This is a genomic window from Capnocytophaga cynodegmi DSM 19736 (assembly GCF_000379185.1).
In the GTDB taxonomy this organism is placed as follows: domain Bacteria; phylum Bacteroidota; class Bacteroidia; order Flavobacteriales; family Flavobacteriaceae; genus Capnocytophaga; species Capnocytophaga cynodegmi.
Genome location: NZ_KB900708.1, coordinates 1 through 57671, shown reverse-complemented (window position 1 = coordinate 57671; position 57671 = coordinate 1). Strand labels below are relative to the sequence as shown.

Here is a 57671-nt window from a genome sequence, read left to right as displayed (position 1 = left end):
CCCTTTAATGAAAAATTTCCGTTAACCGAACTTCGTGAAGCTTTGGAATACTGGTACAAAAAGACAAAGAACAGAATCACTTATGAATATGTGGTTTGGAAAGATATCAATGATAAGAAGAAAGATGTAGAAGCGTTGATAAAATTCTGTCGTTTTGCTCCTTCAAAAGTAAATCTTATAGAATACAACCCAATTGGGGAAGATGGTTTTGCTCAAGCGGATAGTGCAGCTATTGAAATGTATCAAAATATGCTGGAAGAAGCAGGGATTACTGTAACAGTTAGAAAATCAAGAGGAAAAGATATTGACGCTGCGTGTGGGCAACTGGCAAACAAAAAAGTCAAGAACTAAAAGATAGTAATCAATTATTTCAGATAGTTTGGCTCAAAGTAAGCAATATCTTCAAAAGTTTTGTTTTTAAATTTTTCAAGAGCGTGTATAATCATATCTCTTGCTTGAGGGTAGGCGTTTTTTACAAAAACTGCGTTTGGATTGTCACAGATTTCCGAAAATTTATCTACACCATCACCTAAAAAAATTACTTTTCCTTTTGAGAGCCACTCTGCGTAGCTATTCTTATCCAGAATTTTGGCTTCAGTTTTTTCAATTTCATTGAAATTTCTGTCAAAAACAGCACTATACACTTCCATACGTCGAGCATCTATCATAGGGATAATGATTTCATTATCTGTTACTTGTGAAGCTAAAATTTGAAGTGTTGAGATGGCAATTAATGGTTTATTTAAGGCGAAACATAATCCTTTAGCTGTCGAAATACCAATTCGTAAGCCTGTGTAGGAGCCAGGTCCTCCGCTTACAGCGATAGCATCAATTTCACTGAGAGAAATCCCCGCTAAACCGACTACTTCATTTATGAAAACGTGCAAACTTTCAGCGTGTGTGAATTTCCCTTTGTTTTCGGTTCTTTCAGCCAGAAGAGTGCTATCTTTTGAAATTGCTACGGAACAATTTAAGCCAGAGGTTTCTATACAAAGAATTTTCGTCATAAAGTCAATTTTGAAAATGTTTCGGAAGAATTATTTTTTTGTTTTTCCTTCAATAACCATTACAATTTCGCCTTTGGGTGTTTTTTTTTCGTAATATTGTGATAATTCTTCAAGAGTTCCTCGCTGCGTTTCTTCGTGTATTTTTGTGATTTCCCGAGAGATAGAAGCTCTTCTTTCTTTTCCAAAAACGGAAATAAAGTCGGAAATAGTTTTGAGCAATTTATGAGGAGAAACATAAAAAATCATTGTTTTCTTCTCATCAGCAAGAGAGGATAAGCGGGTTTGTCTCCCTTTTTTGTCTGGCAGAAAGCCTTCAAAAACAAAGCGGTCATTCGGCAAAGCACTATTCACCAACGCGGGGACAAAAGCTGTAGCTCCAGGAAGGCATTCTATATCAACACCTTTTTCAACACACTCTCTAACAAGCAGAAAGCCAGGGTCGGAAATAGCTGGTGTTCCAGCATCTGTGATTAAACCGATGTTTTCTCCACTTATAATTCGTTGCACCCAATGCCCAACCACTTGATGCTCATTGTGCATATGATAACTTTGCATTGGTGTGGAAATCTCGTAGTGTTTTAGGAGTTTAGCACTTGTTCGAGTGTCTTCTGCAAGTATAAAATCAACTTCCTTTAAAATACGTAAAGCTCTGATAGTGATGTCTTCCAGATTTCCAATAGGAGTAGGGATGAGGTAGATTTTACCCATTAAACTTCAAACCGTTTAAGCATTAAACCTAAAAATCGCTCCTCGTAATCTTCTTTTCCTCTCCAGTGATTATAGATAGGCTTTATTTCTTGCTCTATGTAAAGTGCAATTTCCTCTACGCTTTGTAAGTCATTAATGTGTTGAACTACAGCGTTGTATTCACTTTCACTTCCGAAAAATAATTGACGAATAAACGCAAGTCTGTCATTCAACCCAATTTGAGCAGTTTTTCCGAGATGGTCATTTAATGAAGAAGTTTTTGTGGTCTCTGCTTCCTCTTTTTTCTCAAATACAGGATGTTGTGTTTGAGAGATGAAATCCTCTAGAGACTGACCTTTGTTTCCTTGTTTTGCCTCTGATTCTTTATATGCTTCAGCAACAGGCTCATTATGAGTGTGTTGATTTTCTGCTTCTTGGTTAGCGTGTGCCTTTTGAACGATATCCTGATAAGCCTTGTAAGCAGATGTTTTATGTGACTCAGTAGAAGTATAACTTGTTTTTACTGCGTGGCTTTCTTCTTTTTTTTCTGTATCAGTAGGTGTTTTTTCTGTTTGAGACAGAACGATTTTCTGCACTTTAGTTGTTTCAACAGGGAGGTTGAAGATGTCGTTTTCATCTTGTTCCTCTTCTATGAAATCTGCAACTTTCTTCATTGTGTATTGTAAACGGTCTTCCGAGGAGCCAACAGAGTTGTAATATTTCTCTACAAAATTTAAAATTGAAACCTTTTCCAATAGTTTTTCCAATTCTTTTTTTAAGTCAGGCAGATCCAAATTATCTTTTGTTGAGATAATATTTTGTGCTAATTCCTGTAATTCTTTTTCTAGTTGCTTTTTCATAATCTCAAACATAATAGTAAATAGGCTCCAAAGGTATAAAATATTATTTTAAAAACGAAAATTCATCTGTGAAATCTATAAAAAAGGTAGATTCGTAAAGGGTTTTTGTAATATATTACATTCATTAAGTGTAAAAAACATCATTATTTTTGTTTGTTCTAAATAAAAATAATATCTTTGCCTTTGAAATTTTAATTTTTATTTAGTATGAATAAATATATTTTATCAGCTCTTTTGATGGGAGCATTCGTGTTTGGAGCTTGTAATAAAGATGAGAACAAGCCAATAGAACCGCCAATTGTTAATAATGGTAATAAGGAAGTTAAGGATTTAGATGCTTCTAAGTCAGATGCTTGGGTGTATTTTTCTTTTTCAAAAGGAAGTGAAGTGCCTATTACTGAACCCGCTACAGACCTTTCGTGGGATATAGCTTTCAATCGCTATAATATTAAGACTAATGGAGGAACTTCAGGTAAAGGACAAGCAGGGGTGGTAAATACGAACACTAAGGAATTTGATTCAGTAAAAGAATCGCCTACAGAGGGTTACGTGGTAGATACAGAAGTGGTAAGTTCTCCACGTCCTGGTCAAGAGCCTGTTACCATTTCAGTCAATTCTGTTATTACAGGAACAGTAATGGTGAAAGAAGCCAAAGGATGGTGGAATTATGCTCCACCTGTTCCTCCAGCAACTACACCCACACAAGAAATTACGAAATGGGTTTATGTTGTTAAAACTGCTGATGGTAAGTTTGCTAAGATTCAACTAACGGGATATAATCACAGCAAAACCGACAAATCTGGTTTTCTGACTTTTACCTACAAATATAGTACTGACGGAAAATTTTAATGCAATGAAAAGATTTTTTATTACAGCAATTCTGGCAGCTACAGGTGCATTAATATCTTGCCAAAAAGATGAGGTTAGCAAAAAAGAAGAAAAAGAAACTAAATTAACAGAAATAAAAAATTTAGATGTTACTACCTCAAAAGAATGGACGTATTTTTCTTTTGAAAAAGGGACTGTTGTTCAGGTTACGAATCCGAAGGAAGGTACTGATTGGGATATCGCTTTCTTTGAATATTATGTGAAAACTAACGGAGGCGAATCAGGAAAAGGAAAAGCAGAGGTCGTTTTGGTTGAAAATAAAGAATTTGATGCAGTAAAAGAAGCTCCAACTACGGAATATGTTAAGGATACACAAGGCACAATGAGCTATGGGAATTATCCTAATTTAGTGAGCAAAGAAGATACATTTTCTGCTTTAATGTCAGGTGGATTTGAAACAAAAACAGGCTTTGTGAGTCTTTCTCCTTCCAATTTAGGCACTTGGCCTAGTGTGTATGCACCAACCAAGCGAGTGTATGTAATTAAAACTGCTAATGGGAATTTTGCAAAAATTCAAGTTACGGATTTTTACAATGATAAGGCAAAGGCAGGTTATTTGACTTTCAGATATGTAACAAGTCAGGACGGAAAATTTTAATTCAAATTTATGAAGTAAAAGTCTGCACAGGGCGGGAGAATTTTTCCGCCCTTATATTTATAGCTAACACGATGAAATTAATTTATTTATCACTTCTATCTTCTTTATTTATAACCAATTTGTTTGGACAATATTCTATTTCAGGAAAAATAATGGATTGTCAAACTAATAAGGGGGTTTCAAATGTTTTTGTAGAAATACAAAATGTTGACAGAAAAGCCGTGTCTGATAAAAACGGAAATTTTGTTTTTCACAATATGCCCAAAGGGAAGTATATTCTTTATATAACCAAAGATGGCTTCAAGGGTGCTTTTGCTTCAATTCATTTGACAGAAAAAACAAGTAACCTCACACTTTCCATTTGTAAGGATAAAGATATCGAAATAGATGAGGTTATTGTTACAGCTACTCGTACTCCCAAAAATCTTAAAAATGTGCCTATTACGGTTCAAGTGATTACTTCTGAAGAAATTAGAAAATCACAAGCTACCGATTTTCAGAATTTTTTAGAAACTGAATTTTCAGGAATTAATTTTACATACGATGGTGGAATGCCCAATATCAATATGATGGGATTTGGCGGAAAATACGTTCTTTTTCTGATGAATGGAGAACGAATGGCTGGTGAAACTTTTGATAATATTGATTATGACCGCATTGACCTTGATAATATTGAACGAATTGAAATTATCAAAGGAGCTTCCTCTTCGTTGTATGGTTCAAATGCTTTGGGGGGAGTGATAAATATTATTACTAAAGAGGCTCGAAATCCTATCGATATTTCCGCGAATTATCTTTATGATACAAGTCAGGATCACAAAATTAACTTTTCAGTAGGAACCAGACAGAAATGGGGAAGTTTGGGTGTAGCTTCTTTTTATAAACAAAGAGAACCTTATATTCTGAAAGATACAAATCCTTTGAGAAGAATCTACAATGACGGAAGTGTTAAAGAGTCTGAGCTTTCTCAGATGAATGTCGCTGGATTTACTAATTATGGTGTATCGCCAAAGCTGAAATTTAATGTTGTGCCACAGAAAATGACTTTTGAACTTACACCAAGTTATTATTTTAGTGAAAGAAACAGTGGAACACAAGCAGCCGAAAAAGTACGTGACCATTACCACAATTACACAATGGGAGCAAAAACAGATTTTTCGTTCACTGAAAATAAAACACTCAGTTTGTCAGGAGCTTTTGACCAATATGAAAAATCAAATTATTACAGATTGCTCAACGAAAGAGAGAAAAATTACGAAAATACAATCTGGCGAGTTGCAGCTCAATATAATCAAGCCATAAGGAACGAACATACTTTCGTAGCTGGAGGAGAAATTTTTTCAGATAAATTACTCAGTTTCCGATTTAATAGCAAAGGAACAGAAGCTATGGAAAGTGCCAAAAGTTATACGCTATTTGCACAACAGGATTGGATTGTTAGCCCAAGTTTTACTTTAGTTGCGGGTCTTCGTATGGATTATCATTCATTTTTCAAAGAACATTTTACGTATCGCCTTTCAGGAATGTACAAAGTAAAGGATTTAACATTCAGGTTAGGATATTCCACTGGGTTTCGTTCGCCTACTCTTAAGGAGTTGTATACCAATTGGTTTCATCCTTGGGGAGGAGGTTTTCAGATAATGGGAAATAAAAATCTAAAACCTGAAAGTAATAACAACATTAATTTTTCAGTAGATTACAATACTAAAAAATGGAATATAACTGCAATGACGCAAGTTTCTGTAATGAAGGATAAAATTGATAATGACTGGAATAGCTCCCGAGACACGATTCAATATACCAACTTTAGTGGAAAAACTCGCATTATTGGTTCCGAGCTTTCCGCAACATACCGATTGAGTAAGTCGTTGCGAATCAAAGGTTCGTATTCTTACTATGATATAGAAAAGAGAAAATCAACTAACCGACCTCATACATTCACTTTTAAAGCTGAATATATTCCGAAAGCAGATGCAAAATATGTTCCCAACGTTATCCTAAGTGGAAAATATGTAAGCTCATCTAAATTATACGATATTGATAATGATGACAGAAGTTTTTACATACCTTATGAAAGTTATGTGATATGGCGATTACAAACTTCCATTCGTTTGCCGTATTATTTTACGCTCAATGCGGGGATTAACAATCTGTTTGATTATGTAACTAAAACGGCAAGTTTTTATTCGAGCATTTCGCCAGGTAGAACGTATTTTGTTGGGCTGAAATGGTCGATTTAGCAAAAGATAATCAATAAAAATATTTATAATGAAAGCTAAAAAAATCGTTTTAATCAGCTTAATAGTTTTGTTTGTCGTAACAATAGGCTTTGTTGGTTGGAAGAAATGGATTGCTCCAACTCGGATTGCTTTAGTGAATTTTCCGTCGTTTCAGGCATCGAATATTGCTTTGTCTAATACCGACGACTTTATAAAGTATGAATCCGTATCAGTTGATGAAATTGATAACCTTAAAGATTATGATTTTGTACTAACTTGGGGTATGGGACTTAAAATTAATGAGGAACAACGGGAAAAGTTTGTCAAGATATCCCAAAAAGTTCCCACACACTTCTTTGTGGTTACCTCACCTGAGAATAAAATTAGCAGTTTGGATTCGCTCCATCTCAGAAATGTAACTGATTATTTGGATAGTGGCGATAAGAAGAATTACCAAAATTTGGGAAGATACATTCGCCAGTCGATAGACCAGAAAAAAATGTTTGTCACTGCTCCTGAAGTTCCTTCAGTAGGAAAAAAAGATGTGCTTTTCCATATTGATGAAACCCTTGATTTTCCCGATGTTTCTTCGTTTGAACAATATTTGAAAGATAATAATTGGTACAAGGAAAATGCTCCCAAAATCGCTATAATTTCAGGGATTCATTCTCCTTTTGGTGGTGATAGAGAATACATTAGTAACATTATACATTCATTTGAAAACAAAGGAAATAATGTGTACCCTATCTTTTCTTTCGATAAGCGATTGGAATTTTTGCAGCAAATCAATCCAGATGCAGTTATTTATTTCCCTCACGGAAGGCTTTCTATGACGAATGGAGATGTTTTCGTTGATTATCTGCAACAAAGAAATATTCCCATTTTTACACCTATATCAATTTTGCAACTTGAAGAAGACTGGCTTAAAGATAAGATGGGTATGTTCGGAGGTTTTATGGGGCAGACCATAGTAATGCCTGAACTTGATGGTGCTATTTATCCGTATGTGATTATTGCTCAAGAAAAGAATGATAAAGGATTTTTTACTTTCAAAACCATTCCAGACCGGCTTGAAAAGTTTACCCAAGTTGTTCAGAATTTCATTCGGTTGAAAACGATTCCTACTTCTGAAAAGAAAGTCGCCATTTACTACTTTAAAGGCATAGGTTCACACGCTTTGGCAGGTCAGGGATTGGAAGCGGGGGCGTCTCTCTATAATTTGCTTAAACGTATGAAAGCAGAAGGATTTAAAGTGGAAAACCTTCCTGAAAATGTCAAAGAATTTGAAGCTCTTTTGGATAGAAGCGGTAGCATTATTCCCGATAAAGCCTTTGGTGTTTTTGAAAAGTTTATCAGAGAAGGCAATCCTGCACTCATTGAAACTTCGGAATATGAAAAATGGCTACAGAAATCTTTAACAAAACCTGCTTATGATAATGTAATAAATACTTACGGACCTCCTAAAAGGGGTTATATGTTTGTAAATCAAAATGAGATAGATTATCTGGCGGTTGCACAAATTACATTAGGCAATGTGGTTATTCTTCCACAACCTGCTGTTGCTTTAGGTAAGGACGATTTTACAATGGCTCACGGAGTTGATGAACCGCCCACACACGCTTATTTAGGAAGTTATTTTTGGGTTCAAAATACTTTCAAGCCTGATGCTTTACTACATTTTGGCACACACGGAAGTCTTGAATTTACATCAGGAAAGCAAGTTGCATTATGTGGAGAGGATTGGAGTGATGTGTTCGTAGGAACCACGCCACATTTCTATTATTATACCATTGCAAACATTGGTGAGAGTATGATGGCGAAACGTCGTTCGTACGCTACAACGTTATCATATTTAACTCCGCCTTTCACAGAAACAGATATGCGTAACAAATTCAGTAAGTTACAAGATTATATTCGCAACTATTTCAAAGCTCCTGACAGTGAAAAAAAACAGGCTTCGTTGTTGGTAAAGAAGATAGCCGTTGATATGGGTTTACATCGCGATTTACGCTTGGATAGTGTGCGTTCTGTTCCATACACTGAAGAAGATATACTAAAGTTGGACAATTTTGCTGAAGAAATATCAACTGAAAAAATCAATGGAATACTCTACACAACAGGAGAACCCTACACCCAAGATAAAATAATTTCCACTGTAATCGCTATGGGAGCTGACCCAATAGCTTATAGTTTAGCCAATCTCGAAAAGCAAAGTGGAAAAGTATCAGATAAGGAACTCAAAAGTCAAGTGTTTTTCACACAGAAGTATTTGAATCCTGCTAAAGATTTAATTCGCCAGATTTTAACAGGGAAACAGATTTCTTATGAATTAACAGCTTCGTTTGCTAATATTTCTGTAGAAGAAATTGAAAAAGCAAAGCAAATTCTTACTCCCGTGAAAATGCCTTTTATGGTAGGTGCAGGTAAAAAAAATAATCCGAATACCGAAGGAAAAACAAATAAAGAAAAGCAACAAAAACCTGATTCTGCTCGTGAAAAAATATCTGTTCCAGATAGCCTGAAAAGTAAAAAGCCTTCTGATATGAATATGGCAGAAATGCAGCAAAAAAATAAAAAGCCTGCTTACACGAAAGAGGAAAAAGAACGTGCAAGGGCTATTGTAGAAATAGATAGAACAATCAATAATATTGTTAAGTATCAGCAAAGTTTGTTGCAAAGCCCTGATTTAGAGTTTCAATCGCTGTTCAATGCAATGAAAGGAGGTTACGTTTCTCCTTCTTCTGGTGGAGATCTTATTGCAAACCCACGTGCCATTCCCACAGGACGTAATCTCTATTCTATCAATGCGGAAATCACTCCTACCGAATTGGCTTGGGATAGAGGAGTTGCCTTGGCTCAGCACACCATAGATACGTATTTCAATAAACACGGGAAATATCCACAGAAGATAGCTTACACGTTCTGGAGTAGTGAATTTATTGAAACTGAAGGAGTGTCGATTGCCCAAGCAATGTATATGTTAGGGGTTGAGCCTACGCGTGATAGTTTTGGGAGAATTACTGACCTTCAGCTTATTCCTTCAGACAAACTTAAAAGACCTCGTATAGATATAGTAGTACAAACTTCAGGTCAGTTTCGTGATTTAGCAGCCTCACGGTTGTTTTTACTCACACGGGCTATAGATTTAGCGTCTTCAGCTTCTGATAAAGAGTATGAAAATTACGTTAGTAAAGGAAGCCAAGATATAGAAAAAACACTTGTGGACAAAGGAATTTCTCCTAAGGAAGCTCGTGAATTGTCAAAGCAACGCATTTTTGGAGGACTTGGAGGAGGTTATAGTACAGGAACCAAAGAACTGATGCTTTCTGGGGATAAATGGGAGTCACAAAACGACATTGCTGAAGTGTATATTAACAATATGGGAGCTACCTATGGTCTTGAAAAAGAATGGGGTGAACACAAAGCAGCTTTGTTTGAAGCTTCTTTACAAAATACAGATGTACTGATACAACCTCGGCAAAGTAATGTTTGGGGAGCATTAAGCCTTGACCACGTTTTTGAATTTATGGGCGGAATGAATACTGCAATCAAGAAAGTTACAGGTAAAGACCCTGATGCCTATCTGGCCGACTATCGCAATCATAATCGTATGCGAATGCAAGAACTTAAAGAAGCTGTGGGTGTTGAGTCACGAGCAACTATCTTCAATCCCAAATACATCAAAGATGTTCTTAAAGGAGGGAAAACCAGCGCCGAAGGCATTACCGAATTGGTGACAAATGCTTTTGGGTGGGAAGCTACTCGTTCTGAAATTATTGATGATGCTTTCTGGAATCAGGTTCACGACTTGTATGTTCTTGATAAAGAAAACTTAGGAGTTCAAGCTTTCTTTGAAAAAGAGAATCCAGCTGCAATGCAAGAAATTACAGCTATAATGATAGAAACTTCTCGTAAGGGATTTTGGAAACCAACAGATATTCAGCTTAAATCGCTAATTGATAAATATTTGGAATTTGTAGAACGCTTTGGATTAGAGCCTTCTGGTTTTAGTGGCGAAAATGTTAAATTGCAGAAGTATATAGAGAGTCAAGCGTCTCAAGAACAATCTGTTGCATATCGTAAACAAATTGAACAAACCAAAAATGCCACAACGGATATAGAGCGTAAAGAAGGCAAAGTATTGCGTAAAGAAGAGCTATCTGAAGAGAAAGAAAAAGTAAAACTTGATGGGCTTTGGGTAGGAGTTGGAGTTGTTGTTGCATTTATTACAATTGTCTTTTTCATCAGGAGAAGAAAGCGAAGATGAGTATGAATGTTTTATATTTATTTGATTAATAGATAGATATAATTAAATATGCGATGGAAATTCTTATTTCAGTTTTATTGGTAAGTATAGCTCTTAGTACGATATTGAAAATCAGCTTTTGGAAAGCCAAATACCGATTAATCTTTTCTGTTTTGGTTGGTCTTTTTGTTATGTGTGTGTATCCGATAGCTACCGAACAATCGCAAACAGAACTAAAATGGTGGCTTGAGGATACAAATGTACTAAGTACAATGGCTGTGATAATAACCATTGAATCAATGTTGTATGCTGGTTTTTGTTTTCTATCCATCAAAGATTTATATGTTTCTCAAAAGAGTAAAAAGTTTTTAGTATTGGAGGTCTATTCGGGATTATTAATTTTTCCAATGTCATTTTATATCGCTACACAATCAATGTTTTACTTTACAGGAACGGATTTTTTAATAATTGCAATTTTTGTGGCTTTAGGGCTTGTTGTAGGTATTTTTACGATGAGTTATCTTATCCGATGGTTATTGCCAGAGAAAGATATCCGTTTGGAAATGTTATTTCTTGTTAGCCTGTTGGTTGCGGTATTAGGTTTGGTAACTACAGCTAACGGAAAGATTGTTTATGTTTCTAAAAATCAGTTTATTAATTATAAAGAGCACCTATTTACTTTTGTTCTTTTTGTGGTGATTTTCTTAATCGGATTTTTCGTAAATCGAATCAAATGGAGGTATTTTAACAAATAGAAAATAATAAAATATAATTAAAAGATGGAAATTATTTCGAAGATATTATTTTGGGTATCAAATAGTTTGCTTATCCCTGATATTATTGCCTTGCTGTATTTATTTATAAAATCGCTACTTATGGTAGGGAGCTTCTACAATCGATTTATTAATAGACAGAAGAATGATAAACTATTGAGTGAGGCTATTAAAACCAGTACTCCCGATACAATTGAAAATATAAAAAAATTGCTTCCTGATACGGATAATTCCCTGTATATTCGTTATTTAAGGGATATGTTGTCACATAAACCAGATGCTGCATATACAGATTTTCTCATTACAAATTTTGAAATTGATGCGGATAAAGATATTACATCTTCAAAAATTTTAGCTAAAGTAGGTCCTATTCTTGGGCTTATCGGAACGCTTATTGCAATGAGTCCTGCGTTGGTAGGATTGTCATCAGGAGATATTTCAAGTATGGCTTACAATATGCAAATTGTATTTGCGACAACTGTTGTGGGACTAGTAATTAGTATAGTAGGGGTTGTTACTCAGCAAATTAAACAGCGATGGTACACTCAGGAGTCTAATAACTTGTATTACATTTCACAAATCCGAAACCAAAATATTACCCAATGAAGTCAAACAGACGTATCTCACTTTTAGCAAAAAATAAAGAAGAAAGCGACCCTCTTAGTGTTATTGCCAATCTTTTTGACGTTGCAATGGTTTTTGCAGTGGCATTAATGGTTGCAATGGTGATGAATATGAATATGACAGAAATGTTTACTAATGAAGATTTTACCATTGTCAAAAATCCAGGTAAAGATAATATGGAAATTATTACTCGAGAAGGCAAAAAGATACATAAATACGTCCCTTCAAATACGGATAATGATTCTCAAAAACGGGGCAAACGCATCGGAACAGCTTATCAATTGGAAAATGGAGACATTATCTATCTTCCAGAGTAGTTCGCCGTCAGATAAATGTAAAAAAGGCTTGGAATAAACCATTCCAAGCCTTTTTAATTTTATTTTAAATAATAACTATGCTTCAAAAGGAACAATTGAAACGTATGATTTATTATTTTTCTTTTTCTCAAACTTAACAATACCATCAATTTTAGCGTGTAGTGTGTGGTCTTTACCTACATACACATTTTCTCCTGCATTGTGTTGAGTTCCTCTTTGTCTTACGATGATGTTACCAGCTATAGCAGCTTGTCCACCGTAAATTTTCACTCCTAAGCGTTTAGAGTGAGATTCCCTTCCGTTCTTCGAACTACCGACACCTTTCTTGTGAGCCATTTTCTTTAATTTTTAAGTTTTAAAATTATTTTACGATACCACCATTAAGCTCATCTTGCCATTTTTTCAATTCGTCCCATTTGCCATCGGCAGCTAATTGAGCTTGTGCAGCCCAAGTTTGTGGGTCTAAATGAGCTAATGTTGAACTTGCTTCTGCCAAAATTGTTTTGATTTCTTCTGCTGACTTTTTGGCTAATTTAGCAAATGTGTCTACACCAGCGGCTACAAGGGCTTCTGATGCTTTCGGTCCAATTCCTTCAATTTTTTTCAAATCATCAGCTTTTACTGATTTTGAAGGTTTTTCCTCTTTTTTCTCAGTTTTTGCTGGTTTAACAGCAGCTCCTGATGCGATGATGTTTTCAATAAGGATTTCAGTCAAATACTGTCTGTGACCATTTTTAACTTTGTACCCTTTACGTCTTTTCTTTTTGAAGACAATAACTTTATCTCCTTTTAGGTGTTTTACTACCTTTGCTTCAACTGAAGCACCATCTATAGCTGGGGCGCCTACTGTGATTGTTCCATTGTTGTCCAAAAGCAGAACGTTATTAAATGCAACTTTCTCTCCTTCTTGGTTTTGCAAACGATGAACAAACACTTTTTGGTCTTTTGAAACTTTAAATTGTTGCCCTGCTATCTCTACAATTGCGTACATAGCTTGTTGTTTAAAATGTTAAAATTGGGTGCAAAAGTAACTCTTTTTTTTCAAATGTCAAAGTTCTTTTTATTAATTTTGCTATTTCAAAAAAAATAATTATCTTGCGAAACTTATTTTTAAGCTACTATGAAGAATTTTTTTTTCTTGTTTATAGTTCTAACAATAACAGGATGTGGAGTTTATAACTTTACTGGAGGAAGTACTGGAGATGCAAAAACATTTCAAGTTAACTTTTTTCGTAACGATGCCCCTTTGGTTGAGCCTGGTTTGGACAGAGATTTTACCATTGCATTACAAGATTTGATTAACAATCAAACAAATTTGTCTTTAACAGATAGGAATGGGGATTTGGTGTATGAAGGGGAAATTGTAGAATTTAATATTACACCAATGACGGCTACGGCACAACAGACGGCAGCTCAGAATCGGCTTACTATAGCAGTGAATGTACGTTTTACCAATAACGTGGAAGAAAATAAGGATTTTGAAAAGCGTTTTTCTTTCTACTACGATTATCCTGGTACATCACAATTAAGTTCGGTGAAAGGTACAGCAATTCCTGAGATTTTTGAACGAATCACTCAAGATATTTTTAACGCATCGTTGGCTGATTGGTAAAAGAATGACGGTAAAAGAGTTTGTTGAAATACTAAAAAATCCTTATGTAATAGGAGAGGAACAAGCACACGAATTAGACCATATCGTGAAGGAGTATCCCTACTTTCAGGCTGCTCGCGTATTACAGCTCAAAGTGCTTCATTCTGAAGGAAATTACCGTTACAACAAGGCTTTAAAACTTGCTGCTGCTCACGTTTTGGATCGCTCTGTTTTGTATGAATTTATACATTCAAAAGCGGTTGTACCTGATATTTCAGCTCTGAAGCAAGATTTGAACGAAATTAAAAAAGCAGTACAACGGCAAGAAGCAAAAGAAAATGCAGAAATTGTCAATGTAGAATATCTGCCTCCAGAGCCTTTTACCATTCCACAAGTGCCTAAATCTATTTTTGATGAAGATATTTTTTCAGAAAAATTTATTCGTCAGGGAGATATAGAATCTATCCTTGTTTATAAGGAGGAAATGGACGATGTAACACCTGAAACAGAAAGGGTACAAGGCAAAAACGCATTAGGTGACAGGCTGGATTCTATTTCGGAATGGCTGAAGAGTATTTCTGAAGATAAAAGTATGCAATCTTCTGAATATAAAGATGATAATGTGGCTAAAAAATTTCATTTGATAGATAAATTTCTGGAGACTAATCCTAAAATTGAGCCTGTAAAAGATTATTCTTCAAATGTAAATTTGGCTAATGAAGTTAAAACAGACCCACGCCAATTAATGACCGAAACGTTGGCTCAAGTTTATGTGAATCAGAAGAAATATAAACAAGCAATTCAGGCTTATGAAATATTAATTTTGAAAAATCCAGAAAAAAGTGCTTACTTTGCATCCCAAATACAAGAAATAAAAAATTTACAACAACAAAAATAATTTATTTAAATGACAACATTCAATATTTTTTTAATCCTTATTGTAGTGGTGTGTCTGCTACTTGCTTTGGTTATAATGGTTCAAAATCCTAAAGGAGGTGGTCTTTCTTCTTCTTTTGGAGGAAATACGCAAGTTGTGGGAGGAGTTAAAAAGACAGGAGATTTCTTGGAGCGTAGTACTTGGACATTTGCTACCCTTTTGGCAGTGTTGATTTTGGTGGCTAACACTTTGTTGCAATCAAATACAACGACAGGTTCTGACTCAAAATTATTAGATGGAACTCCTGTGCAAACAGATGTTTTAAACACGCCAGTTTCTACAAATGAGGCTCAACAACCTGGGACAACTTCAAACACTGCACAATAAAGGTTGAGCGGCTGGAATTAAAAAATTGAGAATTGAGTATTATATGTATTTTCAATTCTCTTTTTTGTTTAAAATAAAAGTATGACATAGTGTCAGTTTTCTTTGTTTGGCACACTTTCTGAGTTGTTCTGAAGAAGATTTTTGAATACTTACAATGTATTGAAATTTTTTAGTAAATTATAAATTCAATAAAAACATAAAATATGGCAAAAGTGAAAATTAAGCCTTTGGCAGACAGAGTACTAATTGAACCTGCTGTAGCTGAGACCACTACGGCATCAGGTATCATCATTCCTGACACCGCAAAAGAAAAACCACAAAAAGGTACCGTGGTTGCAGTAGGAGCAGGAACAAAAGACAATCCTATTACCTTGAAAGTAGGAGATGTAGTTCTTTATGGGAAATACGCAGGAACTGAACTTAAATTAGAAGGAAAAGATTATCTTATTATGAGAGAGAATGATGTGTTAGCTGTCATCTAAGAAGAGCTATAGGCGATAGGCTGTAAGCAATGAGAGAATTCAAAAAATATGATGTTTGGCAATTGAGTCATAAGTTAGTATTGGAAGTTTACAAAATTTCTAAGAATTTTCCGAAAGATGAACTATTTAATATAACATCTCAATTGCGTAGAGCTGTTACCTCAATCCCTACAAATATTAGTGAAGGATGTGGAAGAAGTTCTGATAAAGAGTTTTCTCACTTTTTGAACATTGCTCTAGGTTCTGCTTCTGAAGCAGAGTATCTGGTTATTCTTTCAACAGACTTACAATTTATTGATGCAGAAACTTCTGAGAGTTTGTTAAAAAACATCAATCAAATTAAGAGTAAAATCTTCAATTTAAAACAAAAAATCAATCCGCAATAAGTTAGCTTAAAGCTTATTGCATAAAGCAAAGAAATAAAAATGGCAAAAGAAATAAAATTTGATATAGAAGCTCGTGAAGGCTTAAAACGTGGCGTTGATGCATTAGCAAACGCAGTGAAAGTTACTTTAGGTCCGAAAGGAAGAAATGTAATTATCAGTAAATCATTTGGTTCTCCTCATATTACCAAAGATGGTGTAACTGTAGCAAAAGAAGTTGAGCTAGAAGATGCTCTTGAAAATATGGGAGCTCAAATGGTAAAAGAAGTTGCTTCAAAAACCAATGATTTGGCAGGTGACGGAACTACTACTGCCACTGTTTTGGCTCAAGCCATCGTTAAAGAAGGTTTGAAAAACGTTGCTGCTGGTGCAAACCCGATGGATTTGAAACGCGGAATTGACAAAGCGGTTACAAAAATCGTTGAAAATTTAGCGAAACAAGCAAAAGAAGTTGGTTCTTCTTCTGAGAAAATCCGTCAAGTAGCTTCTATTTCAGCAAATAACGACGATACTATCGGTGAATTGATTGCCGCTGCTTTCGAAAAAGTAGGAAAAGAAGGCGTTATCACTGTTGAAGAGGCTAAAGGTACTGACACTTACGTAGATGTGGTGGAAGGAATGCAGTTCGATAGAGGGTATTTATCTCCTTACTTTGTGACAGATTCAGAGAAAATGGTTGCTGAATTAGATAGACCTTACATTTTATTGTACGATAAGAAAATCTCTACAATGAAAGACTTACTTCCTGTGTTAGAGCCAGTTGCTCAATCAGGTAAGCCGTTGTTAATCATTGCAGAAGATATTGATGGAGAAGCTTTAGCTACATTGGTGGTTAATAAATTGAGAGGAACACTTCGCATTGCTGCTGTAAAAGCTCCTGGATTTGGTGACAGAAGAAAAGCAATGTTGGAAGATATCGCTATCTTAACAGGAGGAACAGTTATCGCTGAAGAAAGAGGATTTACTCTTGAGAATGCAACCATTGATATGCTTGGTACAGCAGAAAAAGTTTCTATCGACAAGGATAATACAACTGTTGTAAATGGAGCTGGTGATGCTGAACAAATAAAAGCTCGTGTAAATCAGATTAAAGCTCAAATTGAAGTAACAACTTCTGATTATGACCGTGAAAAATTGCAAGAGCGTTTAGCAAAACTTTCTGGAGGTGTGGCTGTTCTTTACGTTGGAGCTGCTTCGGAAGTAGAGATGAAAGAGAAAAAAGACCGCGTTGATGATGCTCTTCACGCAACTCGTGCCGCTGTTGAAGAAGGTATCGTAGCTGGTGGAGGAATTGCTTTGCTTCGTGCAAAATCTGTTTTAGCAAAACTTAAACCTGTGAATGCAGATGAAGCAACAGGAATCCAAATAGTAGCAAAATCGTTGGAGGCTCCATTGAGAACGATTGTGGAAAATGCTGGTGTAGAGGGTTCTGTGATTGTTGCCAGAGTTTTAGAAGCTTCAAAAGATACATTTGGTTACAATGCAAAAACAGGTCAGTATAGCGATATGTTCAAAGCTGGAATCATTGATCCTAAAAAAGTAACTCGTGTAGCGTTGGAAAATGCAGCTTCTGTAGCAGGAATGATTTTGACAACTGAATGTGCTTTGGTTGATATAAAAGATGAGAAAGCAGGAGCAGGAATGCCACCAATGGGTGGAGGAATGCCTGGAATGATGTAAATAAAATCATAATCAAAATAAATTTTCTACAAGAGAAGCCACTTATGCAAATAGGTGGCTTTTCTGTTTCTATATTTTTCGTAGTAAATAGAAGTAGATTTTTATTAAAGAAATTTAAGTCAGCTGTAATTTGAAGTATGAAAATTGTATAAAAAATTGATTTTTAAAATAATATTTGTACTTTTGGAAAGGCATTTTAATCGTTAAAGTTATGAGATATTTCAAAAGATTTTTTATAGGGTTGATTGTAATATTGTTATTGGTTGTTGGGGGTATTTATATAAGCGGGTACGGATATATTCTCAAAGCAGTTTATGTTATCTATGGTTCAGGACATAAGACAGCCTTTCTGTCTGATTACGAGAAGTTTGATAACAGAACCGTCAATAAGGGAGCAGAATCACAACCTTGGGCGTTACGTAAGGATTGCAACAAGACGAAACCCACAAAAGATTTAGAAAATTTGCATAAAAAGTACGAGTCTGTGGCATTTCTTATTCTTAAAAATGATAGTATTTGGCACGAGCAATACTTTGATGGGTATTCTGAAAAATCAAAAAGTAATTCCTTCTCAATGGCAAAATCATATGTTTCTGCTTTACTTGGAAAATCTATTTATGATGGATATATAAAAAGTTTGGAACAGCCTGTAAGTGATTATCTTCCTGAGTTTTCAGAAGGATTAGCTTCAAAACTTACTGTGGGTGATTTGGCTTCAATGGCTTCAGGTTCTGATTGGGATGAGTCGTATTACAGTCCGTTTTCAATCACCACGCAGGCTTATTTTGATACGAATCTTCGGGAAGTTATGGGGCGAATGAAAATTGTTGAAGAGCCAGGAAAAAGATATGTTTATCAAAGTGGCAACACACAACTATTGGCAATGGTTATTGAAAAAGCAACAGGCAAAACGCTTTCCGATTATTTATCACAATCGATTTGGAAGCCGTTAGGGTCGGAGAGTGATGCTCTTTGGCAGGTTGATAGTGAAACGAATGGGATGGAAAAAGCTTATTGTTGTATAGCTTCCAATGCTCGTGATTTTGCTCGGCTTGGTAAACTTTATCGTGATTATGGAAAATGGAATGGACAGCAGGTTTTAGACTCTGCCTTCGTAGCTAAATCCATTCAACCTCGATTTCCCGAAAGTCCAGAATACGGATATGGAATGTGGCTTTTGACTCATAATAGCAAAAAGTTTTTTATGATGCGAGGACATTTGGGGCAGTATGTTATAGTTCAGCCAGAAGATAACATTATGATTGTTAGGCTTGGACATTTGAAGGGGGTAGAAGAGGAGGGAGGAGATCCTTTCACTGAGGATATCTATGGATATATTGACGAAACTTATAAAATGTTGGAAAATAATGCTCAATAAAATCAATTTGGAAGATATTCTATTTCTAGATATTGAAACGGTTCCTTTATCTGAAGATTATCAAGAACTTTCACAAGCTGAACAAGAATTATGGGAAGAAAAGACCAAGTATCAGCGAAAAGAAGATTTTACTGCTGAGGAATTTTATGACCGAGCAGGAATCTGGGCTGAATTTGGGAGAATAGTTTGTATTTCAGTAGGCTATTTTTCGTTTCGCTATGAACAACGAACTTTTCGGGTGACTTCTTTTTTTGGCGATGAAGTAAAGATTCTGAAAGATTTTTCCCGTCTTATTGAACAATATTTCTCAAGCAGTAATAAGTTATTGTGTGCTCATAATGGCAAAGAGTTTGATTTTCCGTATATCACAAGGCGTATGATAATCAATAATATACGTATTCCCCAAAAATTGCAATTATTTGGTAAAAAACCTTGGGAAGTTCCACATTTAGATACGTTGGAGATGTGGAAGTTTGGGGATTATAAGCATTTTACTTCATTGAAATTATTGACACACGTTTTAGGAATTCCTTCACCTAAGGATGATATTGACGGAAGCCAAGTCAGAGATGTTTTTTACAAAGAGAAAAATATAGACAGAATTGTTACCTATTGTGAGAAAGATACTGTAACTGTTGCTCAGGTATTTCTGCGTTTTCGAGGAGAAGCATTACTAACAGAAGACGAGATTTTGTTCGTGTAAAATAAAAAAATCGCAAATTTAAAAAATTTGCGATTTTTTTATTTTAATTTTTTATGAATGTTCTTTAATTTGTTCTTGGTTTCTGTCCAAAATCTCAAAGATTGAATTATTACTCTTAAATTCTTTAACTATTTCTTTCAGAATACGAACCACCTCAATTTTGTCGCCTAACTTGGCAGCTGCACTAATTTTGTTTGATAAGGCATCAATTTCTTTAAAAGCCATTGTCGGATCTTTAGACACCATTATTTTCTCGTGGTGAGTAGGAAGTGTTCTTGTGTCATCACTTAAAAGTTCTTCATAAAGTTTTTCACCTGGTCTTAGTCCTGTGTAAACAATTTTTATATCTACATTTGGTTCATAACCAGATAATTTTATCATACGGGTAGCTAAATTGAGGATTTTAACAGGTTCTCCCATATCAAACACGAAAATTTCTCCTCCTTTACCCATCGTTCCCGCCTGAAGAACCAACTCACAAGCTTCTGGAATAGTCATAAAATAGCGAACAATATCAGGATGTGTTATGGTTACGGGACCTCCTTTTTCAATCTGTTTTCTGAAGTGAGGGATTACTGAACCATTAGAACCTAATACGTTTCCGAAACGAGTTGTGATGAACTTAGTAGCGTTACCTTCTTCATTTTGAAGTGCTTGTACGAAAAGTTCAGCGGTCCGTTTTGAGGCTCCCATAACGTTTGTGGGGTTTACAGCCTTATCGGTAGAAACCATTACAAAACGATTTATTTTGTATTTGCTGGAAAGTAATGCTAAGTTTTTACTTCCTTGAATGTTTACTAAAATAGCCTCGTGAGGGTTTTCTTCTATCAAAGGAACGTGTTTGTAAGCTGCCGCGTGGTATACCATAGAAAAATCATGTTCCATAAAAACACTTTCTATACGTTCTTTGTTCGAGATATCTGCTAAAACGAACTTAAATTTCGTATTAGGGAATTTCTCTTTCATTTCCAGCTCAATATCATACAAAGGGGTTTCAGCTTGGTCTAAAACTACAACTAATGAAGGGTTGAATGAAGCCACCTGACGCACAATTTCACTCCCGATAGAACCAGCTCCTCCTGTAACCAATACATTTTTTTGGAAGTGTCGTTTTTTCACTTCGTCGTTTTGGATTACAATAGGTTTTCTGTTGAGCAAATCTTCAATTTGAACTTGGTGAATTTTGATATTTTCATCAGGACGTAATTTTTGTAAAGACGGAGTTTTTAGAATTACCAATCCTCTCTCCAAGAAGAAATTTACCCATTGGTTTAATTCTTCTTTAGAGAAGTTATTTTTATTTATAAGTATTCCATGTAAACCAAGATACTCCTTACGATATTTCATAAGTTTGTCCTTGCTATAGATAGCCTTACCTAAAAGTACAGCGTGGTTGGAGTCTGTTCTTTGGGTTAGGAAACCAGCTACATCATAGGGCAATTTTGGATTTCCCATAATTGCCTTTGCCATTGATATCGATTCCTCGTCTATTCCTAATATAAGAATACGTTTCTTTAATGCACTTCTTCTGAATTCTTTTAATTGCTGAAAAATTTCTTTGACAAACAACCGGAAAAACGACATCAATACAAAAGAAATTGTAAAATAAAGTATTAGAGGAATATTTGGTAACAATACCTCTCCTACCGCAATAATATTCGCTACATTTATGAGCCAAAGGATAAATATTGTTGATACATTTGATAGTAAAATTTTGAACAAATCGGCAAATGTAGAGTGACGAATTATACCAGAGTATGTTCTGAAAATTAACATGAATATGATATTTATTCCGATAATCAAAATATACTTTTGATAAAGAGGTAGGTTATCACTATTTTTTACATCTAATCCGTTTAATAGATAAAAAGAAACGAAAAGAGAGACGACAGCTAGGAAAATATCAATAATTAGAACAGACCATCTGGGAAGATATCTGAGACTAGATAAGTCAATGACATTACGCTCATTATATGTTACTTTGTTCATTATCAGCAATTATTTTTATTTTTGCAAAGAATCTCTGAGCAAAAGTTTTATAATTTAGGTTAAGTAGTAAATATTTATGTTTTTGAATTATTTAGAGAAAATTTTTGCGATTCGTTCTCTATCTTCATCTGTCATATTAGAACCAGAAGGAAGACAAAGACCTTTATCGAATAAAGTTTCAGAAACATTTCCTCCGTAATATGGAGCATCGGCAAAAACGGGTTGTAAATGCATAGGTTTCCACAGAGGACGCGTTTCAATGTTATCCTCAAGGAATTTCAGACGCAGTTCTTCTCTATCAAAACCTGTTTTTTTATTATCAATTGTTATTGCTGAAAGCCAATGATTTGAAAAGAAATCAGAATTAGGTTCCGTGAAGAGTGTAATTCCATCAAAATCTTTAAAAAACTCTTGATAGAAGGAGTGATTTTTACGTCTTTGAGCAACTCTTTCTTCAAGTACTTCCATTTGTCCACGACCAATTCCAGCTGATATATTACTCATTCGGTAGTTATATCCAATGTGTGAGTGTTGATAATGAGGTGCGTTGTCTCTTGCTTGAGTAGAAAGGAACACAACTTTTTCTTTTTGCTCAGCTTTTTTACACACTAAAGCTCCTCCTCCAGAAGTTGTTATGATTTTATTTCCATTAAAACTAAGGATTGCCATTTCTCCGAAAGTACCACATTTTTGTCCTTTGAATGTACTTCCCAAAGCCTCAGCAGCATCTTCGATGACAGGGATTTCATAACGATTCGCCACTTGAAGTACTTCATCCATTTTTACAGGCATTCCGTAAAGATGTACAACAATGATGGCTTTAGGTTTTCTACCTTTTGAAATACGGTGTTTTATGGCTTCTTCTAACGCTTGTGGGCAAATGTTCCAAGTTTGTGGCTCACTGTCAACAAAAATGGGGGTAGCGCCCTGATAAACAATTGGATTTGCGGAAGCTGAAAACGTAAAACTCTGGCAAATCACCTCATCTCCCGATTTTACACCAAGAGCAACTAAAGCTAAGTGCAGAGCTGCAGTACCTGCAGAGAGAGCTGCCACCTTTACATTTTGTTCTAAATATTTTTCTAAATCTTCTTCAAATCCGTTTACATTAGGACCAAGTGGGGCAACCCAATTTTGGTCAAACGCTTCGTGGATATACTTAAGTTCACTTCCTCCCATATGAGGTGAAGATAACCATACTTTTGAATTCATTTTCTTTAATGGTTTTGAAATACTTAAAAATGACTTTATTTTAGATTGATCGTTGTAATAACAACTGTTTTTGGTGTGCAAAGGTAAATATAAAACTCTATTCTTTTATATATTTAACATTTCTTTATGCTACCTATTAGCGTTTTTATAATGATATTCTGTATCTCTTGTGAAAAATTGGAAATTTTATTGTATTAGAAAGTGTTCATATTTTATACGCTATAAGATGGTGCTAATTAATTCTTAGTAGTCTATCACACTTGGAAAACATTATTCCTTCTTTGTAATCAAGGTATTGGGAAATATTATTTCCTCCCTTCAACCATTCGATATAAGCTGCTGCTGTGTTGCTTCCTGCTTCATGTGAAAAAGGGTATCCACCACCAAAGCGAGGATTTAGCTCTAAGATATACAGTTTTCCATCGCACTCAAAAACATCACAGTCTAAGTTTCCTATATGTTTTAAATTCTCTCCTATAATTTTTCCTACCTGATTAAATCTCTCATCTATTACTGAAATAGCTTTGTCTGTTTCACCTGCTCTCATGGACAATTTTTTACGAACGAATGTACCTATATAGTTTCCTTGAAAATCGTTTAGGATATCCATTCCATATTCTGTTCCTTGTATCTTTTCTTGTATGAGGATAGCATGATCAATATCCTCGTTGCTAGCTTCCGCAAGAATAGTTTTTTTTAATTGAATGGTTTGTAGTTGGTATACTAAATCCAGCTCCTCAAGATTTTCTGGGAAGTGAATTCCAATTGAAGCACTCCCCCAACGAGGTTTAATGACTAAAGGAAAACTTAAAGAGCCTTCATCGATAGCTTTTTTAGCTTCATTTAAGTTAATAAATGTTTTGGGGGATTTTAGTCCAATACTATTTAGAAATTTCACTGTTTCCCATTTGTCAAAAGCAATTTTAATTACGTTATCATCAGAAATGATGACTCTTGTTCCAATTTTTTCTATTTCTTCTTTGCACCTAGATAAGATAGGGAGTTCCAAATCATTCAATGAAATTACAGCAGAAATGTTGTGTTCTTTTATAATTCCAATGATTGTCGATATGTAGTCTCTTTCATAAATTTCTGGGACTTGAATGGCCATATCAGCATCAACCAATGCTGGGGCTGTGAGATTCATATCTGAGGCAAAAACCTTTCCCTGATTCTCTAAAGCTTTTTTAAAGTAGTTAATTAAGTAATTTCTTCGTCCTGCACAAGTAAAAAGTATATTCATGATGTTTATTGATTTGCTTCTGCCATAAAGTTAAAAATCCCACCAGTATGCCAAAATAAAACGTCTCTTTTATTGATGTTATTTTTGTTCATAAAATCTATCATTCCGTGGAATGCTTTTGCTGTATAACAGCAATCTAAAGTTACCCCAAAGTTTTTTACGGAGGTTCTTGCTACTTCTTCTATATTTTTGTCATATAAGCCATAACCACCACATAAATAATCATCAAGAACAATTGAAGTACGTTTAGTGTATGATATTTGGTAGGATACACATAGGGATTGATATAACTCATCCACTATTTTTTCTGCTTGGGAAGATTTTCTGGCAACAGACACTCCAATAACTTTAGTGTTCTCGAAATTAAACTTATCTAACCCAGCTAGAATACCAGATTGAGTTGAACCCGTCCCTGAAGCTAGAAAAATATACTTAGGTTCCCAGCTGTGCTTTATTTTATACCTTTGTAGCTCCTTAATAGATTTTACATAGGCATATCCTCCCTCTATATTGTGTCCTCCTCCAAAAATATAGAAAGGTTTTTTATTTTTTTTATTATATCGTTGCATGGCTTCATCCATTTCATATCCAATTTCTTTCGGCTCGTTTACAAAGACAATCTCTGCTCCAGACAGCCTCATGATTTTTGCATTGCCAGATTGTTTAAGGAAAGAGTCTTTTGAACCATGTATAACTAATGTACAATCCATCTTGTTTTGAGCGGCAAAAACGGCAACAGCTCTACAGTGGTTTGATTGGAATCCTCCTGTAGTTACTAGTGCATTGTAACTATTCGATAGGACAAATTTTCCTATTTCATTCATCTTTCGTCCCTTGTTTCCGCCCCCTAAAAAGGGAAATAAGTCATCCCTAAAAAATGTATAACCTTGAATATTTTGTATTAGATTAAACTTCATTGTAAATGTTTTTTTTCCAGTGCTTTGTATTCCATTCGGCTCTCAATAATCCGTAGAATCTTTTGTTAGTCCATGTGTTTTTCCTAAAATGATGCTGCCTAAGAGTGCCTTCTAATACAAAGCCTGCTTTTTCATAAATATTGTAGGCCTTTATATTATCATCATCAGTATATAGATAGATCTTGTTTAATTTAACGACAGAAAAGCCATAATTAAATAGCCAAATTGAAACTTGTTTTCCAATACCCTTCCCTTGCATGTTAGGATTAACCATGATGTAAAATTCTGCATTTTGACTTTGTTGATTTATGTTAGTGAATCCTCCCATTGCAATAAGTTCTCCAAACTCGTTGAAAAAAGAGAAATCAGCTCTTTTAGTATTTCCAATATTATTCACAAACCAAGCCTCCGTAGCTTCAATTGAAGCTGGTAAGGAAAAAGACATGCTCTTGTTTATTCTTTCATCATTAATCCAAGCTACTCGAATTGGGATATCCAATTTACTGAATTTTTTTGGTATTATCGTCATTTTGTCTGTATTTATCTAATGTTGTAAAAGCACTTCCAGGTATCACAATAACGTCCTTTCTACTTATTACATTTTTTACTGTCTTTAACAATATTCTTATATCATTGCAAAAAGATATCGTTTCTACATACTTAGCATCTAACTCCAATTTTTCATCCCAATTAATAGTATTTCTACCAGTAACTTGTGCTAGTCCCGTTATTCCAGGTCTTACGTTGTGTCTAATCTTTTCTCTTTCAGTGTAGTATGGTAGATATTTTGTTAGTAATGGACGAGGTCCAACAAGAGACATATCGCCTTTGAGGACATTTATTAGTTGTGGAATCTCATCCAACGAAGTTCTTCTAACAAAGGCACCAACTTTGGTTAATCGTTCATTGTCAGAGAGCAAATTTCCATTTCTATCTCTCTTATCATTCATTGATTTGAATTTTATAATTTTAAAAATCTTTTCGTTCAACCCTGGTCGTTCTTGGAAGAAGAATGGCTTTCCTTGATTTACAAAATATAAACACATCATCGTGACTAGAAATATGGGAGAAAATAAAATCAACCCCATAAGAGCTACTGAAAAGTCGATAAAACGTTTTATATAAGTCTTGTATATCATGTTCATGGTGCAAACTCTTTATATCTGTTTATAATATAAGGTCTTTTGCCAGAAGGGAGTTTGTCGATGTCTTTTACAAAATCAACAGTTACATTTGCATCATTTCCTAGCCAATTATAGAAATAATTTAGAAATTTATTGATGTCGAATTGATCCTCAGAGTAATAGTTGTTTGTGACCAGTTTGATAGTAAAGTCTTTTTTGTCATTCTGGATCAATTGATATTGGGAGAAGTAATCATATTTTTCCATAATACTGTCTAAAAAAAGAGGATATAAAGGTGTTCCATTTGTACTGTATATAATTTGAACAGCTCTTCCAGATAACATACTTATATTGCCCACCCATTTTTTTTCATTACAGAAAAAATTACCTATTTTACCTAAATCGCCTGTCTCATAACGAATTAAAGGCATCGAGTTAGAATGTAAATCTGTTACAACAATTCTTCCAATTTCCCCAATATCGGCACTTTCATCTCTATCTAGTTTTAAAACTTCTATGATATAATTGAACGTATTCATCACAAATCCAGAAGTCTCATCAAGCTGATTCCCAAGTACACCTAGTTCTTCCGTCGAGTATCTACTGTGGATAGCACAATCAAAAGCTTTCCTTATTGTTTTTCTCTGGTGACTAGTCAAATTTTCTGATGAAGTAATCACTCCTTTCACTTTAAAATCAGAAGGGAGATACCCCTTTTCAAGACAACTCTTAGCTAAATAAGAAATTGCAGAAGGAAACCCTATCAAAGATTTAATTCTTTTTTTCTTAAGATTTTTTATTCCTAAGGAGACAAACTCCTCATTTAGCTGTTTCGAAGCAAAAAAAGTTTCATTTTGCATCCAAAATTTAAAGTTTGTTTTATGTGGGATGGATCTAAAATATCCGTGACGAACTCCTACATCATACCCGCTTTTCCTTCCAAAAAAAATGACTTCAGCCAACTGACTTTCCTTTTTTTTCTTAGTTAGAAAGTAAGTTAACGGAGTTCCGTAGGAACCACTTGTGCGAACAGGAACAAGTTTTTTGGAGTTGTATATCTTGGAATAAAAGGAAATGGTGTTTTGATATATATTTTTCTTATTTACAATAGGGAAGTCTTTTAAATCAGAAAGCCCCCCTTTGTCCATGTAAAAAGGGACATTTTTTGTAACATCGTTCAATAAATTTACAAGTTTATTGTTGACGATATGCAATTGATTTTCCTTGGAATCACGATAAAAATCATCTAGTAAATTAATCTTTTTAGAAATGTTTTTCCCTTTAATGAAATCTAAGAGGAAAAAAACTTTGTTTCTTATTAGTTCATCTAAATACATGTTAAGTCTTTTAATAGTTAATTATTTTGTTATTGTTTGATTATCATTGATATTTAGTTTCGAAATTATGTATCTCCGTTTCCCTGTTTTTTCTGACGGTATTTCAGTGACTTCTTCAATCTTAATTGTGGTTTGTTTTCCAAAGAGGGACCTTAGATTTTCTTCAATATCCTTAAAACTTTGTTCTTTGTTTTCAAAATTATGGACTAACCTCAGTACGATAAAATTTAAATCTTCTTGTATGAATTGAAACTGTATGATACCTTTAAAATTCCACAGCAAGAGAATTATAGTATAGGGGGAATAAATTTGTCCGCTTTTACTTTTTAAAAGATCCAACGTTCTTCCTTGTATTACTTTTATATATTTTCTATTGTTTCTTGTTCCAAAAGTACACAAGTCCCCAGTGTCGTAACGAATCAAAGGCATTGCTTTGTTAAATAAATCTGTGACTACAATTCTTGCGATTTCATCCTCTTGTGCGTTTTTGTCACTATCAAGTTTTAAAAATTCAAAATAATAACTAGCATCATTAGTTAAAAAATATTCTTCCCCAGAAATAGGTTGTTGAGCAAATATACCCATTTCCTGATTCGAATAACGAGACACTATAGGACATTTAAAAACTTTTTTTAATTCCCTTTTTACGTGCAAAGGCAATTCCTCAGCACCCGAAAAAATTGACTTTATACCCCATTTAAGCTTTTTTTCTTCGTCAGACAAAGAATTTAAAAATTCAGTAAGGGATGATGCATACGCCAAAATTATTTTCGGAGAAGAGTAGTTTAACATATCACTCTTAAAAGAGTTCCAATTTCTTTTGCATAAATCTGAGGTGTCTATCATCTTTAGATTTTCTTTTAGGCATGATAGCTTCTTTTTTCTATTTAAGTGAGTCCATACACGCAATGAGTAAATTCTGTCGCCAAGAGAATAGTTACCTATTTCATAGAAGAAAAGGGCATCAATTTTATTTCTCAACACCTTATCAGAATTCTGAAAAACTTTAAAAGTAGTCCCTGTAGAGCCACTCGTTGTCATTAGTCTTAATCTATTTTTCTTGTTGATGTAGTCTGTGGAAAAGAAATCGTTGTAGTTGCTGTTAATAATCTTCTTAGTTATGACAGGAAAGTTTGTTATGCTACTGCAATCAATTCCCTTATAGAAAGGTACTTTCTCATAGGCATAAGATAAAATCTCACTCAATCGTTGAGATGTAATTTTTTCGTAGCCATTAGTTTGATAATAAACTTTTCTAATTTCTTCGTAGAATGCTCTCTTTTTTCCTCCTGTTACAAAGTCTATCGCCCAAAAAACATAGTTTCTAATATTCTTCATAGTAGTTAAGTATTTACATTAGCATGATTAACGATATATCTTTTATTTATAACTCTTTTTTGTACAACAACTCTATATATAAAATAGTTTTGATTTGTTTTCGAGGCAGACAGGTTAACAGGTAAGCAAAAAGTGTTGTTATTAAAATTGTTAAAAATTGCATAAAGTCACTCTTCGAAAATGTTTATATTTATGATGACTGCAGCCATATTACAGGATTGAGAGATCAATAAACAACGATTCTGTCAGATTGGATTATACTTCAGTAGAGTAACTTCGAGGTAGGTGTTTCAACCATAATCCTCTCCAAATGTTAATTAAAACTTTACAAAGCAGATTCTCAATTTCAGCAAAAATACAACAAACCATATTAAACACTATTACATTACACTTTTGGAATATTTCTAAAGCTAATTTTGTTTTATGTCCAAAATATTAATGATAACCTTCTTTAAATTAATCAGTGCAAAGGTAGGAAATTATTTAATACTGATTCATGTAAATATCAATTTTATGATATTTTTCACATTATTATGTCAGTTATGTTTGCTAAATCATCAACTTTATGCTTTGGAAGGAAATCTTTTTCGAGATTGAAATTTTGTGTATGTATATTTCAGCCTTTATCAAGTAGGCATATAGTTTATTTTGGAATGATAAAATCTTTTTTGGGTCATTCGCAATATAAAAATACTCGTCAATTCCTTCTTTATAGAAAGCGGTAAAATTTCATCAGACTTAGAAAAGCCAAATTCTTCTGAAATGATAATTTTGTTAAAAATATTCTCTATCTTCAATGATTTTAGCTTATTTTACTGATTTACACAATGTTATAAGGTGTGAGTCCCATCTTATAATTTTTTGATTTATAGAAATTAAAGATTACTTCAGCACTATCATTTAATTTTAAACTTGGAAAATGATTTCTATACATTTTCAACAACAAATGAAAAGACATCCTCTCCTCAAGGATAAATGTCAAGCATTTTATCGTAAAGAGATTCGTGATTTTGAGAATTAGAAATAAAATGGGAAATCTCTTTATATGCTGATTTTAAAAAATCTATTTCGTAAGTTAGCGTGTCGTCTAAATCAAAAAAATGATGTACTTATTCCTCATAGTCGTGTACTAAAATCTCGTTATCATAACGAAGCATCAATAAATTATCTTCCCAATTATCGAAAGGTTGAATTTCTTTATTTAGGATGTACTCATCAATAATGAATTTGGGAAAATTGGCGCCAGCCAAATAACTTAGTGGATAACCTCCTCCGAATCGTGGATTAATTTCGATTCCGACAACTCGTTTAGTATTAGGATTGAAGAAGAATTGCATCGTGAGGCAACCCACAGCTCCTTCTATTTTGTTTAAGCGAGTTTTGATGAAATCTATAAGTTCATTTTTTCTGGTAATTCCTTTACTAATTTCTCCAGCACGCACAAAAATTCTCTTGCGAGGGACCAAACACTTTAACGTATTATATTTGTCATAATATGTGTCAATGGAAAATTCTTCATATTGAGATTTATCAATGTACTCCAAGAACATCAATTTAGGATTATTCAAATGATATTCTTTAAGCTCTGATGCGTCATTTATCAACATAGAACCTTTGCTTGCTGAACCATCATAAGGTTTTATAAATAGAGGAAACTCTAGTTTTTTTTTATCAATAGTTTTCGGAATTTCAATGTTGTTACTTACAAAAAATTGATTAATTTTTCTTTTATCTCTACACTTGTCTATAAAATCCAACGATGAAATTATGGGTATTATACCATTATCTAAGATCAGTTGTTTGTGTTTGGCAAGAGTTAAAAGTTCGGTGTCAATCGTTGGGATAATTATCTTTATATTCCATAACTGACAAATATTTAATAGATTTTCGATATAATCGGGAGCAGTTACACTACAAGTTTTTTTGTAACCGTCTGAAATTACACAAGCAGGAGCTAAGCTTGGATTTAAATCTACCGTATAAACCTTATTCTCAGGATTTAAATGTTTTATCTCTTTCTGAAAAAAATTAACCAAAGAAACCCGCCGTCCAGCGGAGGTTATGAGTATGTTCATTGTGAACTTTGAATTATAATAGATGTGTTTTTGTACTATTTAAAAATGTTTAAAAGTCTATTGAACTTTATGAAAGTTTGTAAGAAGAATTTATTGTTGAAGCATTTGATTAACAATTTATCTCTTCTATTATATCCTTTGAAGTTGGTAATCGGATATGCTTGATATCTACATTCTTTCAAATCTGACAAAAACTTTTCCAGTTCGGAGTATTTTCTTTTACTTCTGAGGAAACGAACAATAGCGAAGTACGTGTATGATTCTTGTCTTGATTTTAGTCGATTAAAAACTTTCATATTTTCCTTAAAGTCAGTTTGCTCTATAATTTCACTAAATCGCAGAGCGACATAAAACATATCATTAGTCACTTTACATAACTGTTCCTGTTTTTTGGATTTCAGAGTCGATTCACTATTTGCGTAGTAACCATAAATTTTATTGCTATATATGCATCCATTTTTCACTTTTAGAAGAAGCAAGGTGGTGAAAATAACATCCTCACATGTACGTCCTTCTTCAAATTGAATTTCTTCTGCGAGTTCTCTTTCAAATAGATACCAGGATGAACCATTGTAATACTGATAATTTGCTATTATATTATGTCCATCTCCTTCAATTGTGATTTCTAAGTTGCGAAAATCATCAGAAAAACGATACATCTTTGAGGTTTTGTAATTTCCAAAACCTAAAAAATCCAGTTTCTTCGCTTCTATTACCTTTAAAAAATGATTTAAATAGCCTGATTTTAGGTGATCATCAGAATCCATGAAAAAAATATACTTGCCTTTTGCTTTTCTAAATCCAACATTTCTGGCAGCACTTTGACCTTTATTTATTTGAGAAATTATTTTTATATTTCCATATTTTTTAGATAGTTTATGGCAGACACTCAAGCTTTGGTCGCTAGAACCATCATTAATTAAAATAATTTCAAAATCATCTTGTGGGATTTTTTGATCAAAAAGACTTTGAATACATCCTCCCAAGTATCTCTCGCTGTTATAGATGGGGATTATGATGGATAGTTTCATCGAATTATGGCTAATTATTCTTTTGAGTGTTGTTTCAAAAGGTTTTGATATTCCCTCAATAAGGAACTCCAAATAATCTTTTGTTCGTAACGATTAACAATCATTCTTCGGCAATTACTTTTGAGCTTGTTATAAAGTACGTTATTTTTAAACAAAGTTGTTATTGATTTTTTTAGTTCCTCGGTGTTCTTGACTGGAATAACAATTCCATTTTCACCGCTGACGATGATTTCATTACATCCATTGATATCTGATACAATGCTTGGTACTTCCATTGCTCCTGCCTGCATTACTACGTTTGGGAAACCTTCCCTATAACTAGGAAATACTAACGCTTTTGAGATAGCAAAATATGGGCGAACATCATCTTGAAACCCCACAGATAAAATGTTTTTATTTTTTTCTAAAGCTATCAATGTTTGCTTTTTTAGGGGATCAAGTTCTTTCTCTTGACTTCCCACGAGTAGAAGCTTCATTTGAGGATTGTTGAGCTCTACAAAAGCTTGTACTAACTCATTTATTCCCTTATCTCCTACAATTCGCCCAACAAATATGAGAACAAAATCACTATCTGAAATATTTAATTTTCTTTTTAATAGGCTTTTCTTTTCTTCTGTGATTCTATCAGGAGAGAAAAATTGAGTGTCAATTCCGTTTGACGAACCATTAGCAATAACCTTTAGTTTACCTTTGGAGGTGTAATTGTTTTTTATAATGAATTCATACATTTTTTTAGAATTTGGATAAATTCTACTAGCACAGGAGTAGGTTAACCTTTCCACAAAATCTAATATTTTTCGTTTTATTCCACTAGACTCTACCAAAGGTAATCCAGCGACAGTATGTAAGCGAATTGGAACACCTGCTAGTTTGGCTCCCAACATTCCTACAATTCCTGCTTTTGGAGTGTGAGTATGCACAATCAAAGGACGTTCTTTTTTACATATTTTATAGAATTGAAATAGTGATTTCAAGTCCTTTAATAGTGAAATGGTACGAGTCATCTCCAAGGCGATAGTTCTAATTTCTTCATCTTTTCTTATGTCATCAAGATGTCTTCCTTTGCTTGAGATTCCGATAACCTCGAACCCATGATCTGACATGAAACGGTACTGTCCTTTTAAAAGTTTTAGGGATCCAGAAATAGTTGTGACGCGAAAAAGTTTGGGCTTCATACTGTATTTTTAAATTATTTTTTTAGTTTGTAATATATGTGCGACTTAAAACATTTTTGTTGCTATCACTGTGGGAGTTAAAAACCAAAGAAATTACTTCTTTATTTTTTCCTTTATAGATGGAATTAATTTTTTATGCCTAATGTTCATAAAAACAGAGACTATGATAAGCCTCAATTGGCTATAAACATAATTTTCAAGTTATCTCTCAAGATGAGAGGATTTGAAGACCAATTCTAGAGAGGATCATATTCAGACAGTGTAAGGATAGATTCCTTCCGAACTGGAACTAATTATATCTTAACTTCAAATATTCCCTGTACACTAAGTATAAATACTTTGTATCAGTGTTTTTATCTTTTGACTATCCATTATATAGATTATTTAAGTAAACATTTGTTTAATATGATTCATGCAGATTTTCCTTGACTATCATTGTGATGTAAGTTGTATGTTAAAACCAACAGGAAAAATAAAAAAGCAAAGTAATCTACAAACCAGGATCTATGCATTAAAACTATTAAGAAATAGAAAAAACCTAGGAACTTGATGGTGATGTCTTTTTTCCAGTACATTGATAACATGATACAGCAAAACAATAATATGCCTAAAAAACCGTAGCGTATGACAAAACCTCTATAATCAGAATTTCTGATGTTGTTAATCTCTAAAATATCTCTTCCTTCTCCTATTAAAATATTACCACTTTGTAGAAATGAATTGTAAAAATTCAGAAAATAATTAGAAGTTCTTTCTTCTAAAGAACCTTCAGCTTTGTCAAGAAAAAAACGCTCAATGATTTCCACAGGGGTTAGCGAGAAAAACAGTAATATGGCTAATCCAATGAGGAAAAATAATCGTATTTTTTTTTCTAAAATAATATACTTTAATAGAAGCCCGAATAATAATACAAAAGTACCAAAGGAAAGTGTGAGCAAGGAGGTTAGTAGAATTACCTTTCCTTTTATACTTTTCATTATGCCTTTGTATGTATATAGAATCATAGTTAGAACTAAGCCAAAATGACCAGGCTCAGCAAATATACCACTTAACCTATACAAGTTTATACCAAACATAGAATATTCTTGTCCGCTTAGTTTTATTGAAATAAAATAAGATGTGAAATATCCCCCTACATCACCCCTTGGAATAATTTGATTGGGTAGCGAAATGTTGGCGGCATTCAGAAGTAAAATAATAAATGATGTTATACACACCCAATATATTGCGGTAGAAAAAATATTAAAGGCTTTTATTAGAATAATCCTTCGTAGTAGCAGAATTGTGGAAAATAAAAGTAACCATATTGTCGAGGGTGAAAAACGATCATATTCTCTAAAAGGGAATGCTACGTATAAAAATGTCGTAATGCTAAAAAAAAATGTAATAATGACCGAGTTTTCTAAACAAAACTTTTCTTTTATAAATTGCCTTATAAGTAAAATAAAAAAAAATGCACAAAATAATAAGATGAGAGACTCGTTAAGATCAAATAAAACTATAGGTGAACAAGACAACAAAGCTAAGCCAGCTATCGTTATAGATAGGACTTTTTCACTAAAATCAAGATGGGATGATAAAGGCTTACTTTTCATAATATAAATTCAATAGTTTTAATGTCATTGATTTGATGGAAAAGTTCTTTATTACATATTTACGAGCTTCATTGATTGTGTCATTCAATTTGTTTTGCTTTATGTCAGATATTATTTGATTCAATTTCTCAACCATCATTTTTTTATCACTTGGGTCAAAATAATACTTATGATATTCTCTGTACCCAGACTCATAAAGTGGAGGAATATTAGAAACACAAATAGGAATGCCCTTATACTGTGCTTCAATGAGTACATTTCCTAAACCTTCGGTTAGTGAAGGCAGAACAAATAAATCTGCTTTTTCAAGATATTTGCCTATATTCTCATCAAATCCAGCAAAAAAAACGTGGTCAGATATATCCAATTCCTTAACTCTTTTCTTTATTGTTGTTAGTGATTCTCCATCACCTACTAAGATCAGTTTGTAGTTGTTGTACTTTGGATTTAAATCATGAAAACCTTCTATAAGTAAAGAATGATTCTTTACAGGTCTAAAATTACCTATATGTAGAATTACAAAATCATCAACCTTCTTAAAAATATTTAGTTTTTCACTCTCTTCAAGATCATTATCCAATGTATCAAAGTCTATCCCATTGTAAATCAATTGAAATTTTTTATTAGTTTTCCATTCAGGATAATTAGAATAAAGATTAGATTTTGAGTGTCCTATTATCTTGTCAGCAAATCTCATTGTTATGTACTTATGAATCTTGAGATGAAAAAATAACATTCTGAATAAAAGCTTGTTAGATTTAAACTTTTTCAAAGACGAAGGTTCTGTACTATGTAGTGAAACGTAAATTTTCTTTCCAACTAATTTTGAACCCAATACAAAGCCTCCTGAGGTAAATCCAAAACGGCTATGTACCAAATCAAATTTATGCCTCAATAGTATGAGGAGAATTTGTAAAGCATCCAACACGATCATTCCCGTTTTCTTTATATAAAGAAAATCGACCCCTAGCTTCCTGAATTTTTTTTCCAAAACACCAAGAGGTTCATAGCATAAGATTGACATACTTAATTTTTCTTCCTTCATATGGTTTAAACAAGATAAAAGAGTTTTTTCAATTCCTCCCATATTTGCGGAATTTATTATAGTTAAAACTTTCATAAGTTTATTTTTTTAATAAAATTATCAGTTTATTTTTGAAAATTTTAATGTAAGAAATGCTTAGCGTTAATATGTACACAACGAAAATTAGTTGGTTGTCAATTCTTAGTAATCGTAGTAACAACACAACGACAGAAGTTACTAAACAAAGAACTATAATTTTGTACACTTGTTTAAAAATTTCAAAGCCTTGAATCTTGAAGTACTTATTTAATACATGCAAGTGGACAAAAATATTGATTATTTTCGATAATAGTATCCCTGTTGCAGCTCCGACTACACCATATGAGTAAACTCCAATCAAAATGCACGGTAAATAAACTGCTAAAGAGGTTATTTGTTGGATTTTAAACTCATATTTGGGATTACCAGTACTTCTAAACAATAGGTTATAGCCACTTGTCAGAACATTTATCATCACGGCTAATGCTAAAACTCTTAAAGGTAAAACGACCTCACCCCATTTTTCGCCAAAAAATAGATTAATCAAATCTTCTGCAAACAGAATTAGAGTTAGCATAATGGGATATATTAATAAAGCGTAATATCCAATCAATTTTAAGTAATACGCCTTTAGCTTGTTTATATCATTCTGTATTGTGCTATAAAAGGGAAACATCACAGTGTCAAGCATACTTGTAATCTGACCACTAACTAAGTTAGTCATCATGAACGCAAGTGTGTAATAGCCCAATGCAGCTGCTCCAATCCATTTTCCAATAATAAGGTAGTCAATATTAGACACAATATTCATTATGACTTTTGTACCCGTTACAAAAACTCCAAAAGAAACTACTTCTTTCAAAATTTTAGAATTCCATTGCAGTTTTGGAATCCACCTGGATTTGTTGTAAAACAATGGGACAGATACCATACACGCTACGATTTCATTGGCAACTAGAGCCCAAATTCCAAAATCAAAAAGTGCAAGGTACACAGCGTAACAACCACCGATTAAAGAAGAAACGTTACGAATTATGGCGATTTGTTTAAACTTCAAATCTCTCCTGAGTAATGCAAAGTGCACAGTATTTAGTGCACTAGTCAAAATAGACAAACTTAGGAAAGGTATTATTTTACTAAGTATTGGTTGATTGTAAAAGTTAGATACAAAAGGAGCCACCCCAAACGAAAGCAAACTGTACAAAAACAGTGACCAAAACACATTGGTCCAGAAGACGGTATTAAGGTGTTTCTGTGTTAAATTTCTCTTCTGTATGATTGCGGGACCCATTCCCCCGTCATTGAGAACTTGTATAAAAGATATGAAAACGGTAGCCATACCTATTACCCCAAAATCTTCTGGAAATAACAATCTTGCTAATATTAGCTTGACAACAAAGTCTAGTGTCCTTTTAATTACAACTTCAATAATACTCCATAATAATCCTAATTTAAGTTTACTACTCATATGCCTGATGTTTATAATCTACCTTCTGAATTTATGAGGACTCCTTTTACATCATACACAATAGCATTGTCTTTTTTCAGGGCATTGAAATTTAGGTTTTTAAATTCCTCATGGGCAACTCCAAGAACCACAGCATCAAACTTTGTAGAAGATAGTTTTTGTGAGCTTTCAACGCCATATTCGTGTTTAACTTCTTCTGGATTCGCCCAAGGATCGAAAATAGTTACTTTCACACCGAAATCTTCCAAAGCAGCAATCACATCCACAATTTTCGTATTGCGAACATCAGGACAATTTTCTTTAAAAGTAATTCCTAACATCAATACTTCTGCTCCATTCACATTGATGTTCTTTTTAATCATTGCCTTTACTACTTGTTCTGCTACATATTTACCCATAGAATCGTTCAATCTTCTTCCTGCTAAAATAATCTCAGGATGATAGCCATATTCTTGTGCCTTTTGAGCCAAGTAGAATGGGTCAACACCAATGCAATGTCCGCCAACTAACCCCGGTTTGAAAGGTAAAAAGTTCCACTTTGTACCAGCAGCAGCCAAAACAGCGTGTGTGTCAATATCCATTAAATTGAATATTTTAGCCAATTCATTAACAAAAGCAATATTGATATCACGTTGTGAATTTTCAATCACTTTAGCCGCCTCAGCCACTTTTATGGTCGGAGCCAAATGAGTACCTGCTGTAATTACCGATTTGTAAATATCGTCTACGATTCTCCCTATTTCTGGAGTAGAACCCGAGGTTACTTTCAAAATCTTTTCTACTGTATGTTCCTTGTCTCCTGGGTTGATTCTCTCAGGAGAATAACCCGCGAAGAAATCTACATTGAATTTCATTCCTGAAGTTTTTTCTACTACTGGGATACAGTCTTCTTCAGTAGCTCCTGGATATACAGTTGATTCATATACTACAATGTCTCCTTTTTTCAGGACTTTTCCTACTGTTTCACTCGCTTTTACTAGTGGGGTTAAAACAGGTCGGTTATTTTTGTCAACAGGTGTAGGAACTGTGATTATGTAAATATTTGCGTCTTTGATATCGTTTAATTCAGCAGAACATAGAAGTCCATTGGTATTGCTGTTGAAAGGGTTCTCTTTTACCAATGCGGATTGAAGCAACTCATCAGAAACTTCTAGAGTATCATCGTGTCCTCCCTTAAGTTTTTCAACTCTTTCTTTATTGATGTCAAAACCAACTACTGGATATTTTGTAGCAAAAAGCCTTGCTAAAGGCAATCCAACATAACCTAAACCGATAACAGCTATTTTGTGTTTCATTTTCTTACTTTTATTAATGAATTTTAAGTTTCTTTATTTGAATTATTTTAAATTTTTCCAATACCAATCTACCGCTTCTTTTAGTCCCTCAGCGAATTTATGAGTAGGTTGATATCCTAAGTTTTTTTGTGCTTTTTCTATAGAGGCTAATGAGTGAGGTACGTCACCTAACCTATTAGGACCATTTAGAATTTCTACTTCTGCAATTTTTGGATCATACTTAGCAAGAAATGTTCTCAATAATTCAGCCATATCCTTAATTGTAGTTCTATCTCCTACTGCTGTGTTATATACTTGGTTTACAGCGTTAGTATTTTCTGAAATCATTGCCAGAAGATTCATCTGAATTACATTGTCAATGTAAGTAAAATCACGGGAATAGGTGCCGTCTCCATTAATTGTTGGTGACTGGTGATTCATTAACTGAATAACAAATTTTGGAATTACTGCAGCATAAGCTCCATTTGGGTCCTGTCTTCTTCCAAAGACATTAAAATATCTAAGTCCAATTGTGTCAAAATTATAAGTACGCTTGAACACATCAGCATATAGCTCATTTACATATTTAGTAATGGCGTAAGGAGAAAGTGGTTTGCCTATTACATCCTCTACTTTAGGTAACGATTTAGAATCTCCGTAAGTCGAGGAACTTGCTGCGTAAACTAAACGTTTTACTCCAGCATCTCTTGCTGCCACAAGCATATTAAGAAAGCCTCCCACATTTACATCATTACTTGTGATTGGGTCGTTGATAGAACGGGGTACTGAACCTAAGGCTGCCTGATGCAATACGAATTCTTGTCTTTCACAGGCTTTTTTGCAAGTTTCTAAATCACGAATGTCACCTTCAATTAGAGTGAAGTTCTTGTTTGATAGAAATGGTTCAATGTTGTGTCTGTGACCTGTAGCAAAGTTGTCTAAAACAGTTACCACAGCACCTAATTCCAAGAGCTTTTCGGAAAGATTAGAACCAATGAAGCCAGCTCCACCAGTTACCAATATTTTTTTATTAATTAGTTGTTTAAAAAACATATACTTTCAAGGAATGATTCATAATTGACAACGCAAATTTATATATTTTTTTTTAAAAGACGAAATTTTTCTATATATTAACGTTTTAATAACTTAATTTCGTGGTTTTGATTTTTTTTTGTTTGATGATTTCCAGTGCGTTGTATTAAAAAATTGTTTTACTTTATAGGACGGACTGAATCTGATGCTGAACTGATTACCCAGCGATTTGATTTGATTTTTTTTAGTTTAATAAAGGTTCCGTAAGGTAGCTCAATACCACTAAACTTTTCGGTACCCCAATTTTGAATATGCATCTTCTCAAGATTATTTATTCTTCCAAATATCAATTCTAGAGAGGACTTATTACTAGAGTTATTTGTATAGTAAAATTCTGCATCTGAAATAGGAACACTCTTATCTAAGTATATTTTTGGATTTTCGGTGCCTCCCGTGTAATTGGCAACCATGCCATCGAATGTGTTCGATGTTATGTTTTCCGATTGAATTTCTGGTATTTCACTTACATCACTGAAATTTAGAGAGAACGTTGAATGTATATCTGTTTGTTCTTTTGTGTTATAGAATCCTTTTTCATACCCTTTGAGTGAGATGTTATGTACTTTTACATTTTTCATGTCGTTTGTAAAATTGTTGGAGGAAATGTTGAAAATAGCAACAGAATTAAGTCCAATTCCATGAGTTGTTTCTATTTTTGGGTTTGTTATCGTTATGTTTTTTGTTCCCTCTCTCTTAATGGACAATTGCTCCGAACAATGAAAGACAATGGGGGCTTTATCAACTGAGTTTTGTGGGTATTCAACGCAATTAATAAACTTGGGATCAATGATTTCACTTTGAAAAAAATCTGATTGATGATTTCGAAAGTAGAGAGCGACACCTTTTGAATTATAGAATACGGGTCTATGAACTTTGATTAATCCTCTAACATGATTGCTATGTGGTGTTATGAAAAGCATGTTATTTTCAAAAATTGGATCGAAAATTTCAATGTCAAAGATAGAGTCTACAAGTTTATTTTGAGTAGGATTAAGGGTGGTACTTGCTCTAGTTGTTAGACAGAATCCTACCATATGAGATCCTTTACTTTTATTTCCATTATTTCTGAAAATTGGATTGTAGAGACGTAGCCCTATTACGCTTTCTCCATTCCAATTAGGTTCTATGTCTACTCCATAACCAGGTGAAGTTCCTCCAGTTTTTTCAACAACAAGGTTGTGAATTTTTATGTCCCTACCTGATATGATTGATATTCCTTGTCTTCTATTGTCTGATAAGTATATGTTTTTAATTGTAATGTTATTGCAGTTTTTCATGTAGACACCATCTCCCCACATTTTAACAACCCGTGCATTTTTTATCACAACGTTGCTGCAGTCACTAACGTTTATTCCATGTCCCCATTCTCCAGTGTTGCCTAGATGATTGTACTTGTCACCCTCAATATTTGGATTAATGAGAGTGATATTGCTTCTTGCTCTCAGAGTTATTACAGAGTATACATCAAGATTGTTGGGTTTTACCTTTATTTTTGCATTTGGTTCAAATGTAATAATGCATCCATTTTTTGGTTTAACTCCTTGATAGTGACTAGTTAAGTCAATTTCATATATGCCATCTTTTATCAGAACATTAGAGTATGTGTTTACAATACTTTGAAAAAACTCCCTGAAATCTCCTGTTATATTTTTAGGGGTAATTATGAAGTCATATTCCTCGTTATTATCATTTTCGTCAAGCTTTTTGTGTTTTTCATTAGTGTGTTCAAGGATGTCCTCGAAAGTACAAGAACTTCCTCCAAAAATCACAATGGGTATAATCCCTAAAAATAAGAGTGAGGTAATAATTTTTTTTTTCATTTGCTATTTATTTAGATTTTAAAAAATTAATTTGCGGGACAAAAATATACAAAACTATTTAATAAACAAAATGTATGACATATTCCATTTATGGAGATGAAGCTCAATAGCTTAGTGAGTTACTTAAATATAACCTCTATAACCTCGTACTTTATTTTATTTCTATGTTCTCTCTCATTTAAATCTTTCTTTGTATTTTAGCCCCTAAAAAAGAAAAAATGGATGTTCAATTTAATATCAATGAAGATTTTAATAAACTTGAGCTGAGTGAATTACGTCGAAGATTAGCCAAAGTAAAGGAAGGCGGGGGTAAGAAACGTCTTGAAAAATTACATAGCCAAGGTAAGCTTTCTGCTCGTGAGCGCATTGAATATCTTTTAGATAAAGACAAAGAATATATCGAAATTGGAGCGTTTGCAGGTGAAGAAATGTATCCCGAACACGGCGGCTGTCCATCGGCTGGTGTGGTTGTGGTAGTTGGCTATGTATCAGGTAAACAATGTGTTGTAGTAGCGAATGATGCTGCTGTAAAGGCAGGAGCTTGGTTTCCTATCACGGGAAAGAAAAACCTTCGTGCTCAGGAAATTGCTATTGAAAACCGCTTGCCTATCATCTATTTGGTGGATAGTGCGGGAGTGTATCTGCCAATGCAAGATGAAATTTTTCCCGACAAGGAACATTTTGGGCGAATTTTCCGTAACAATGCGATAATGAGCAGTATGGGTATCACGCAAATCGCAGCCGTTATGGGAAGTTGCGTTGCAGGTGGAGCGTATTTGCCCATTATGAGCGATGAAGCTCTAATTGTAGATAAAACAGGAAGTATCTTTCTGGCAGGAAGTTATTTGGTAAAGGCAGCTATTGGGGAAGATATTGATAATGAAACGCTTGGTGGAGCTACTACGCATTGTGAAATCAGTGGAGTGACCGATTTTAAAGCCAAAGATGACAAAGATGCATTGGACAGAATCAAGCGAACGATGGCAAAAATCGGTGCTTATGAAAAAGCAGGGTTCAATCGTGTTGAAGCTCAAAAACCACTGAAAAATCCGCAGGAAATTTATGGTATTTTGCCTAAATCACGAGCAGAACAGTTTGATATGATGGAAATTATTCTTCGTCTGGTAGATAATTCTGAATTTGATGAATACAAGGCAGGTTACGGACAAACACTTATCACGGGATATGCTCGAATTGATGGTTGGGCAGTGGGAATTGTCGCTAATCAGCGTAAAGTGGTGAAAACCAAAAAAGGTGAAATGCAATTCGGTGGAGTAATTTATTCTGATAGTGCCGATAAAGCCACCCGATTCATAGCTAATTGTAATCAAAAGAAAATTCCTTTGGTGTTTCTACAAGATGTTACGGGCTTTATGGTGGGTTCGAAATCTGAACATGGCGGTATCATTAAAGATGGAGCGAAAATGGTAAATGCAGTGGCAAATTCAGTGGTGCCTAAATTCACGATTGTTGTTGGAAATTCCTATGGTGCGGGAAATTATGCGATGTGCGGAAAGGCATACGACCCGCGTTTAATTGTTTCGTGGCATAGTGGAAATATTGCTGTGATGGGAGGAAATCAAGCTGCCAAAGTTTTGTTACAAATTGAAACCGCTTCACTCAAAAACAAAGGTCAGGAAATTAGTAAGGAGCAAGAACAGGCGTTGTACGATAAGATAAAATCAAAATATGATGAGCAGATTTCACCATACTATGCTGCCGCCCGATTGTGGACAGATGCTATTATTGACCCGCTCGAAACCCGCAAATGGATTTCAATCGGTATTGAGGCTGCTAATCACGCTCCCATCGAAAAATCATTTAATTTGGGGATTTTACAAGTGTAATAATTAATTTTTTAAATATTTAATATGATGAATATAAAGAAAATATTTTTAGGAATTCTTTTTTTGGTGTCTGTGTCTCTATATTCACAGGATGTTTCAAAATCATTGAAGGTAGGAGATAAAGCTATTGATTTTACTTTGAAAAATGCTAAAGGAGAGGAAGTTACGTTGTATTCGCTTCTTGAGAAAGGAAATGTAGTAATAACTTGGTATAGAGGTGGTTGGTGTCCCTATTGTAATGTTGCTCTAAGTCAGTTGCAAGAGAAATTACCAGAGTTTAAGTCGTTGAATACTAATTTGGTAGCTCTTACGCCTGAATTGCCAGACCATAGTCTCTCCACTCAAGAAAAAAATAATCTTGAATTTGAAGTACTTACTGATATTAATAATCAAATTGCTCGAAAGTATGGTGTTGTTTTTAAGTTAGATGATACAACGGCAAAGCGTTACGAACAAGTCTTACAGTTGAGTAGCCGAAATGGAACCAATTCTTCTGAATTACCCGTTCCTGCTACCTATATAATTGATAAAAAAGGGAATATACGTTATGCTTTTGTAAATCCTGATTATAAAGTACGTGTAAATCCAGAAGAAGTGATTGAGGAACTCAAGAAAATTCGTTAGGAAGTTTTGACTACGAAAATTAAGGAAAATTAAAGTGTTAAAAAAATCAAAAGTTGATAAATTTGTTAAGTCTAATTTTTTCTTTTTATAGAAAAATTGTAAATTGACTGAGAATCATTGAAATTAACTTTGTAAATGCTGTAAAATGTCTTTTATTTAGAACTTATATAAATTAACTTTAAAAGAAATAAGTTTTTTTGTATATTCCTAAGATGTTCTATTTTTGTCACTTGAATAAATCAGTTTATCAGAACGTTCAATTAGGAAATAGTAGATAACATATTTTAATATGAAAAAGGTTAAAAACCATAAATTTTTGAATATCAGTATTTTTAGCTTTTTGCTGATGTTGTTATTTTCAACTTCAGTTTTAGCTCAGGAAGATGTGGTTCAGGGTGATCCTGTAAAAGGAGAAACCTTATTTAAAACCAACTGTATGGCTTGTCACCAGTTGGATAAACGCACAATTGGTCCTGCTTTAGGAGGTGTAACAGATAGAAGAACTAACGAGTGGCTTCATAAATGGATTAACAACAGTGCGGCGTTAATCGCTTCAGGTGACGCTGACGCAAAAGCCATATTCGAGGAATTTAATCAGGTTCCGATGGCTCCTTATGAAGGAATTCTTTCACATCAGGATATAGAGGATATTTTAGCTTATACTGCAAATCCTCCTGCAGTGCAGGAAGTTGTTGAAGAGGAAGTTCCGCAAGTTGTTGTTGAGAATCCTGAAGTGGCGAAAGAAAAATCGGTTACATATGTTACTGCTATTATAGGAATAACAGTGCTTTTAATAGCATTGTTCGTGATTTTGTTTGTTCTGGGGAATGCATCAAGAATTATTGCGAATGGGGACATTTCAGCTGAAGAGTTTGCAAAACGTAAAGAAGGGCTTCTTTCAAAAGCATTCGCAGATAATCCATTTTTGGTTGTAATGACTGTGTTGGTGCTTTTGTTTGGTTCAACGTATGCTATCTTTGGTTATTTGATGCAAATCGATGTAAATCAAGGGTATGAGCCAATTCAGCCAATACACTATTCACACAAGATTCACGCTGGTGATAATCAAATTGATTGTAAGTTCTGCCACTCTGCTGCACGTGTATCAAAAACGGCAGGTATTCCTTCGTTAAATGTTTGTATGAATTGTCACGAAACAATTTCAGAATATAAAGGAGCTGAAGATTTAGCAAATGGCTATACACGTGAATTTTACACCAATGAAATTAAAAAGTTGTATGAAGCTGTGGGGTGGGACGAGAAAACATTTACTTACACAGGAAAAACTAAACCAGTTCGTTGGGTTCGAATTCATAACTTGCCTGATTTTGCGTATTTCAATCACTCACAACACGTTAACGTAGCAGGACTTGAATGCCAAACTTGTCACGGAAAGGTGGAAGAAATGGAAATCGTTCATCAACACGCTCCATTAACAATGGGCTGGTGTGTGGATTGTCACAGAAAAACAGAGGTTAATACCGAGAATGGATATTACCAAAATTACAAGGAGGTTCACGCTGAACTTGCTAAAAAACTTAATGTGGAGAAACTTACTATCGCTCAGTTAGGAGGTTTAGAATGTGGTAAGTGTCACTACTAATTCAATTATTATTAAAGAGTTAAATTTCAGATTATAACTATGGCATCAAACAAAAAGTACTGGAAAAGTGTAGAAGAACTTAATGAAAATTCAGTCTTAGATACACTGAAACAGAATGAGTTTGTGGAAGAAATTCCTGTTGATGAGTTTTTAGGTGATAAGGCAATTTTAGAGTCGTCATCAACTTCGCGTCGTGATTTCTTAAAATATGTAGGTTTTACTACAGCTGCTGCTACCTTAGCTGCTTGTGAGGGACCTGTACATAAGGCAGTTCCTTATGTGGTTCTACCTGAGCAAATTCGTCCGGGAGTAGCTGATTATTATGCAACTACCATAGCTGATGGGTTTGATTTTGCAAGTATTTTGGTTAAAACCCGTGAAGGACGTCCTATTCTGATTGAACATAATCGTGAGGCAAAATCACATTGTGATGCCAATGCAAGGGTAATAGCTTCTGTTTTAAGCTTGTATGATAATTTACGAGTTAAAAATCCTATTGCTAAGGGTGGAAATTCTATCTCTTGGTCAAATTTAGATGCTGAAGCAATAAAAGCTTTCGAAAAAGCTACACAGAATGGAAAACAAGTTGTTGTTCTGAGCCATACTTTGGCGAGTCCTTCCACATATAAACTGATAGAAAATCTTAAAGAAAAATATCCAACATTAAAATTAGTTGAATATGATGCCATCTCAGAGGGGGCCACACTAAATGCTTTTGCTAAAAAGTACAATACTCGTGCAATGGCTGATTATGATTTTGCTAAAGCTGATGTAATTGTTTCATTTGGGGCAGATTTTATTGCTGATTGGCAAGGAGGAGGTTTCGAAAGTGGGTATGCCAAAGGACGTATTCCTGTGAAAGGAAAAATGTCACGACATATTCAGTTTGAAGCAAATATGACCTTATCAGGTGCTAATGCCGACAAACGTGTCCCTGTCACGCCATCGCAACAAAAGGTAGCTTTAGCTAAATTTTATGGGTACTTAATGGGTACTTCTGTCGCAGGAAATCTGCCAGAGAACGTAGAAGAAGCAGTTAAAAAAGCAGCACTTCAGGTTAAAAAGGCTGGGACAAAAGCCGTGGTAGTTACTGGAATTCAAGATGAAGATGCACAGTTGTTAGTTTTGGAGATAAATGACAAATTAGGAAGTGAAGCCTTTAATCCTCAGTCTCCTATATTAACAAGAAAAGGAAACTTAGCAGAGTTAAAGCAGTTAGTTTCTGATATGAATGCTGGAAATGTAGGAGCATTAGTTATCAATAACGTTAATCCGTTATATACTTTTCCTAATGCTTCCGAGTTTGCAAAAGCTTTAGAAAAAGTAGAATTTTCAGTTTCTTTTTCAATGAAAGCTGATGAAACCGCTATCAAAACAAATTATATAGCTGCCACTCCACATTACTTGGAATCTTGGGGTGATGTAGAGTTGAAGAAAGGATATTATGCACTGACACAGCCAACAATTCGTCCGTTATTTGACACTCGTCAGTTACAAGAAGCTTTGTTGAAATGGTCAGGCTCGGATAAAACATACTATGATTTCGTAAAAGAATACTGGACAGCAAATATCTTGGGTTCAGCAAAATGGAATCAGGCTTTACACGATGGTGCTTTTGCAATTGCTACTGAAGGAGAATCTCTTTCTAAAAATGAAGTATCTGTTAGTGAGTTAATAACAAACTTAGCTAAATCTGAATCCAAAGGGTTTGAACTCACTTTGTATACAAAAGTAGGAATGGGAGATGGACAACAAGCCAATAATCCTTGGTTACAAGAGCTTCCAGACCCAATAACAAGAACCACTTGGGATAATTACGTAACAATGTCAGCAGCTGATGCTAAGCAATTGGGTGTTAAAAACTGGCACGTAGCGACAGGAGCATTAGACGGGAATTATGTTAAAATCACTGCAAACGGAGTTAGTTTAACAGCCCCTGTATTAATCCAACCAGGTCAAGCTAAAGGTTCGTTAGGGTTAGCTTTCGGTTATGGTAGAGTAGAGGGTATGAAGAAAGAAATGCAGGTAGGTGTGAATGCTTATCCGCTTTATCATAACTTCAATAACGTACAGAAAGTTGAAGATATTACAAAAGTAGATGGCACGCACGAATTTGCTTGTATTCAGCTACATAATACTCTGATGGGACGTGGAGATATCCTCAAAGAAACTACTTTAGAGGAGTTTAACACTAAACCGGCTGAGGAGTGGAATAAAAAGCCAGTAGTTTCATTGGATCATAAAGAAGTTCTGGCTTCAAGTATCTCCCTTTGGGAGTCTTTTGATCGCTCGTCAGGGCATCATTTCAATCTTTCAATTGATTTGAATGCTTGTACGGGTTGTGGAGCTTGTGTAATTGCTTGTCACGCAGAGAACAATGTGCCTGTAGTAGGTAAAGAAGAGGTAAGACGTTCGAGAGATATGCATTGGTTGCGAATTGACCGATATTATTCTTCTGATGAAACTTTCGCAGGTGATCTTAACACAAAAAACAATATTAAAGGGTTGGGAGCTGCACTTTCTACCTATGGAGAAATGGAGATAGCTTCAGAAAATCCTCAAGTTGCTTTCCAACCAGTGATGTGCCAACATTGTAATCACGCTCCTTGCGAGACAGTTTGCCCTGTTGCTGCAACGTCTCACGGTCGTCAAGGACAAAATCATATGGCTTACAATCGTTGTGTAGGAACTCGTTATTGTGCCAATAACTGTCCGTACAAAGTTCGTCGTTTTAACTGGTTCTTGTACAATAACAATGATGAGTTTGATTTCCATATGAATAACGATTTAGGAAGAATGGTATTGAATCCTGATGTTGTAGTTCGTTCACGTGGGGTAATGGAAAAATGCTCGTTCTGTATCCAACAAACACAAGCGGTTATTCTTAAAGCTAAAAATGAGGGACGTGCAGTTCGTGAAGGGGAGTTTAATAATGCGTGTGCTTGTTCGGCAGCTTGTGGAACTGGAGCAATGGTTTTTGGTGACATTAATGAGAAAAACAGCGAAATAGCTAAATTAGTTGCTGATGACAGAGCTTATCATTTGTTAGAACATATAGGGACAAGACCTAATGTGGTTTATCAAGTAAAAGTAAGAAATACAGCAGAAATTTAATTTTGATGAGTAAATATATTTTAATATACGTTTTATCTTTTTTATTAGTTTCTTGTGGAGGAACTAAGTCTCCTGAATTGAAGCGTCTGAAAGCAAAAGAGGAAATATTAAAACTTAACACAGAGCTAAATAGCCTAAAGATAGAACTTGAGAAAAGTCGTATAGAAAACGAGGGCTTGAAGTCTGATGTTGATAGAGTTAATAACAGAGCGGATAAGAAAACATCTGATTTTACATCTGCTGAGGCGGGTTCGTCATCAGCTAAAGATGCAAAACAAGCTCGTCGAGCTTTGAAAAGAGCAGAAAAGGCGAATCGTAATTTGGCGAAAAGTAATAAGAAAATGCAGAAGATTCAACGAAAAATTGAAAAAGTTCAACGAAAAATCGATGGGCTTAATAAGCAGATTGAGTTTGTTGATAATAAGGAAGAAAAGTAGTTGTTTTTGCCTAATAGATAATATTTTCTGAAAAAATCAAGTAAAAAGTTTAATTTTTTAATATTTAATAATAAGTATGGCATCGCATTACGAAGCACCTATACGAAAACCCTTGGTAACGGGCGATAAAACTTATCACGATGTAACTGTTGATATTGCTCGTCCTGTGGAAGGTAAGGCAAATAAGATGTGGTGGATAGTTTTTTCCATTTCTTTGGTCGCTTTCCTTTGGGGCTTGGGTAGTATGATTTACACAGTATCAGTAGGTATTGGTACTTGGGGATTGAATAAAACAGTTGGTTGGGCTTGGGATATCACAAACTTTGTATGGTGGGTAGGTATCGGTCACGCTGGGACGTTAATTTCTGCAGTACTACTTTTATTCAGACAAAAGTGGAGAATGGCGATTAACCGTTCGGCTGAGGCTATGACAATTTTCTCAGTAGTACAAGCAGGTTTGTTTCCAATCATACATATGGGGCGTCCTTGGTTGGGATATTGGGTTATGCCTATTCCAAATCAGTTTGGGTCGTTATGGGTAAACTTTAACTCTCCACTGTTATGGGACGTATTTGCAATTTCAACATATCTCTCAGTGTCTTTGGTATTCTGGTGGACAGGGTTATTGCCTGATTTTGCAATGCTTCGTGACCGTGCTGTAAAGCCTTTCCAAAAGAAAATATACAGTTTGGTTAGTTTTGGCTGGAGTGGTCGTGCTAAAGATTGGCAACGTTTTGAGGAAGTATCGTTGGTACTTGCAGGTTTAGCTACCCCACTAGTACTTTCTGTACACACTATCGTATCATTTGACTTTGCTACATCAGTAATTCCAGGTTGGCATACTACTATTTTCCCGCCTTACTTTGTTGCTGGGGCTATTTTTTCAGGGTTTGCGATGGTAAATACGCTCCTTATCATTATGAGAAAGGTTTGTAATTTCGAGGATTATATAACTATCCAGCACATTGAGCTTATGAACATTGTGATTATGATTACAGGATCGATAGTTGGCTGTGCTTACATAACAGAATTATTTGTTGCGTGGTACTCGGGGGTTGAGTATGAGCAATATGCGTTCTTGAATCGTGCTACTGGTCCGTACGCTTGGGCATATTGGATGATGATGACGTGTAACGTGTTTTCACCACAATTTATGTGGATAAAAAAGGCACGTAGAAGTATAATGTTCTCTTTCATTATTTCATTGGTGGTGAATGTAGGTATGTGGTTCGAACGTTTTGTAATTATTGTGACTTCTTTGCATAGAGATTACTTACCTTCATCTTGGACAATGTTTTCACCAACTTTTGTAGATATTGGTATTTACATTGGGACAATTGGTTTCTTCTTTGTGTTGTTCTTGTTGTATGCTCGTACGTTCCCTGTAATTGCACAGGCGGAAGTAAAATCAATCTTGAAATCATCAGGAGAGAAATATAAAAAATTAAGAGATAATAATTCTAACCACAACCACAATGAGTAATAAAGTAATACAAGCATTATACAATGATGATGATGTTCTAATGAATGCCGTGAAAAAAGTTAGAGCTGAAAATCATCATATTGCAGAAATTTACACACCTTTTCCTGTTCACGGTTTGGATAAGGCTATGGGGTTGAAGCCTACCAGGATTGCCATTGCATCATTTATTTATGGCTGTATAGGACTAACAGTGGCAGCTTTGATGGTTAATTTTATTATGATTGAGGATTGGCCGCAAGATATTGGAGGTAAACCAAGTATGACGTTCTTGCAAAATATGCCAGCGTTCGTTCCTGTGATGTTTGAAATGACTGTCTTTTTTGCAGCTCACTTAATGGTAATTACTTTCTATTTGAGAAGTAAGTTGTGGCCATTTAAAGAGGCAGAAAATCCAGATGTAAGGACAACAGATGATCATTTTTTAATGGAAGTTGCTGTAACAGAAAATAGTATAGGAGATGTAACAACACTTTTGAAAGAAACAGGAGCTGTTGAAATTAAAATAGCAGAAAAATAGGGGATATGAAAAATATAGTGAAAATAGCTTTATTCAGCAGTGTATCTTTACTTTTAGTATCTTGCTTTAACAGACGTGAGCCGAACTATCAGTTTATGCCTAATATGTATGAAAGTGTTGGTTATGAAACATATCAGGAATCAGTAGCTTTTAAGGATAGTATGCAAGCTCAACTACCTGCACAAGGAAGTATTAAACGTGGTTGGATGCCTTATGATTATCCTGATACACCAGCAGGTTTGCTTCTTGCCAAGGAGGAGTTAAAAAATCCTTTGTTAGCCGATTCGCTTAACATAACCTCAAATACAGAGGCAGGTAAGGCTTTATATGATATTTATTGTGCTGTTTGCCACGGTGCAGAAGGAAACGGAAAAGGTATTTTGGTAGAAAGAGGAAAATTCGCAGGAGTACCAAGTTACGGAGATAAAAATCGTGTTATTACACAAGGGGGTACTTATCACGTGATTTATTATGGGCTTAATGCAATGGGGTCTTATGCTTCGCAAATCAACGAGAAAGAACGTTGGCAGGTAGCTCTTTATGTTGAGAAATTGCGTAACGAGTTAGTAAAATAATTTCCTAAAAAGAAAGATATTAGATTATGTACACATTTTCAAATAAATTAAAAATCACCTCTATCATTCTTATGGTTGTAGGAATTATAGGAGTTGTAGTAGGTTTCTTGACAGTTCCACATACAGCCGAAGATGAACATATTTTACATATGTTGCACAACAAGCCTTGGGCTGCAGTATATGTTGCTGCTCTTTTCTTTATGCTTATCTCTTTAGGAGTGTTGGCTTTTTACGCTATAAACAGAGCTGCTCAGGCGGGTTGGTCGCCAGTTCTTTTCCGTGTTATGGAAGCAATTACAGCTTACTTATTCCCAGGTGTATTAATAGTTTTTACTTTGTTGGTACTTTCAGGAATGCATCTGAATCATCTTTTTGTTTGGATGGATGAAAGTGTTGTGGCTCACGATGCTCTACTACAAGGAAAACAAGGATACTTAAATGTTCCTTTCTTTTTGGCACGTGCTGCATTTTATATGTTAGGCTGGGTACTGTATCGCCATTTTTCAAGAAAGTTGTCCATAGCGCAAGATACAGCTACTGACGATAGAAATTTTGTGAAGAATTTCAAACTATCTGCAGGATTTTTAGTATTCTTCTTGGTAACAGAGTCAATGATGTCTTGGGATTGGATTATGAGTGTTGATCCGCACTGGTTCAGTACGTTGTTTGGATGGTACGTGTTTGCAAGTTTCTTTGTGTCAGCTATAACTGTAATTGCGATGATTACGATTTATTTAAAAAGCAGAGGATACTTAGAATACGTAAATAGCAGTCACTTGCACGATTTAGCCAAATTTATGTTTGGACTTTCGATTTTCTGGACATATTTATGGTTCTCTCAATTTTTATTGATTTGGTATTCGGATATTTCGGAAGAAACTGTTTACTATGTTGCTCGTATTAGAGATTATAAAGAAATATTTTTCGGAATGTTAGCTTTTAATTTCGTGTTGCCTTTGTTGTTACTGATTAACACAGATTATAAACGAATTGGCTGGTTGGTGTTTACAGCAGGAGTTTTAATATTGGTAGGACATTATATTGATTTCTATATTATGGTTATGCCTGCAACAGTAGGCGACCAATGGAGCATAGGAATTACCGAAATTTCGGCGGTGTTGTTCTTTTTAGGGCTTTTTATCTTCGTGGTGTTTACATCTTTGACAAAAGCTCCTTTATTGGCGAAACGTCATCCACTAATTGAAGAAAGTAAACATTTTCATTATTAATCAAATTAATAATGATGAATTATAAAAAATAAAGCCATAGAATTATACTATGGCTTTTGTTTTTTATGTTTATTTTTTCTTTATGAAAGCAATCAGTAAAAGAATCCAACCTAGCATTAAAAGTAAGCCTCCAAAAGGAGTTATGAGTGCAAATAATGAAATATCAATAGAAGTGATACTTTTTGTAGCTAATAAGTAGATAGAACCAGAGAAAAACAACACTCCTAATACTGTTACTATGAAAGCTGATTTCTTTAGTTTGCTTGATATTCCTTCAATTGAGGCTAAAAACAATAAAAACAAGGCGTGATACATCTGATAACGAACTCCCACTTCAAAACTAACAAGAGCCTCTTGTGAAAGATGCTTTTTTAGTGAATGTGCTCCGAATGCTCCTAAAATGATAGAAGTTACTCCTAACAAAAGTGCAGTAATAATAATTTTCTTTTTCATTTGTACTTTATATAACTGGTTATAGGGCAAATCTACGTTATTTTTTTATATTTGTTAGATTCTTTTACAGGAAATTCTTTTTTTGTGTAAAACAAAACATATTTCTGTTTTCTTTTGAGATTTACTGAAGAAAATTTAACTTTGCGAAGCATTTTCTAAAATCTGGAGTAAGAAACATTCTGTTTGATTGTAGATGTCAAGTTTTTAAATAAAAAGATTTTGATTTTCTTTTAAGGAAAGACTTTTTAATGATTTTACATATTCATAAATTGTATTTTCCGACTGAAAATGTTATAATCACTATAAAATTAGCTTGATTATCTCATAAAAACATTTATTTTAAACAAAATCGTTCTATGCAAATATTCAAGTTTGGTGGGGCATCTGTAAAAGATGCTGAAGGTGTAAAAAATATAGCAAACATATTGCAAAAGGTTGGTTATTCCAATACGCTGATTGTAATTTCGGCAATGGGAAAAACAACAAATGCTTTGGAAGTAGTTGTACATAATTATTTCAAAGAAAAAGAAAAAATCAAAGAAAGTATTGATTTTGTTAAAGAATTCCATCATAAAATTCTTCAAGGATTGTTTCCTGATGAAAAACATTCGATTTTTTCAAAAATAGATAACTTATTTAACGAATTAACTTCTTTTTTAGAAAGAAATAAATCTCCCAAACATAGTTTTGTATATGACCAAGTAGTTAGTTTTGGAGAATTAATCTCTACTACGATTGTCAGTCAGTATTTGAATGATTGTGGTGTTAAAAATACGTGGCTCGATGTGCGAAACTTAATAAAAACCGATAGTAATTATCGTGATGCAGGAATTAATTGGGAAGAAACGCAAAAGAACATCGTTAGCAATGTTAATAAATCACTTTTGAACATTACGCAAGGTTTTTTGGGGAGTGATTCCAATTTTTTTACTACAACCTTAGGAAGAGAAGGCTCGGATTATACAGCAGCTATTTTTGCTTATTGTTTAGATGCTGAAAGTGTAACTATTTGGAAAGACGTTCCTGGTGTACTTAATGCAGACCCTCGTTACTTTGAAAAAACCGAATTATTGCATAAAATTCCATATAAAGAAGCCATTGAACTTGCTTTTTACGGAGCTTCTGTAATTCACCCCAAAACATTGCAACCTTTGCAAAAAAAGGAGATTCCGTTGTTTGTAAAGTCATTTATTAATCCTCAAGCTCAGGGAACTGCCGTTTGCAACGTTGCAGAGCTTGAACCTAAGGTACCTTGTTTCATTTTAAAGAAACAACAAGTTGTAATTTCACTTTCGTCACTTGATTTTTCATTTATTGTGGAAGATAACATCAGTTATATTTTCAAATTGCTTTCTGATGCTAAAATGAAAGTTAGTATGATTCAGAATTCAGCTATTAGTTTTTCTGTTTGTGTTGATAATAAATTCGATACACTTTCTGATTTGGTGGAGAAATTGAAGGAAAAATTCAAAGTTTCAGTGTTTGAAAACGTAGATTTATATACAATTCGTCACGCTGATGAAGCTTCTGTTCAAAAAATTCAAGAAAATAAGGAAGTTTTATTAAAACAAGTCCTTCAAAATACTGTTCAGATAGTAGTTTTGTAGCAGAATTTAAAAAATAAATACCTATTTCAATTTTAAAGTTGATAACAGATGAAAGAACGTTTTGAAGAACATATCTGTCAGAATTTTAATCTTAAAGATAAAAGAATTTTGGTTGCTATCAGTGGGGGAGTGGATAGTATGGTACTTGCAACGTTGTTTTATCAGTTAAATTATGATATTGTTTTAGCACATTGTAATTTTCAGTTAAGGGGTGAAGAAAGTGACCAAGATGAGGTTTTTGTAAGAAATTTTGGCGAAAATTTAGCTGTAAAAACTATTGTTAAGCGTTTTGATACGTCACAATTTTCTGCTGAAAGTAAATTAAATACGCAACTATCTGCCCGAAAGTTGCGATATGATTGGTTTTACGAAATAGCCTCTGAAAATCAGTGTGATTATATAGCTACAGCGCATCACGCTGATGATAATCTCGAAACGTTCATTATAAATCTTTCCAGAGGAAGCGGACTTGATGGACTATTAGGAATTCCGCAAAAAAATGGAAAAATTATTCGTCCGATGCTTCTTTTTTCGCGTGAAGAGATTTTAGAATTTGCAAAACAAAATTCTATTCATTGGAGAGAAGATAGCTCCAATCAAACTGAAAAATATGTCAGAAACAAGATTCGACATACAATTATTCCCGTTCTGAAAGAAATTCACCCCACTTTTTTGGAAAATTTTAAAGAAACGCAACATTATCTTTCACAATCATCACAATTTATAGAAGAAAATATCCAAAAAATTAAAGAACAATGTTTTGAGGAACGAGAATATCAAACTATTATTCGTCTTGAACCTCTTAGAAATGTATCTGATATTGATTTTGTACTTCACAAACTTTTTTATCCATACAATTTCAGAAATATTCCAGATTTAAAGAAAATGTTATATGCTGAAAGCGGAAAACAACTATTTTCGCCTACACATAACCTTATTAGCAGTCGTGATTATCTTGTTTTGATGAAAACATCTCCTAAAAATAAAGAATTAGAAGATGAAGGTATCATTTTTTTAGTCAGTGAAAATCATTTTGATAGAAAAGATACGATAAAATTAAGTATTTCTGATATGAGAAGTTATCTTTCACTGGAAATGACTATCCTAAAGCGAGATATAAATCATTTTTTTGATTTAGAACAACTCAAAAACGAAAATAATGAAGTTGCGTACTTTGATTATGATACATTGCAATTTCCATTGATGTTCCGGCATAAAAAAGAGGGAGATTTTTTCTATCCAATAGGAATGCAACAAAAAAAGAAACTTAGCAAGTTTTACATTGATGAAAAATATTCACTTTTTGATAAAGACCAACAATGGTTACTTTGTTCGCAAGAAAATATTGCTTGGGTAATTGGCAAACGGATGGATAATCGTTTTAAAGTTACAAACAAAACACAACGTATCTTAAAAGTATCAATTTTGTGAATTTAATGCTTGAAAAATGAATTTTCCTCCTCAAATTATTAAAAAACTGAATGAAAGAGCAGAAAATAATGCTTTACGAACTCTGAAAAATAATCAATTTGAGTTTGATTTCTATTCCAATGATTATATTGGTTTTTCTTCCTCAATTAACATTCAAAATGAAGTAAAAAACATTTTATCAACTACAAAATTACAGCACGGAGCAACAGGTTCTCGATTAATATCAGGAAATTTCCCACTTTTTGAAATTGCTGAAAATGAGATAAAAACTTTTCATAATTCGGAGAGTGCATTGCTTTTTAATTCAGGATATGATGCTAATGTAGGTTTTTTTTCGTCCGTTCCACAACGAGGAGATATAATTTTATATGATAATTACATTCACGCTTCTATTCGCGATGGAATTTCATTAAGTTTAGCACAATCTTTTAAGTTTAAACATAATAACTTGGAAGATTTGGAAAAATTATTGAAGAAATTTTCCAGTACAATACATTCTATCTTCATAGTTACAGAATCTGTTTTTTCAATGGACGGAGATTCTCCTGATTTACGTCAAATGACCAAATTGGCAGAACAATATAATGCTTTTTTAGTTGTTGATGAAGCTCACGCATTAGGTGTTTTTGGTTTTCAAGGTTGTGGATTGGTTCAGCAATTAGCTTTGGAAGAAAAAGTATTTGCCCGAATTGTTACTTATGGAAAAGCATTGGGTTGTCACGGAGCTTCTGTTTTAGGGAAGGATATTCTGAAGAAATATTTGATAAATTTTGCTCGTTCATTTATTTATACTACGGCAATGTCTCCGCATAGTGTTGCAACAATAATTGCAGCGTATGGAGAGCTTAAAACTACGAATAATATCAAAAAATTACATCAAAATATATCTTTTTTTAGAGATATTCTAAAAAAATCAGATAAAGAAAATGTTTTGAATACTGATATAGATGATAAGAAAGTAAAAACTGAAAAAAAACTAAAAAATTATTCATTTATTGAGTCAGAATCTTCTATACAAGCAGTGATTTTATCTGGAAATGATTTTGTAAAACAAATAGCTCAAAAATTTCAAGAAAAAGGCTTTGGAGTGATACCAATTCTTTCTCCTACAGTTCCTAAAGGACAAGAACGATTGAGAATTTGTTTACATAGCTTTAATTCAGAAAAAGAAATAAAAGAATTACTCAATTTTTCATTTTGAAATTATAAGTAACCTTACTTTTCTGAAAAATAATATTTATTTTTATTTTTATGATGTATGAAAAGTAAATTTAGATATATAAATTTTAAATATATAT

At 34.0% G+C, this 57671-nt stretch carries 51 protein-coding genes (1 of these 51 running past the window's edge); 28 read left to right on the top strand and 23 right to left on the bottom strand.

The features are described 5' to 3' along the window. On the top strand, window positions 1-351 hold the 3' end of the coding sequence (gene rlmN / locus YW9_RS0103875) for a 23S rRNA (adenine(2503)-C(2))-methyltransferase RlmN (RefSeq protein ID WP_026193791.1). It extends 696 nt beyond the left edge of the window; the window shows 351 of its 1047 coding nt (coding positions 697-1047); the start codon falls outside the window, past its left edge; its stop codon occupies window positions 349-351. Between the two features lie 14 nt (window positions 352-365). Here rlmN and tsaB read toward each other — a convergent pair whose 3' ends face one another. Genes tsaB through YW9_RS0103860 form a run of 3 tightly spaced genes read right to left on the bottom strand, consistent with a single transcriptional unit; the run spans window position 366 to window position 2554 of the window. Further along, on the bottom strand, window positions 366-1007 hold the full coding sequence (gene tsaB / locus YW9_RS0103870) for a tRNA (adenosine(37)-N6)-threonylcarbamoyltransferase complex dimerization subunit type 1 TsaB (protein ID WP_018278874.1): 642 nt from the start codon (window positions 1005-1007) through the stop codon (window positions 366-368). 30 nt (window positions 1008-1037) lie between these two features. After that, on the bottom strand, window positions 1038-1715 hold the full coding sequence (gene rsmI / locus YW9_RS0103865; RefSeq protein WP_018278873.1) for a 16S rRNA (cytidine(1402)-2'-O)-methyltransferase: 678 nt from the start codon (window positions 1713-1715) through the stop codon (window positions 1038-1040). Next, the gene (locus YW9_RS0103860) at window positions 1715-2554 is read right to left on the bottom strand and encodes a hypothetical protein (protein ID WP_026193790.1); all 840 of its coding nucleotides are present in this window, start codon (window positions 2552-2554) and stop codon (window positions 1715-1717) included. Before YW9_RS0103860 ends, rsmI begins: the two co-directional genes overlap by 1 nt. 207 nt (window positions 2555-2761) lie before the next feature. Between YW9_RS0103860 and YW9_RS0103855 the strand changes: the two genes are divergently transcribed. The 7 genes from YW9_RS0103855 to YW9_RS0103825 all read left to right on the top strand — a co-directional run bounded on the left by YW9_RS0103855 (window position 2762) and on the right by YW9_RS0103825 (window position 12219). Beyond that, on the top strand, window positions 2762-3403 hold the full coding sequence (locus tag YW9_RS0103855) for an HmuY family protein (RefSeq protein WP_018278871.1): 642 nt from the start codon (window positions 2762-2764) through the stop codon (window positions 3401-3403). A 4-nt stretch (window positions 3404-3407) separates the two neighbouring features. Then, window positions 3408-4040, top strand: a complete 633-nt coding sequence (locus YW9_RS0103850; protein WP_018278870.1) for an HmuY family protein — start codon at window positions 3408-3410, stop codon at window positions 4038-4040. Between the two features lie 71 nt (window positions 4041-4111). Beyond that, window positions 4112-6280, top strand: coding sequence for a TonB-dependent receptor (locus tag YW9_RS0103845; protein ID WP_018278869.1), 2169 nt, complete (start codon window positions 4112-4114; stop codon window positions 6278-6280). A 28-nt stretch (window positions 6281-6308) separates the two neighbouring features. Further along, window positions 6309-10526 (top strand): cobaltochelatase subunit CobN, encoded by a 4218-nt coding sequence (locus YW9_RS0103840; protein ID WP_018278868.1) that lies wholly within the window; start codon window positions 6309-6311, stop codon window positions 10524-10526. 53 nt (window positions 10527-10579) lie between these two features. Next, complete coding sequence (locus tag YW9_RS0103835; RefSeq protein ID WP_018278867.1) at window positions 10580-11260, top strand: hypothetical protein; 681 nt, start codon at window positions 10580-10582, stop codon at window positions 11258-11260. Window positions 11261-11284: 24 nt separating this feature from the next. Then, a complete protein-coding gene (locus YW9_RS0103830; RefSeq protein ID WP_018278866.1) occupies window positions 11285-11884 on the top strand; it encodes a MotA/TolQ/ExbB proton channel family protein in 600 nt (199 codons plus the stop codon). After that, a complete protein-coding gene (locus tag YW9_RS0103825; protein WP_018278865.1) occupies window positions 11881-12219 on the top strand; it encodes a DUF2149 domain-containing protein in 339 nt (112 codons plus the stop codon). The genes YW9_RS0103830 and YW9_RS0103825 overlap by 4 nt, the downstream gene beginning before the upstream one ends. Before the next feature lie 75 nt (window positions 12220-12294). Here the strand turns inward: YW9_RS0103825 and rpmA are convergent, their stop codons facing one another. Continuing rightward, window positions 12295-12555 (bottom strand): 50S ribosomal protein L27, encoded by a 261-nt coding sequence (gene rpmA, locus YW9_RS0103820; RefSeq protein WP_018278864.1) that lies wholly within the window; start codon window positions 12553-12555, stop codon window positions 12295-12297. Window positions 12556-12580: 25 nt separating this feature from the next. Beyond that, the gene (gene rplU / locus YW9_RS0103815; protein ID WP_018278863.1) at window positions 12581-13210 is read right to left on the bottom strand and encodes a 50S ribosomal protein L21; all 630 of its coding nucleotides are present in this window, start codon (window positions 13208-13210) and stop codon (window positions 12581-12583) included. Window positions 13211-13339: 129 nt separating this feature from the next. Here rplU and YW9_RS0103810 point away from each other — a divergent pair, with 129 nt between their 5' ends. From YW9_RS0103810 to YW9_RS0103775, 8 genes are all read left to right on the top strand, one after another. Continuing rightward, a complete protein-coding gene (locus tag YW9_RS0103810; RefSeq protein WP_018278862.1) occupies window positions 13340-13831 on the top strand; it encodes an LptE family protein in 492 nt (163 codons plus the stop codon). A 4-nt stretch (window positions 13832-13835) separates the two neighbouring features. Then, window positions 13836-14708: a hypothetical protein gene (locus YW9_RS0103805; RefSeq protein ID WP_018278861.1), complete on the top strand. Its 873-nt coding sequence runs from the start codon at window positions 13836-13838 to the stop codon at window positions 14706-14708. Window positions 14709-14717: 9 nt separating this feature from the next. Continuing rightward, entirely contained in the window at window positions 14718-15074 is a 357-nt protein-coding gene (secG, locus tag YW9_RS0103800) for a preprotein translocase subunit SecG (protein ID WP_018278860.1), read from the top strand. Between the two features lie 203 nt (window positions 15075-15277). Then, a complete protein-coding gene (locus YW9_RS0103795; protein WP_018278859.1) occupies window positions 15278-15556 on the top strand; it encodes a co-chaperone GroES in 279 nt (92 codons plus the stop codon). Between the two features lie 29 nt (window positions 15557-15585). Then, window positions 15586-15942 (top strand): four helix bundle protein, encoded by a 357-nt coding sequence (locus YW9_RS0103790; RefSeq protein ID WP_018278858.1) that lies wholly within the window; start codon window positions 15586-15588, stop codon window positions 15940-15942. 39 nt (window positions 15943-15981) lie between these two features. After that, complete coding sequence (groL, locus tag YW9_RS0103785) at window positions 15982-17619, top strand: chaperonin GroEL (RefSeq protein ID WP_018278857.1); 1638 nt, start codon at window positions 15982-15984, stop codon at window positions 17617-17619. 211 nt (window positions 17620-17830) lie between these two features. Then, window positions 17831-18997 (top strand): serine hydrolase domain-containing protein, encoded by a 1167-nt coding sequence (locus YW9_RS0103780; protein ID WP_018278856.1) that lies wholly within the window; start codon window positions 17831-17833, stop codon window positions 18995-18997. Then, on the top strand, window positions 18987-19700 hold the full coding sequence (locus YW9_RS0103775) for a 3'-5' exonuclease (RefSeq protein WP_018278855.1): 714 nt from the start codon (window positions 18987-18989) through the stop codon (window positions 19698-19700). The genes YW9_RS0103780 and YW9_RS0103775 overlap by 11 nt, the downstream gene beginning before the upstream one ends. Before the next feature lie 51 nt (window positions 19701-19751). Here YW9_RS0103775 and YW9_RS0103770 read toward each other — a convergent pair whose 3' ends face one another. The 17 genes from YW9_RS0103770 to YW9_RS13020 all read right to left on the bottom strand — a co-directional run bounded on the left by YW9_RS0103770 (window position 19752) and on the right by YW9_RS13020 (window position 41453). After that, on the bottom strand, window positions 19752-21689 hold the full coding sequence (locus YW9_RS0103770; protein ID WP_026193787.1) for a polysaccharide biosynthesis protein: 1938 nt from the start codon (window positions 21687-21689) through the stop codon (window positions 19752-19754). 87 nt (window positions 21690-21776) lie between these two features. Next, window positions 21777-22901, bottom strand: coding sequence for a DegT/DnrJ/EryC1/StrS family aminotransferase (locus YW9_RS0103765; protein WP_018278853.1), 1125 nt, complete (start codon window positions 22899-22901; stop codon window positions 21777-21779). A gap of 232 nt (window positions 22902-23133) precedes the next feature. Further along, window positions 23134-24144 (bottom strand): ATP-grasp domain-containing protein, encoded by a 1011-nt coding sequence (locus YW9_RS0103760; RefSeq protein ID WP_018278852.1) that lies wholly within the window; start codon window positions 24142-24144, stop codon window positions 23134-23136. A 5-nt stretch (window positions 24145-24149) separates the two neighbouring features. Beyond that, on the bottom strand, window positions 24150-25061 hold the full coding sequence (locus YW9_RS0103755; RefSeq protein ID WP_018278851.1) for a 1-aminocyclopropane-1-carboxylate deaminase/D-cysteine desulfhydrase: 912 nt from the start codon (window positions 25059-25061) through the stop codon (window positions 24150-24152). Beyond that, window positions 25051-25590 (bottom strand): GNAT family N-acetyltransferase, encoded by a 540-nt coding sequence (locus YW9_RS13030; protein WP_018278850.1) that lies wholly within the window; start codon window positions 25588-25590, stop codon window positions 25051-25053. The genes YW9_RS0103755 and YW9_RS13030 overlap by 11 nt, the downstream gene beginning before the upstream one ends. Beyond that, window positions 25562-26197, bottom strand: a complete 636-nt coding sequence (locus YW9_RS0103745; RefSeq protein ID WP_040353713.1) for a sugar transferase — start codon at window positions 26195-26197, stop codon at window positions 25562-25564. The genes YW9_RS13030 and YW9_RS0103745 overlap by 29 nt, the downstream gene beginning before the upstream one ends. A gap of 5 nt (window positions 26198-26202) precedes the next feature. Beyond that, the gene (locus YW9_RS0103740; protein ID WP_018278848.1) at window positions 26203-27522 is read right to left on the bottom strand and encodes a phenylacetate--CoA ligase family protein; all 1320 of its coding nucleotides are present in this window, start codon (window positions 27520-27522) and stop codon (window positions 26203-26205) included. 21 nt (window positions 27523-27543) lie between these two features. Continuing rightward, window positions 27544-28860, bottom strand: coding sequence for a phenylacetate--CoA ligase family protein (locus YW9_RS0103735; RefSeq protein ID WP_018278847.1), 1317 nt, complete (start codon window positions 28858-28860; stop codon window positions 27544-27546). Window positions 28861-29969: 1109 nt separating this feature from the next. Continuing rightward, window positions 29970-30935 carry an ATP-grasp domain-containing protein gene (locus YW9_RS0103730; RefSeq protein WP_018278846.1) on the bottom strand — a complete coding sequence of 322 codons (966 nt, stop codon included), beginning with the start codon at window positions 30933-30935 and terminating at the stop codon, window positions 29970-29972. Between the two features lie 35 nt (window positions 30936-30970). Next, entirely contained in the window at window positions 30971-31966 is a 996-nt protein-coding gene (locus YW9_RS0103725) for a glycosyltransferase family 2 protein (protein ID WP_018278845.1), read from the bottom strand. A gap of 14 nt (window positions 31967-31980) precedes the next feature. Continuing rightward, a complete protein-coding gene (locus YW9_RS0103720) occupies window positions 31981-33141 on the bottom strand; it encodes a glycosyltransferase family 4 protein (protein WP_018278844.1) in 1161 nt (386 codons plus the stop codon). Window positions 33142-33551: 410 nt separating this feature from the next. Continuing rightward, window positions 33552-34736, bottom strand: coding sequence for a hypothetical protein (locus YW9_RS13435; RefSeq protein ID WP_155848721.1), 1185 nt, complete (start codon window positions 34734-34736; stop codon window positions 33552-33554). Further along, on the bottom strand, window positions 34726-35856 hold the full coding sequence (locus YW9_RS13025) for a glycosyltransferase (RefSeq protein WP_041996015.1): 1131 nt from the start codon (window positions 35854-35856) through the stop codon (window positions 34726-34728). Before YW9_RS13025 ends, YW9_RS13435 begins: the two co-directional genes overlap by 11 nt. A 4-nt stretch (window positions 35857-35860) precedes the next feature. Then, complete coding sequence (locus YW9_RS12520; protein WP_018278840.1) at window positions 35861-37267, bottom strand: lipopolysaccharide biosynthesis protein; 1407 nt, start codon at window positions 37265-37267, stop codon at window positions 35861-35863. Window positions 37268-37278: 11 nt separating this feature from the next. Beyond that, window positions 37279-38562 (bottom strand): nucleotide sugar dehydrogenase, encoded by a 1284-nt coding sequence (locus YW9_RS0103695; RefSeq protein ID WP_018278839.1) that lies wholly within the window; start codon window positions 38560-38562, stop codon window positions 37279-37281. Window positions 38563-38604: 42 nt separating this feature from the next. After that, on the bottom strand, window positions 38605-39594 hold the full coding sequence (locus tag YW9_RS0103690; protein WP_018278838.1) for an SDR family oxidoreductase: 990 nt from the start codon (window positions 39592-39594) through the stop codon (window positions 38605-38607). A gap of 158 nt (window positions 39595-39752) precedes the next feature. Beyond that, window positions 39753-41453 (bottom strand): right-handed parallel beta-helix repeat-containing protein, encoded by a 1701-nt coding sequence (locus YW9_RS13020; RefSeq protein ID WP_018278837.1) that lies wholly within the window; start codon window positions 41451-41453, stop codon window positions 39753-39755. Window positions 41454-41671: 218 nt separating this feature from the next. On the opposite strand from YW9_RS13020, the gene YW9_RS0103680 reads away from it, so the two are divergent. The 9 genes from YW9_RS0103680 (at window position 41672) to YW9_RS0103640 (ending at window position 52882) form a co-directional block, all read left to right on the top strand. Then, window positions 41672-43300: an acyl-CoA carboxylase subunit beta gene (locus YW9_RS0103680; RefSeq protein ID WP_018278836.1), complete on the top strand. Its 1629-nt coding sequence runs from the start codon at window positions 41672-41674 to the stop codon at window positions 43298-43300. Window positions 43301-43324: 24 nt separating this feature from the next. After that, window positions 43325-43924 carry a peroxiredoxin-like family protein gene (locus YW9_RS0103675; protein WP_231555488.1) on the top strand — a complete coding sequence of 200 codons (600 nt, stop codon included), beginning with the start codon at window positions 43325-43327 and terminating at the stop codon, window positions 43922-43924. A gap of 289 nt (window positions 43925-44213) precedes the next feature. Continuing rightward, the gene (locus YW9_RS0103670; protein WP_026193786.1) at window positions 44214-45527 is read left to right on the top strand and encodes a c-type cytochrome; all 1314 of its coding nucleotides are present in this window, start codon (window positions 44214-44216) and stop codon (window positions 45525-45527) included. Window positions 45528-45566: 39 nt separating this feature from the next. Next, window positions 45567-48641 (top strand): TAT-variant-translocated molybdopterin oxidoreductase, encoded by a 3075-nt coding sequence (locus YW9_RS0103665; RefSeq protein ID WP_018278833.1) that lies wholly within the window; start codon window positions 45567-45569, stop codon window positions 48639-48641. 5 nt (window positions 48642-48646) lie between these two features. After that, on the top strand, window positions 48647-49078 hold the full coding sequence (locus tag YW9_RS0103660) for a hypothetical protein (protein ID WP_018278832.1): 432 nt from the start codon (window positions 48647-48649) through the stop codon (window positions 49076-49078). Between the two features lie 76 nt (window positions 49079-49154). Then, complete coding sequence (nrfD, locus tag YW9_RS0103655; protein ID WP_018278831.1) at window positions 49155-50561, top strand: NrfD/PsrC family molybdoenzyme membrane anchor subunit; 1407 nt, start codon at window positions 49155-49157, stop codon at window positions 50559-50561. Next, window positions 50554-51078, top strand: coding sequence for a DUF3341 domain-containing protein (locus tag YW9_RS0103650; protein ID WP_018278830.1), 525 nt, complete (start codon window positions 50554-50556; stop codon window positions 51076-51078). Before nrfD ends, YW9_RS0103650 begins: the two co-directional genes overlap by 8 nt. 5 nt (window positions 51079-51083) lie before the next feature. After that, window positions 51084-51653 (top strand): c-type cytochrome, encoded by a 570-nt coding sequence (locus YW9_RS0103645; protein WP_026193785.1) that lies wholly within the window; start codon window positions 51084-51086, stop codon window positions 51651-51653. Between the two features lie 26 nt (window positions 51654-51679). Next, entirely contained in the window at window positions 51680-52882 is a 1203-nt protein-coding gene (locus YW9_RS0103640; RefSeq protein WP_026193784.1) for a hypothetical protein, read from the top strand. A 69-nt stretch (window positions 52883-52951) separates the two neighbouring features. On the opposite strand, the gene YW9_RS0103635 is transcribed toward YW9_RS0103640, so the two are convergent. Next, complete coding sequence (locus YW9_RS0103635) at window positions 52952-53335, bottom strand: DUF423 domain-containing protein (RefSeq protein ID WP_018278827.1); 384 nt, start codon at window positions 53333-53335, stop codon at window positions 52952-52954. A gap of 356 nt (window positions 53336-53691) precedes the next feature. Here YW9_RS0103635 and YW9_RS0103625 point away from each other — a divergent pair, with 356 nt between their 5' ends. Genes YW9_RS0103625 through YW9_RS0103615 form a run of 3 tightly spaced genes read left to right on the top strand, consistent with a single transcriptional unit; the run spans window position 53692 to window position 57574 of the window. Next, window positions 53692-54942 (top strand): aspartate kinase, encoded by a 1251-nt coding sequence (locus YW9_RS0103625; protein ID WP_018278825.1) that lies wholly within the window; start codon window positions 53692-53694, stop codon window positions 54940-54942. A gap of 48 nt (window positions 54943-54990) precedes the next feature. Then, the gene (tilS, locus tag YW9_RS0103620; protein ID WP_018278824.1) at window positions 54991-56373 is read left to right on the top strand and encodes a tRNA lysidine(34) synthetase TilS; all 1383 of its coding nucleotides are present in this window, start codon (window positions 54991-54993) and stop codon (window positions 56371-56373) included. Window positions 56374-56389: 16 nt separating this feature from the next. Then, window positions 56390-57574 (top strand): aminotransferase class I/II-fold pyridoxal phosphate-dependent enzyme, encoded by a 1185-nt coding sequence (locus YW9_RS0103615; RefSeq protein WP_018278823.1) that lies wholly within the window; start codon window positions 56390-56392, stop codon window positions 57572-57574. Window positions 57575-57671: the final 97 nt, after the last annotated feature.

Excerpts from the sequence above, each read along its gene's own strand:
- tsaB (WP_018278874.1), bottom strand. The coding sequence starts at position 1,007 with ATGACGAAAATTCTTTGTATAGAAACCTCTGGCTTAAATTGTTCCGTA.
- rsmI (WP_018278873.1), bottom strand. The coding sequence starts at position 1,715 with ATGGGTAAAATCTACCTCATCCCTACTCCTATTGGAAATCTGGAAGAC.
- YW9_RS0103860 (WP_026193790.1), bottom strand. The coding sequence starts at position 2,554 with ATGAAAAAGCAACTAGAAAAAGAATTACAGGAATTAGCACAAAATATT.
- YW9_RS0103855 (WP_018278871.1), top strand. The coding sequence starts at position 2,762 with ATGAATAAATATATTTTATCAGCTCTTTTGATGGGAGCATTCGTGTTT.
- YW9_RS0103850 (WP_018278870.1), top strand. The coding sequence starts at position 3,408 with ATGAAAAGATTTTTTATTACAGCAATTCTGGCAGCTACAGGTGCATTA.
- YW9_RS0103845 (WP_018278869.1), top strand. The coding sequence starts at position 4,112 with ATGAAATTAATTTATTTATCACTTCTATCTTCTTTATTTATAACCAAT.
- YW9_RS0103840 (WP_018278868.1), top strand. The coding sequence starts at position 6,309 with ATGAAAGCTAAAAAAATCGTTTTAATCAGCTTAATAGTTTTGTTTGTC.
- YW9_RS0103835 (WP_018278867.1), top strand. The coding sequence starts at position 10,580 with ATGGAAATTCTTATTTCAGTTTTATTGGTAAGTATAGCTCTTAGTACG.
- YW9_RS0103830 (WP_018278866.1), top strand. The coding sequence starts at position 11,285 with ATGGAAATTATTTCGAAGATATTATTTTGGGTATCAAATAGTTTGCTT.
- YW9_RS0103825 (WP_018278865.1), top strand. The coding sequence starts at position 11,881 with ATGAAGTCAAACAGACGTATCTCACTTTTAGCAAAAAATAAAGAAGAA.
- rpmA (WP_018278864.1), bottom strand. The coding sequence starts at position 12,555 with ATGGCTCACAAGAAAGGTGTCGGTAGTTCGAAGAACGGAAGGGAATCT.
- rplU (WP_018278863.1), bottom strand. The coding sequence starts at position 13,210 with ATGTACGCAATTGTAGAGATAGCAGGGCAACAATTTAAAGTTTCAAAA.
- YW9_RS0103810 (WP_018278862.1), top strand. The coding sequence starts at position 13,340 with ATGAAGAATTTTTTTTTCTTGTTTATAGTTCTAACAATAACAGGATGT.
- YW9_RS0103805 (WP_018278861.1), top strand. The coding sequence starts at position 13,836 with ATGACGGTAAAAGAGTTTGTTGAAATACTAAAAAATCCTTATGTAATA.
- secG (WP_018278860.1), top strand. The coding sequence starts at position 14,718 with ATGACAACATTCAATATTTTTTTAATCCTTATTGTAGTGGTGTGTCTG.
- YW9_RS0103795 (WP_018278859.1), top strand. The coding sequence starts at position 15,278 with ATGGCAAAAGTGAAAATTAAGCCTTTGGCAGACAGAGTACTAATTGAA.
- YW9_RS0103790 (WP_018278858.1), top strand. The coding sequence starts at position 15,586 with ATGAGAGAATTCAAAAAATATGATGTTTGGCAATTGAGTCATAAGTTA.
- groL (WP_018278857.1), top strand. The coding sequence starts at position 15,982 with ATGGCAAAAGAAATAAAATTTGATATAGAAGCTCGTGAAGGCTTAAAA.
- YW9_RS0103780 (WP_018278856.1), top strand. The coding sequence starts at position 17,831 with ATGAGATATTTCAAAAGATTTTTTATAGGGTTGATTGTAATATTGTTA.
- YW9_RS0103775 (WP_018278855.1), top strand. The coding sequence starts at position 18,987 with ATGCTCAATAAAATCAATTTGGAAGATATTCTATTTCTAGATATTGAA.
- YW9_RS0103770 (WP_026193787.1), bottom strand. The coding sequence starts at position 21,689 with ATGAACAAAGTAACATATAATGAGCGTAATGTCATTGACTTATCTAGT.
- YW9_RS0103765 (WP_018278853.1), bottom strand. The coding sequence starts at position 22,901 with ATGAATTCAAAAGTATGGTTATCTTCACCTCATATGGGAGGAAGTGAA.
- YW9_RS0103760 (WP_018278852.1), bottom strand. The coding sequence starts at position 24,144 with ATGAATATACTTTTTACTTGTGCAGGACGAAGAAATTACTTAATTAAC.
- YW9_RS0103755 (WP_018278851.1), bottom strand. The coding sequence starts at position 25,061 with ATGAAGTTTAATCTAATACAAAATATTCAAGGTTATACATTTTTTAGG.
- YW9_RS13030 (WP_018278850.1), bottom strand. The coding sequence starts at position 25,590 with ATGACGATAATACCAAAAAAATTCAGTAAATTGGATATCCCAATTCGA.
- YW9_RS0103740 (WP_018278848.1), bottom strand. The coding sequence starts at position 27,522 with ATGTATTTAGATGAACTAATAAGAAACAAAGTTTTTTTCCTCTTAGAT.
- YW9_RS0103735 (WP_018278847.1), bottom strand. The coding sequence starts at position 28,860 with ATGAAGAATATTAGAAACTATGTTTTTTGGGCGATAGACTTTGTAACA.
- YW9_RS0103730 (WP_018278846.1), bottom strand. The coding sequence starts at position 30,935 with ATGAACATACTCATAACCTCCGCTGGACGGCGGGTTTCTTTGGTTAAT.
- YW9_RS0103725 (WP_018278845.1), bottom strand. The coding sequence starts at position 31,966 with ATGAAACTATCCATCATAATCCCCATCTATAACAGCGAGAGATACTTG.
- YW9_RS0103720 (WP_018278844.1), bottom strand. The coding sequence starts at position 33,141 with ATGAAGCCCAAACTTTTTCGCGTCACAACTATTTCTGGATCCCTAAAA.
- YW9_RS13435 (WP_155848721.1), bottom strand. The coding sequence starts at position 34,736 with ATGAAAAGTAAGCCTTTATCATCCCATCTTGATTTTAGTGAAAAAGTC.
- YW9_RS13025 (WP_041996015.1), bottom strand. The coding sequence starts at position 35,856 with ATGAAAGTTTTAACTATAATAAATTCCGCAAATATGGGAGGAATTGAA.
- YW9_RS12520 (WP_018278840.1), bottom strand. The coding sequence starts at position 37,267 with ATGAGTAGTAAACTTAAATTAGGATTATTATGGAGTATTATTGAAGTT.
- YW9_RS0103695 (WP_018278839.1), bottom strand. The coding sequence starts at position 38,562 with ATGAAACACAAAATAGCTGTTATCGGTTTAGGTTATGTTGGATTGCCT.
- YW9_RS0103690 (WP_018278838.1), bottom strand. The coding sequence starts at position 39,594 with ATGTTTTTTAAACAACTAATTAATAAAAAAATATTGGTAACTGGTGGA.
- YW9_RS13020 (WP_018278837.1), bottom strand. The coding sequence starts at position 41,453 with ATGAAAAAAAAAATTATTACCTCACTCTTATTTTTAGGGATTATACCC.
- YW9_RS0103680 (WP_018278836.1), top strand. The coding sequence starts at position 41,672 with ATGGATGTTCAATTTAATATCAATGAAGATTTTAATAAACTTGAGCTG.
- YW9_RS0103675 (WP_231555488.1), top strand. The coding sequence starts at position 43,325 with ATGATGAATATAAAGAAAATATTTTTAGGAATTCTTTTTTTGGTGTCT.
- YW9_RS0103670 (WP_026193786.1), top strand. The coding sequence starts at position 44,214 with ATGAAAAAGGTTAAAAACCATAAATTTTTGAATATCAGTATTTTTAGC.
- YW9_RS0103665 (WP_018278833.1), top strand. The coding sequence starts at position 45,567 with ATGGCATCAAACAAAAAGTACTGGAAAAGTGTAGAAGAACTTAATGAA.
- YW9_RS0103660 (WP_018278832.1), top strand. The coding sequence starts at position 48,647 with ATGAGTAAATATATTTTAATATACGTTTTATCTTTTTTATTAGTTTCT.
- nrfD (WP_018278831.1), top strand. The coding sequence starts at position 49,155 with ATGGCATCGCATTACGAAGCACCTATACGAAAACCCTTGGTAACGGGC.
- YW9_RS0103650 (WP_018278830.1), top strand. The coding sequence starts at position 50,554 with ATGAGTAATAAAGTAATACAAGCATTATACAATGATGATGATGTTCTA.
- YW9_RS0103645 (WP_026193785.1), top strand. The coding sequence starts at position 51,084 with ATGAAAAATATAGTGAAAATAGCTTTATTCAGCAGTGTATCTTTACTT.
- YW9_RS0103640 (WP_026193784.1), top strand. The coding sequence starts at position 51,680 with ATGTACACATTTTCAAATAAATTAAAAATCACCTCTATCATTCTTATG.
- YW9_RS0103635 (WP_018278827.1), bottom strand. The coding sequence starts at position 53,335 with ATGAAAAAGAAAATTATTATTACTGCACTTTTGTTAGGAGTAACTTCT.
- YW9_RS0103625 (WP_018278825.1), top strand. The coding sequence starts at position 53,692 with ATGCAAATATTCAAGTTTGGTGGGGCATCTGTAAAAGATGCTGAAGGT.
- tilS (WP_018278824.1), top strand. The coding sequence starts at position 54,991 with ATGAAAGAACGTTTTGAAGAACATATCTGTCAGAATTTTAATCTTAAA.
- YW9_RS0103615 (WP_018278823.1), top strand. The coding sequence starts at position 56,390 with ATGAATTTTCCTCCTCAAATTATTAAAAAACTGAATGAAAGAGCAGAA.